Annotated in this window: 52 protein-coding genes (1 of these 52 only partly in view); 25 read left to right on the plus strand and 27 right to left on the minus strand. The window is 70.7% G+C overall.

The annotated features are described in order from the left end of the window. Positions 1-119 precede the first annotated feature (119 nt). A complete protein-coding gene (locus ACZ6QO_RS24350) occupies positions 120-1,871 on the minus strand; it encodes an ABC transporter ATP-binding protein (RefSeq protein WP_465853897.1) in 1,752 nt (583 codons plus the stop codon). 1 nt (position 1,872) lies between these two features. Continuing rightward, positions 1,873-3,564, minus strand: a complete 1,692-nt coding sequence (locus ACZ6QO_RS24355) for an ABC transporter ATP-binding protein (protein ID WP_465853898.1) — start codon at positions 3,562-3,564, stop codon at positions 1,873-1,875. Positions 3,565-3,742: 178 nt separating this feature from the next. Here ACZ6QO_RS24355 and ACZ6QO_RS24360 point away from each other — a divergent pair, with 178 nt between their 5' ends. Further along, positions 3,743-3,976, plus strand: coding sequence for an RNA polymerase subunit sigma-70 (locus ACZ6QO_RS24360; protein WP_465853899.1), 234 nt, complete (start codon positions 3,743-3,745; stop codon positions 3,974-3,976). A 1-nt stretch (position 3,977) separates the two neighbouring features. Beyond that, positions 3,978-4,541 carry a Clp protease N-terminal domain-containing protein gene (locus ACZ6QO_RS24365; RefSeq protein ID WP_465853900.1) on the plus strand — a complete coding sequence of 188 codons (564 nt, stop codon included), beginning with the start codon at positions 3,978-3,980 and terminating at the stop codon, positions 4,539-4,541. 640 nt (positions 4,542-5,181) lie between these two features. On the opposite strand, the gene ACZ6QO_RS24370 is transcribed toward ACZ6QO_RS24365, so the two are convergent. From ACZ6QO_RS24370 to ACZ6QO_RS24385, 4 genes are all read right to left on the minus strand, one after another. Further along, positions 5,182-5,310, minus strand: coding sequence for a hypothetical protein (locus ACZ6QO_RS24370; RefSeq protein ID WP_465853901.1), 129 nt, complete (start codon positions 5,308-5,310; stop codon positions 5,182-5,184). Between the two features lie 599 nt (positions 5,311-5,909). After that, positions 5,910-6,038, minus strand: coding sequence for a hypothetical protein (locus tag ACZ6QO_RS24375; protein ID WP_465853902.1), 129 nt, complete (start codon positions 6,036-6,038; stop codon positions 5,910-5,912). 311 nt (positions 6,039-6,349) lie between these two features. Beyond that, positions 6,350-7,627, minus strand: coding sequence for an MFS transporter (locus ACZ6QO_RS24380; protein WP_465853903.1), 1,278 nt, complete (start codon positions 7,625-7,627; stop codon positions 6,350-6,352). Between the two features lie 605 nt (positions 7,628-8,232). Continuing rightward, positions 8,233-8,361, minus strand: coding sequence for a hypothetical protein (locus ACZ6QO_RS24385; protein ID WP_465853902.1), 129 nt, complete (start codon positions 8,359-8,361; stop codon positions 8,233-8,235). Positions 8,362-8,737: 376 nt separating this feature from the next. Between ACZ6QO_RS24385 and ACZ6QO_RS24390 the strand changes: the two genes are divergently transcribed. Beyond that, positions 8,738-9,625, plus strand: coding sequence for a phosphorothioated DNA-binding restriction endonuclease (locus ACZ6QO_RS24390; protein WP_465853904.1), 888 nt, complete (start codon positions 8,738-8,740; stop codon positions 9,623-9,625). 209 nt (positions 9,626-9,834) lie between these two features. On the opposite strand, the gene ACZ6QO_RS24395 is transcribed toward ACZ6QO_RS24390, so the two are convergent. Together ACZ6QO_RS24395 and ACZ6QO_RS24400 are read right to left on the minus strand one after the other, a co-directional pair. Further along, positions 9,835-9,963 carry a hypothetical protein gene (locus ACZ6QO_RS24395; RefSeq protein WP_465853905.1) on the minus strand — a complete coding sequence of 43 codons (129 nt, stop codon included), beginning with the start codon at positions 9,961-9,963 and terminating at the stop codon, positions 9,835-9,837. 313 nt (positions 9,964-10,276) lie between these two features. Beyond that, positions 10,277-11,647, minus strand: coding sequence for a hypothetical protein (locus ACZ6QO_RS24400; RefSeq protein ID WP_465853906.1), 1,371 nt, complete (start codon positions 11,645-11,647; stop codon positions 10,277-10,279). Between the two features lie 98 nt (positions 11,648-11,745). Between ACZ6QO_RS24400 and ACZ6QO_RS24405 the strand changes: the two genes are divergently transcribed. Further along, a complete protein-coding gene (locus ACZ6QO_RS24405) occupies positions 11,746-12,585 on the plus strand; it encodes a hypothetical protein (RefSeq protein ID WP_465853907.1) in 840 nt (279 codons plus the stop codon). A gap of 192 nt (positions 12,586-12,777) precedes the next feature. Then, entirely contained in the window at positions 12,778-13,431 is a 654-nt protein-coding gene (locus tag ACZ6QO_RS24410; protein WP_465853908.1) for a DUF4111 domain-containing protein, read from the plus strand. A 105-nt stretch (positions 13,432-13,536) separates the two neighbouring features. Here ACZ6QO_RS24410 and ACZ6QO_RS24415 read toward each other — a convergent pair whose 3' ends face one another. Beyond that, a complete protein-coding gene (locus ACZ6QO_RS24415) occupies positions 13,537-14,058 on the minus strand; it encodes an ATP-binding protein (RefSeq protein ID WP_465853909.1) in 522 nt (173 codons plus the stop codon). A 518-nt stretch (positions 14,059-14,576) separates the two neighbouring features. Between ACZ6QO_RS24415 and ACZ6QO_RS24420 the strand changes: the two genes are divergently transcribed. The 3 genes from ACZ6QO_RS24420 to ACZ6QO_RS24430 all read left to right on the plus strand — a co-directional run bounded on the left by ACZ6QO_RS24420 (position 14,577) and on the right by ACZ6QO_RS24430 (position 16,195). Next, positions 14,577-15,434 carry a helix-turn-helix domain-containing protein gene (locus tag ACZ6QO_RS24420; RefSeq protein WP_465853910.1) on the plus strand — a complete coding sequence of 286 codons (858 nt, stop codon included), beginning with the start codon at positions 14,577-14,579 and terminating at the stop codon, positions 15,432-15,434. 32 nt (positions 15,435-15,466) lie between these two features. Then, entirely contained in the window at positions 15,467-15,694 is a 228-nt protein-coding gene (locus tag ACZ6QO_RS24425) for a DUF397 domain-containing protein (RefSeq protein WP_465854107.1), read from the plus strand. A 186-nt stretch (positions 15,695-15,880) separates the two neighbouring features. Further along, positions 15,881-16,195 carry a plasmid mobilization protein gene (locus ACZ6QO_RS24430; RefSeq protein WP_465853911.1) on the plus strand — a complete coding sequence of 105 codons (315 nt, stop codon included), beginning with the start codon at positions 15,881-15,883 and terminating at the stop codon, positions 16,193-16,195. A 100-nt stretch (positions 16,196-16,295) separates the two neighbouring features. On the opposite strand, the gene ACZ6QO_RS24435 is transcribed toward ACZ6QO_RS24430, so the two are convergent. From ACZ6QO_RS24435 to ACZ6QO_RS24445, 3 genes are read right to left on the minus strand one after another with little or no spacing between them, the layout of a single operon-like run. Then, positions 16,296-17,033 (minus strand): succinate dehydrogenase/fumarate reductase iron-sulfur subunit, encoded by a 738-nt coding sequence (locus tag ACZ6QO_RS24435; RefSeq protein ID WP_380841391.1) that lies wholly within the window; start codon positions 17,031-17,033, stop codon positions 16,296-16,298. Between the two features lie 56 nt (positions 17,034-17,089). Next, complete coding sequence (locus tag ACZ6QO_RS24440; protein WP_465853912.1) at positions 17,090-19,015, minus strand: fumarate reductase/succinate dehydrogenase flavoprotein subunit; 1,926 nt, start codon at positions 19,013-19,015, stop codon at positions 17,090-17,092. Then, positions 19,012-19,788: a succinate dehydrogenase cytochrome b subunit gene (locus ACZ6QO_RS24445; RefSeq protein WP_465853913.1), complete on the minus strand. Its 777-nt coding sequence runs from the start codon at positions 19,786-19,788 to the stop codon at positions 19,012-19,014. The genes ACZ6QO_RS24440 and ACZ6QO_RS24445 overlap by 4 nt, the downstream gene beginning before the upstream one ends. Positions 19,789-20,025: 237 nt before the next feature. Here ACZ6QO_RS24445 and ACZ6QO_RS24450 point away from each other — a divergent pair, with 237 nt between their 5' ends. The 8 genes from ACZ6QO_RS24450 to ACZ6QO_RS24485 all read left to right on the plus strand — a co-directional run bounded on the left by ACZ6QO_RS24450 (position 20,026) and on the right by ACZ6QO_RS24485 (position 28,356). Beyond that, the gene (locus ACZ6QO_RS24450) at positions 20,026-20,964 is read left to right on the plus strand and encodes a LysR family transcriptional regulator (protein ID WP_465853914.1); all 939 of its coding nucleotides are present in this window, start codon (positions 20,026-20,028) and stop codon (positions 20,962-20,964) included. Between the two features lie 150 nt (positions 20,965-21,114). Beyond that, positions 21,115-22,314 carry a PP2C family protein-serine/threonine phosphatase gene (locus ACZ6QO_RS24455; protein ID WP_465853915.1) on the plus strand — a complete coding sequence of 400 codons (1,200 nt, stop codon included), beginning with the start codon at positions 21,115-21,117 and terminating at the stop codon, positions 22,312-22,314. After that, positions 22,311-23,888: a sensor histidine kinase gene (locus tag ACZ6QO_RS24460; RefSeq protein ID WP_465853916.1), complete on the plus strand. Its 1,578-nt coding sequence runs from the start codon at positions 22,311-22,313 to the stop codon at positions 23,886-23,888. The genes ACZ6QO_RS24455 and ACZ6QO_RS24460 overlap by 4 nt, the downstream gene beginning before the upstream one ends. Further along, positions 23,881-24,330, plus strand: a complete 450-nt coding sequence (locus tag ACZ6QO_RS24465; RefSeq protein ID WP_465853917.1) for a response regulator — start codon at positions 23,881-23,883, stop codon at positions 24,328-24,330. Before ACZ6QO_RS24460 ends, ACZ6QO_RS24465 begins: the two co-directional genes overlap by 8 nt. A 235-nt stretch (positions 24,331-24,565) precedes the next feature. Continuing rightward, on the plus strand, positions 24,566-25,381 hold the full coding sequence (locus ACZ6QO_RS24470; RefSeq protein WP_465853918.1) for a hypothetical protein: 816 nt from the start codon (positions 24,566-24,568) through the stop codon (positions 25,379-25,381). Positions 25,382-25,390: 9 nt separating this feature from the next. After that, positions 25,391-27,298: a fumarate reductase/succinate dehydrogenase flavoprotein subunit gene (locus ACZ6QO_RS24475; RefSeq protein WP_465853919.1), complete on the plus strand. Its 1,908-nt coding sequence runs from the start codon at positions 25,391-25,393 to the stop codon at positions 27,296-27,298. Then, the gene (locus ACZ6QO_RS24480) at positions 27,298-28,080 is read left to right on the plus strand and encodes a succinate dehydrogenase/fumarate reductase iron-sulfur subunit (protein WP_465853920.1); all 783 of its coding nucleotides are present in this window, start codon (positions 27,298-27,300) and stop codon (positions 28,078-28,080) included. The genes ACZ6QO_RS24475 and ACZ6QO_RS24480 overlap by 1 nt, the downstream gene beginning before the upstream one ends. A gap of 114 nt (positions 28,081-28,194) precedes the next feature. Further along, the gene (locus ACZ6QO_RS24485; RefSeq protein ID WP_465853921.1) at positions 28,195-28,356 is read left to right on the plus strand and encodes a hypothetical protein; all 162 of its coding nucleotides are present in this window, start codon (positions 28,195-28,197) and stop codon (positions 28,354-28,356) included. A 73-nt stretch (positions 28,357-28,429) separates the two neighbouring features. Here ACZ6QO_RS24485 and ACZ6QO_RS24490 read toward each other — a convergent pair whose 3' ends face one another. From ACZ6QO_RS24490 to ychF, 11 genes are all read right to left on the minus strand, one after another. Then, a complete protein-coding gene (locus ACZ6QO_RS24490) occupies positions 28,430-29,695 on the minus strand; it encodes a hypothetical protein (RefSeq protein ID WP_465853922.1) in 1,266 nt (421 codons plus the stop codon). Between the two features lie 88 nt (positions 29,696-29,783). Then, positions 29,784-32,243, minus strand: a complete 2,460-nt coding sequence (locus tag ACZ6QO_RS24495; protein ID WP_465853923.1) for a hypothetical protein — start codon at positions 32,241-32,243, stop codon at positions 29,784-29,786. 109 nt (positions 32,244-32,352) lie between these two features. Next, positions 32,353-32,742, minus strand: a complete 390-nt coding sequence (locus ACZ6QO_RS24500) for a (deoxy)nucleoside triphosphate pyrophosphohydrolase (RefSeq protein WP_465853924.1) — start codon at positions 32,740-32,742, stop codon at positions 32,353-32,355. A gap of 135 nt (positions 32,743-32,877) precedes the next feature. After that, the gene (locus ACZ6QO_RS24505; protein ID WP_465853925.1) at positions 32,878-33,969 is read right to left on the minus strand and encodes a C40 family peptidase; all 1,092 of its coding nucleotides are present in this window, start codon (positions 33,967-33,969) and stop codon (positions 32,878-32,880) included. Then, complete coding sequence (locus ACZ6QO_RS24510) at positions 33,966-34,628, minus strand: hypothetical protein (protein ID WP_465853926.1); 663 nt, start codon at positions 34,626-34,628, stop codon at positions 33,966-33,968. Before ACZ6QO_RS24510 ends, ACZ6QO_RS24505 begins: the two co-directional genes overlap by 4 nt. A 2-nt stretch (positions 34,629-34,630) precedes the next feature. Then, the gene (locus tag ACZ6QO_RS24515; protein WP_465853927.1) at positions 34,631-37,432 is read right to left on the minus strand and encodes a type IV secretion system protein; all 2,802 of its coding nucleotides are present in this window, start codon (positions 37,430-37,432) and stop codon (positions 34,631-34,633) included. Further along, the gene (locus ACZ6QO_RS24520) at positions 37,429-39,912 is read right to left on the minus strand and encodes an ATP-binding protein (protein WP_465853928.1); all 2,484 of its coding nucleotides are present in this window, start codon (positions 39,910-39,912) and stop codon (positions 37,429-37,431) included. Before ACZ6QO_RS24520 ends, ACZ6QO_RS24515 begins: the two co-directional genes overlap by 4 nt. A 79-nt stretch (positions 39,913-39,991) precedes the next feature. Further along, positions 39,992-42,553 carry a TcpE family conjugal transfer membrane protein gene (locus ACZ6QO_RS24525; RefSeq protein ID WP_465853929.1) on the minus strand — a complete coding sequence of 854 codons (2,562 nt, stop codon included), beginning with the start codon at positions 42,551-42,553 and terminating at the stop codon, positions 39,992-39,994. Positions 42,554-42,591: 38 nt separating this feature from the next. Further along, a complete protein-coding gene (locus tag ACZ6QO_RS24530) occupies positions 42,592-42,840 on the minus strand; it encodes a hypothetical protein (protein WP_465854108.1) in 249 nt (82 codons plus the stop codon). Positions 42,841-42,978: 138 nt separating this feature from the next. Then, on the minus strand, positions 42,979-43,800 hold the full coding sequence (locus ACZ6QO_RS24535; RefSeq protein WP_465854109.1) for a conjugal transfer protein: 822 nt from the start codon (positions 43,798-43,800) through the stop codon (positions 42,979-42,981). 1,042 nt (positions 43,801-44,842) lie between these two features. Continuing rightward, on the minus strand, positions 44,843-45,919 hold the full coding sequence (gene ychF / locus ACZ6QO_RS24540) for a redox-regulated ATPase YchF (protein WP_465853930.1): 1,077 nt from the start codon (positions 45,917-45,919) through the stop codon (positions 44,843-44,845). Between the two features lie 74 nt (positions 45,920-45,993). Here ychF and ACZ6QO_RS24545 point away from each other — a divergent pair, with 74 nt between their 5' ends. From ACZ6QO_RS24545 to ACZ6QO_RS24555, 3 genes are read left to right on the plus strand one after another with little or no spacing between them, the layout of a single operon-like run. After that, positions 45,994-47,511: a DNA recombination protein RmuC gene (locus ACZ6QO_RS24545; protein ID WP_465853931.1), complete on the plus strand. Its 1,518-nt coding sequence runs from the start codon at positions 45,994-45,996 to the stop codon at positions 47,509-47,511. Between the two features lie 57 nt (positions 47,512-47,568). Further along, entirely contained in the window at positions 47,569-48,195 is a 627-nt protein-coding gene (locus tag ACZ6QO_RS24550) for a DUF6542 domain-containing protein (RefSeq protein WP_465853932.1), read from the plus strand. 54 nt (positions 48,196-48,249) lie between these two features. Further along, positions 48,250-48,774 (plus strand): nucleoside/nucleotide kinase family protein, encoded by a 525-nt coding sequence (locus tag ACZ6QO_RS24555; protein WP_465853933.1) that lies wholly within the window; start codon positions 48,250-48,252, stop codon positions 48,772-48,774. 196 nt (positions 48,775-48,970) lie between these two features. Here the strand turns inward: ACZ6QO_RS24555 and ACZ6QO_RS24560 are convergent, their stop codons facing one another. Next, positions 48,971-49,945: a 4-hydroxy-3-methylbut-2-enyl diphosphate reductase gene (locus ACZ6QO_RS24560; protein ID WP_465853934.1), complete on the minus strand. Its 975-nt coding sequence runs from the start codon at positions 49,943-49,945 to the stop codon at positions 48,971-48,973. A 185-nt stretch (positions 49,946-50,130) separates the two neighbouring features. Between ACZ6QO_RS24560 and ACZ6QO_RS24565 the strand changes: the two genes are divergently transcribed. The 3 genes from ACZ6QO_RS24565 to ACZ6QO_RS24575 are packed head-to-tail and all read left to right on the plus strand — an operon-like array spanning position 50,131 to position 52,596. Beyond that, positions 50,131-51,081 carry a hypothetical protein gene (locus tag ACZ6QO_RS24565; protein WP_465853935.1) on the plus strand — a complete coding sequence of 317 codons (951 nt, stop codon included), beginning with the start codon at positions 50,131-50,133 and terminating at the stop codon, positions 51,079-51,081. Between the two features lie 26 nt (positions 51,082-51,107). Beyond that, positions 51,108-52,319: an exodeoxyribonuclease VII large subunit gene (gene xseA / locus ACZ6QO_RS24570; protein WP_465853936.1), complete on the plus strand. Its 1,212-nt coding sequence runs from the start codon at positions 51,108-51,110 to the stop codon at positions 52,317-52,319. A 37-nt stretch (positions 52,320-52,356) separates the two neighbouring features. Next, on the plus strand, positions 52,357-52,596 hold the full coding sequence (locus ACZ6QO_RS24575) for an exodeoxyribonuclease VII small subunit (RefSeq protein WP_465853937.1): 240 nt from the start codon (positions 52,357-52,359) through the stop codon (positions 52,594-52,596). Positions 52,597-52,638: 42 nt separating this feature from the next. On the opposite strand, the gene ACZ6QO_RS24580 is transcribed toward ACZ6QO_RS24575, so the two are convergent. Together ACZ6QO_RS24580 and ACZ6QO_RS24585 are read right to left on the minus strand one after the other, a co-directional pair. Beyond that, a complete protein-coding gene (locus ACZ6QO_RS24580; RefSeq protein WP_465853938.1) occupies positions 52,639-53,175 on the minus strand; it encodes a DUF4245 domain-containing protein in 537 nt (178 codons plus the stop codon). 202 nt (positions 53,176-53,377) lie between these two features. Beyond that, positions 53,378-53,974 (minus strand): TetR/AcrR family transcriptional regulator, encoded by a 597-nt coding sequence (locus ACZ6QO_RS24585; protein WP_465853939.1) that lies wholly within the window; start codon positions 53,972-53,974, stop codon positions 53,378-53,380. Positions 53,975-54,130: 156 nt separating this feature from the next. On the opposite strand from ACZ6QO_RS24585, the gene glpX reads away from it, so the two are divergent. Next, entirely contained in the window at positions 54,131-55,165 is a 1,035-nt protein-coding gene (glpX, locus tag ACZ6QO_RS24590; RefSeq protein WP_465853940.1) for a class II fructose-bisphosphatase, read from the plus strand. Positions 55,166-55,323: 158 nt separating this feature from the next. On the opposite strand, the gene ACZ6QO_RS24595 is transcribed toward glpX, so the two are convergent. After that, positions 55,324-56,013 carry a DUF1707 SHOCT-like domain-containing protein gene (locus ACZ6QO_RS24595; RefSeq protein WP_465853941.1) on the minus strand — a complete coding sequence of 230 codons (690 nt, stop codon included), beginning with the start codon at positions 56,011-56,013 and terminating at the stop codon, positions 55,324-55,326. Between the two features lie 192 nt (positions 56,014-56,205). Here ACZ6QO_RS24595 and ACZ6QO_RS24600 point away from each other — a divergent pair, with 192 nt between their 5' ends. Beyond that, positions 56,206-56,607, plus strand: coding sequence for a hypothetical protein (locus tag ACZ6QO_RS24600; protein ID WP_465853942.1), 402 nt, complete (start codon positions 56,206-56,208; stop codon positions 56,605-56,607). 241 nt (positions 56,608-56,848) lie between these two features. After that, positions 56,849-57,435 carry the 5' portion of an ABC transporter ATP-binding protein gene (locus ACZ6QO_RS24605; protein ID WP_465854110.1) on the plus strand. The gene runs 295 nt beyond the window's last position, so 587 of the gene's 882 nt are visible here — the first part of the coding sequence; it begins with the start codon at positions 56,849-56,851; the stop codon falls past the right edge of the window.

A 57,435-nucleotide genomic window follows, 5' to 3' on the forward strand; every position in this document is an offset into this window, starting at 1 on the left:
CCCCCCCCCCCCCCCCCCCCCCCCCCCCCCCCCCCCCCCCCCCCCCCCCCCCCCCCCCCCCCCCCCCCCCCCCCCCCCCCCCCCCCCCCCCCCCCGGTGGCGTCCTCGTGGGCGGAGCACTAACGGGGCGCGCCGTGCCAGCTCTCCCAGAGGGCGGCGTAGGCGCCTCCCGCGGCCACGAGCTCGTCGTGGGAGCCGAGCTCGCTGACCCGGCCGTCCTCGACGACGGCGACCCGGTCGGCGTCGTGGGCCGTGTACAGCCGGTGGGCGATGGCGATCACGGTGCGGCCGTCGAGGACCGCCGCCAGCGAGCGCTCCAGGTGACGGGCGGCGCGCGGGTCGATCAGCGAGGTGGCCTCGTCGAGCACCAGCGTGTGCGGGTCGGCGAGCACCAGCCGGGCCAGCGCGACCTGCTGGGCCTGCGCGGGCGACACCGTGACGCCGGAGGAGCCCACGACGGTGTCCAGTCCGTCCGGCAGGGCCTCCACCCAGTCGAGGGCGTCCACCGCGGCGAGCGCCTCCTTGACGGCGTCGTCGCCGGCGTCGGGGCGGGCGATGAGCAGGTTGTCGCGCAGCGTGCCGCGGAACACGTGGTGCTCCTGGGTGACCAGGGCGACGTGCCCGCGCAGCTCGTCCAGGGGAAGCTCGACCAGCGGGACGCCGCCGACCCGCACCGAGCCGGTGCGCGGGCCGTGGATGCCGGCGAGCAGCCGGCCCAGCGTGGACTTGCCCGCTCCGGACGGGCCCACCATCGCGAGCCGCTCGCCGGGGGCGACCTCCAGGGAGACGCCGTGCAGCACGTCGTGGCCCTCCCGGTAGGCGTACCGGACGTCCTCGGCGGTGATCCGTTCGCCTCGCGGCCGGTCGGCGCCCGCGTCGCGGTCGTCGGGCACGTTCGCCACGCCGAGCAGCCTGGCCATGGACGCCCCGCCGACCTGCAGCTCGTCCACCCAGGACAGCAGCCGGTCGAGGGGGTCGATGAGCTGCTGGACGTAGAGCGTGGCGGCGGTCACCTGAGCCAAGTTGACCCATCCGTGCAGGTAGAACAGGCCGCCGATCAGCAGCGTCGCCACGATCGGCAGCACGTAGCCGAACTCGACGGCGGGGAACCACACCGTGCGCAGGCCCAGCGTGTAGCGCTCGGCGGCCCACGAACCGGCGATGTCGTGGTCGGTGCGCTCGTGACGGCGGCGCTGCAGCCCGAACGCCTCGACCGTCCTCGCGCCTTCGACGGTCTCGCTCAGGCCCTCGGTCATCTCGGCGTAGGCGGCGTTCTCGCGCAGGTAGCCGTCCCTGGCCCGCTTGAGATACCACCGGGTGGCGTACCACAGCAGGGGGACGGCGACCAGCGAGGGCAGCACCAGCAGCGGTCCCACCAGCGCGAGCGCGCCCAGTACGAACGCCCCGGCCACCACGGCGATCAGCGTCTCGGGGACGGCGTGCCGCACGGTGCGCGACAGCGCGTCGACGTCGCGCGAGGTGCGGGTGATCAGGTCGCCGGAGCCGGCGCGCTCGACGGTGGACAGCGGCAGGGCGAGGACGCGGTCGACGAACTCCTCGCGCAGCTCGGCGAGGACCTTCTCGCCGAGCTTGGCCGAGGCGTAGACGGCGTAGCGGATGAGCACGGCCTGCACGACGATGAAACCGGCGATCGCCAGCGCGATCGTGTCGATGTCGACGCCTGTGCCGTCGCGCACGCCCTGGACCAGCTCGCCGAGGAATCTCGGCCCGGCGAGCCCGGCGCCGGCCGCGAGGCCGTGCAGGCTCAGGGCCAGCGCCAGGCGGCCGGGGTACTTCAGCGTCAGCCGGCGCGCGTAGGCGCGGACCTGGGCCTGGTCGGCGACGGGGAGGATCTGCCTCTGGGCGCTCATGTCAGCTTTCTCCGCGGGTGACGGTCGCGGCGTACTCGGGGTCGGAGGCGAGCAGGGAACGGTGGGAGCCCTCGGCGCGCACGCGGCCGTCCTCCAGGAAGATCACGGTGTCGGCCCGGTCGAGCACCAGCGGGCTGGTGGTGCAGACCATCGTGGTGCGGCCCAGGCGGGCCTTGCCGAGCCGCTCGGCGACTCTGGCCTCGGTGTGGGCGTCCACGGCGCTGGTCGGGTCGACCAGGATGAGCACCTCGGGGTCGGCGAGCAGCGCGCGGACCAGGCGCAGGCGCTGCTGCTGGCCGCCGGAGAACTCGCGACCGGCCTCGGCGACGTGCGACGCAAGGCCCTCGGGGAGCGCGTCGACGATGTCCTCGGCGCAGGCGACGTGCAGGGCCGCGCGCACGTCCTCGTCGGCGGCGCCGCCGGTGACGTCGAGCTGGTCGCCGAGGCGCCCGCTGAACAGCCGTGCCGCGTTGTCGGCCACCAGGATGCGGCGGCGGACCTCCTCGGTCGGGAGCTCGCCCAGGGGGACGCCGCCGAAGGTGACCTCCGCCGCGACGTAGTGGCCGAGCCGCTCGGCCAGCGCGATGGCGTCCTCGGGGACCGCGCAGGCCAGGGCGGTGAACCGGCCCTGGCGCAGCGCCACCCCGGAGGCGGCGTCCACCAGGTCGCCACCCTCGGTGGCGGCGGTGCCGGTGCCGGCCACCTCAGGGGTCAGTGACAGGATGCGGACGACCCTGCGCGCGGCGACGTGGCCCTTGGTGAGCTTGTCGGCCGCCTCGGTGAGCGTACGCAGCGGGCCGACGAGGAACAGCGCGTAACCGTAGAAGGAGACGAGCTGGCCGACGGTGATCGTGCCGTCCATGGCGTAATGGGCGCCGCGCCAGGTGACGAAGGCGATGAGCATGCCGGGCAGCAGGACCTGGGCGCCGTCCAGGGCCGAGTCGACGGAGGCGACGCGCACACCGGAGGCCCGGACCTGCTGGGACTCCTCGCGGTAGCGGCCGGCGAAGACCGCCTCGCCGCCGATGCCGCGCAGCACTCGCAGGCCGGCGACGATGTCGGAGGCGCGGGTGGCCAGATCGCCCTGCAGGTCGCGCTGTCGGTGCTGCCTGCGGTGCAGCGGCCTGAGCAGCGGGGCGAGCGCCACCGCCATCAACGGCACGCCGATCAGCACGATCAGGCCGAGCTGGGGTGAGGTGACGAGCAGGATGATCGTGACCGCGCCGATGGCGACGATGGAGCCGACGCCGCGCAGCACGATGTCGACGGCGTTGCCGATGTGGGCGATGTCGGAGTTGCCGACGCTGATCACCTCGCCGGTGGACAGCAGCTTCGGCAGGGTCGGGCCGAGCCGGGTGGCCTGGCGGACGGTGACCTGCACCGTGCGGTAGGCGGCGGCCAGCCAGTTGTAGACGGCCATGCGGTGACGCATCACTCCGCCGAAGGCGGTGAGGACGCCGAGGCCGAGCAACGTGGCCGACCAGCGGACCAGGCCCGCGGCGTCGTCGGCGGTGAGGCTGTCGACGGCCTTGCCCAGCGTGAGCGGGACCAGCGCCTGACTCAGCCACCACAGGGTCGCGTAGCCGATGCCCATGAGCATCGTGGCTCCCTGGGCGCGCGCCACCCACCACAGGTACCGGATCGGGCTGCGGGCATCGGGAACGCCGGGATCGGCGACAGGAAGGGAGCGCATGGCACCTCCAAGGCTTCCAGCCCGCACCCCGGCGGGGCAATCGATTTTCCTGCCGTCCCACCGGTCTACCAGGCGAAACCCGAAGCGCCGCCACGGCCGCATGGAAGATCTTTCGTCTTGAGTCTCTGCCGTCAACGATGGTTGACAGGCGTGCGGCTGTCAACTTATATTGACGTCCATGAGCGATACGGCACAGCTGGCCTCCGACGCCGGCAGCCGCGATCCGGCCGTCGGCCTGCGGGCCGTGCGGGCGCTGCGGACGCTGGTCGAGCGGCTTGAGGCACTCCAGGTGGACAACGCCCGCGAGCAGGGCTGGACCTGGCAGGAGATCGCGGTCCTGCTCGGCGTCACCAGGCAGGCCGTCCACAAGAAGTACGCGGGCGGCCGCGGACTGCTAAGACGGGAGAAATGACATGTTCGAGCGGTTCCACGAGGACGCCAGGCAGGCGGTCGTCCTCGCCCAGCAAGAGGCCCGCGTCTTCGACCACGACTACATCGGCACCGAGCACGTCCTGCTGGGGCTGCTCGCCCAGCCCGGCACGGTGACCGCGCGCGTCCTGGCGCGGCACAACCTCGACCACGACACGGCGGCGGACGCCGTGGGACGGCTGCTGGCGACGCCGTCATCCGCCGGCGGCGACATCGACGCGGGGGCGCTGGAGACCATCGGCATCGACCTCGACGCGATCCGCGAGAAGGTGGAAGCCGCTTTCGGCCCGGGCGCACTCGACCGCGACCCCCGCTCACGGCGCCGTCCGCGGCGCATCGGCACGCACATCCCCTTCACCCGCCGGGCCAAGAAGGTGCTCGAACTGTCCCTGCGCGAGGCCGTCCACCTCAAGCACAACTACATCGCCGACGGCCACATCCTCCTCGGCATCCTGCGCGAGGGCGACGGCCTGGCAGCCCGCGTCCTCGCCGACGCCGGCATCGACTTCGACACCCTCCGCCAGGAGATCCGCACCGAACTGGGCTGACCCATCGATCGCGCTCCTCGGGAACCTCAGGGCGACAACGGGGAACAACGGCCGTAACGGGGCCGGTGGCGAACCTGGCCTGAGCCGTGCCGGTGGCGAAGGCAGTCGTGGTGGTGCGAGGGAACCGGGGCCGCCGTGGCGGTCTTTGCGGTCGCGGAGGCGACCAGGACCGCAGGCGGCGGTGGCGGAGTGAAGGTCCTCGGGCGGGACCAGGGCCGTGGGCGGCGGTGGCGGAGTGAAGGTCCTCGGGCGGGACCAGGGCCGTGGGCGGCGGTGGCGGAATGAAGGTCCTCGGGCGGGACCAGGGCCGTGGGCGGCGGTGGCGGAATGAAGGTCCTCGGATGGGACCGGGCGGCGGGCCTGTTCTTAACGGATGCGCGTCGCGCGTCGATTTCGGTGCCAACGATGGTCGCCGTCTCAGGTTCCGGCGTTCAACTCATTCGCGGCTTCGACGCCGCCGCTGCCATCGGCCGGTATTCCGGTCGTCATCCGGAAGGCGGGCGGTCTCAGTCGGCCTGTGGTGCTGTTTCCCGTGCGGGACGAATGCGTCCGGCTTCTCTGCGGGATTTCAACGGTCGAGCTGATTCACTTTCTCAACGTGCGGGTCACCGTAGCGTTCTTCCGGCGATCGGCGGGGATTTCAGTCCCAGGTGGTGCCGGCGGCGCGGGAGTAGCCGTCCCAGGTGGTGCCCGCGGTGCGCGAGTACGAGTCCCAGGTGGTGCCGGCGGAACGAGCCGTGCGGGTGGCGGAGAAAGCGGTGGCGGTCATTTCCGTTCTCTTTTCTGGAGGGCTTTCTTGTTCGTCCTTGCAAGAACAACTCTCCGGTATTTCAAGCCCTCGGAACAGACGATCCGGCGGCAGCAAGCTGCACGCCCCTGACCGCTTCCTGCCATCGAGAAGGGAGACGGACGGCCACACCCGACGCACTCGCCGGTCACGGGCGGGCAGGACCAACCAAGGGCGCATGCCGGGGCCGTGACGCACCGCCCGATCTGCGCAGCGGCGCGGCCGCGTCCCGGGTACCGCCGTGGACGACCCGAGAACCAGCCCGTGCCGAGGAACTGTGCGGGCCAGCACCGCCGTGCCGGCAGCGGTCGTCGAACTCGGTCCGGGAAGAGATGTCCAAGGATGCATCGCCGGTTCAGCGGCTGAATGTGCGGCGCTTGATATCGGTTTCGATGCCCGGTCGATGCGGCCGGAGGCGTTGCGTCCAACGCGGCTCTCAACGGCTCGTTCTTTCGACCGGCGTTCGTACTGCCGTTCGTGCTGGTTCTTGTTCTGCTGTTACGCTGTGGCGCTTGCCGGCCTATGGCCCGGCGAGTACTTCCGGTATGTCGTTCGCAGCTTTTTTGACGGCGCTGGTTTTCCTAGTCCCAGGTGGTGCCGGCGGCGCGGGAGTAACCGTCCCAGGTGGTGCCCGCGGCGCGCGAGTACGAGTCCCAGGTGGTACCGGCGGAACGAGCGGCGGAGGCGGCGGAGAAAACGTTGGCGGTCATTTCGGGTCTCTTTTCTGGAGGGCTTTCTTGTTCGTCCTTGCAAGAACAACTCTCCGGTATTCCAAGCCCTCGGAACAGAGATTTCGGCGGCAGCAGACTGCACGCCCGTGACCACTTCCTGCCAACCGTGTTCGCCATATCCCCTCTTCGCGCCCATGAGCGGCGTCATCGCAGGTCAGGACGCCGCCCGAGGACTCACGGCACAGGCGTGCGGAGCGCCTGCGCGGCGGTGGAACAGGCGGCTTCGACTACCCGGGGGCGCAGACGCGAAACCCGCGCCTGCCTGGGGCAGGAGCAGGACGCGGCGGAGATCATGCCGCTGGGAGAACCCCGGCGTCCATCCGCACCACGACCAGCCGCCAGCAGAGGAGTTGCAGCAGAGAGAGGATCAGGGTGAAGACCATCAGGGTCCACAGCCCGATCCCCTGTGCGATGGCGCCGGCCAGCCAGGGGAACACGGCGCCGCCTATGACGGACACGCCGTTCAGCACGCCGATGGCCGTGGGCACCAGCTGGGCGGCGGACAGTCTCGGCACCACCGCCATGACGGTGGGGAAGATCGGCCCGAGGAAGAAGCCGAGCAGGACCAGGCCGACGCTCGCCACAGCGGGCACCGGCGCGAGCCAGGTGAGCAACGCTCCGGCGGTGACGCCGAACAGGCACATGTAGACCATGCCCGCCGCCGTCATCCCGGCGCGGGTGGCGACCGGGCTGATCAGGAATCGGCCGAGAGTGAGACCCAGCCAGTAACCGCTGATGGTGTATCCGGCCACCAGGCTCTGCTGAGCGTGTTCGTGGACGAGGAAACTGAAACCCCAGTTGCCCACGCTGGCCTCAAGCCCGACGTAGACGGCGAGCAGGGCCGACGCGAGCAGCACGGCGGGCGCTCGCAGCACGCCGGACAGCAGCCTGGTCTTCACCTGTTCGGCGGCCTGGGGACCCACGACGGCCGGCGGCGCGTCCTGCGGCCCGGCCGTACCCGTGGACGGCTCGCCGGGGCCGCCGGTGGTTTCGTGGCGGCCGGCCGGGACGTCGTCTCTGGAGTAGATCGCGAGGAAACCGGCCGTCAGAGCCAGGCCGAGAAGGGCGAGCACCAGCCACACCGCCGTCCACGGCGCCAAGGTGAGCATCCAGGCGGCCAGCAGCGGCCCGAGCAGCGCGCCGACGCCGAAGAAGGCATGCAGATGGTTCAGCAGGGTCGTCGCCGCGGGAAGCCTGGTGAGATAGGCGTTGAGCGCCGACTCCAGGATGCCGGTGCCGTACCCGGCGATCAGTTGCACCGCCACGAGCGCCACGAACGGCGGGCGGGTCGCCATGTAGAACGCGGCCAGCACGTACGCACCGCAGCCGACGACGAGGGTGGTCCGGACGCCGAAGCGGTGGATCAGGCCGCCGGAGGTCGCGCCGGCGAGCATGAACCCGGCGGAGAACGTGAAGAAGGTGATGCCGATCGTGGCGTTGTCCACCCGGTAGTCGGCGATCTGCGAGGGCAGCAGCACGCCGCTCACACCGGCGCTGATGCCGACCAGGATGAACGCGACGTTCGCCAGGGCGACCGACGCCCGCTGCGCGCCGATTGAGATGGACACTCGACCCCCAGATCACAACACGGCGCGGACGTCCACCGCGGCATGTCGCGATCGCGGTTGGTGCCGTCGACCGGTGCATCGAAGCGATCAGGCGCGGGTGAAGCGCTTCATGCTACCAATCACCCACAAAATGGTCGATCACTTAAGGAGTCCGTCGATCGACTACGAAACCCATCAGACACCGGACTGATCGGACACCAGGCCCCTCGGCCACAGGACCAGATCAGACGCGGGACCAACCGGACACGGCACCGGCCGATCGACGGCCGCGGCGGGGATCCCGGACGGCCCGAAGGAGGCCAGAGGCCGGAGATGAGCGCCGGAAAGCCGGAGGACGTGCTGGAGAGGCTTGAGTGCTCGATTGGCGGCGGATATAGCGGCGATATGGTGGCCGGAGCGTATCCGACGGCCGGAATATCGGCCTGCGATTCGCGGAATGTGCTGCGCTTGGTGACTGTGTCGCGCTGCCGATGTCGTCGAGCCCGCGGTATGGATGGCGACGGTCGCATCGGCCGGTCTTGCGGTGTTTCTTCCGGCGGTTCGATCTCGCCGGTCTTCCTTATCGGTGGAGCGGTCGTGCGCGGTTTTCGTTCTGCCTGTCGATTTTAGTCCCAGGTGGTGCCGGCGGCGCGGGAGTAACCGTCCCAGGTGGTGCCCGCGGCGCGCGAGTACGAGTCCCAGGTGGTGCCGGCGGAACGAGCGGCGGAGGCGGCGGAGAAAACGTTGGCGGTCATTTCAGTTCTCTTTTCTGGAGGGCTTTCGTGTTCGTCCTTGCAAGAACAACTCTCCGGCAGATCAAGCCCTCGGAACAGACAATTCGGCTGCAGCAAGCTGCACGCCGTTGACCACTTCCTGCCACCCGGATGAGGCACGGTCGTCCACCTCACCCCCGGACGACATCGCCGCAGGTCAGAGCCCTGGCCGACCAGACATGCACCTGCCCCGGAACGCGCCTCGCCGGCACGGCGAGACCACCCCCACCGAGAAAACCTCGCATCGCCCGTCATCCACACCGCGACAGGTCCCTCCGAAGGACCGCGCGAGGGGACTCTCCGATCGAATACCGCGATGCGACCGCCGTTCCCGGTCGCCTGATCTATGCTCGCGACCGTGGATTGGGTCGAGCGCGTCTGCCAGGTACGACGCTGGACCCGAGAGGGCAGACGAGCCCCTCACAAGCCGCTGCTGCTGCTGTACGTGCTGGGCCATCATCAGCGCACGGGCGGCGCGCCGATCCGGTTCCGCGACGCCGAGGAGCAACTGGAGTTGCTGCTACAGGAGTTCGGCCCACCGCGCGCGTCCACCATGGCGTATCCGTTCTTCCACCTGCAGACCGATGGACTGTGGCAGGTGACCGGACGGAACGTGGCGCCGAGCCCGGCCGCACTCCGCGACGGCGAAGCGGTGGGCCGGCTGTCGCCGGAGGTGGACCAGGCCCTCGCTGAAGACCCCTCCCTGCTGGTGCGGATGGCACGGGCGATCCTCGACACCAACTTCGAGGGGTCGTTGCACGCAGACATCTGCCAGGCCGCCGGGCTCAGCCTGCGGTTCACAGATTCCTCCCTGGGACACGAGAACGTGCGAGTACCGCTGCCCCCTCGCGATCCCGCCTTCCGCGAGCGAGTGCTGATCGCTTACGAATACCACTGCGCGTTCTGCGGGTTCGACGGTGCGCTGGGGCGCACGCCCGTCGGATTGGAGGCGGCTCATGTGCGCTGGTGGACCGAGAAGGGGCCGGACGAGGTCGGCAACGGGCTCGCGTTGTGCTCGTTGCACCACAAGCTGCTCGACCTGGGCGTGCTGGGTTTGTCCGACCGGCGCACCATCCGGGTCTCCGACCGCTTCGTCGGCAGGTCCCCGGCCGCCCGCGCCGTCGTGCACGAACTCGACGGACGCCCGGTGGCCGAACCGCAACGCGGCTACCAGCGCGTGCTCGGCGATCACATCGCCTGGCATACCCGCGAGGTGTTCAAAGGCGGCGTCCGCGACGCGGCCTGACGCGCGGAAGAAGTGGAATGTGCGGCGCTTGAATCGTTGTGCTGCTCAACCGGCGGCGTCGGGGTCCGGAATCCGAATGGCGTCGGACCCGAGCGGCTGTCCGGGAGTTCGTCTGACGTGCTGCCGAACCGTTGTCCTGCTTATCAGAAGGGCAAGTGATAACGTGATTTCATTAAAGGGCGGCCATCGTTCGCACTGAATTCTGTAAATCAGTCCCAGGTGGTGCCGGCGGCGCGGGAGTAACCGTCCCAGGTGGTGCCCGCGGTGCGCGAGTACGAGTCCCAGGTGGTGCCGGCGGAACGAGCGGCGGAGGCGGCGGAGAAAACGTTGGCGGTCATTTCGGTTCTCTTTTCTGGAGGGCTTTCGTGTTCGTCCTTGCAAGAACAACTCTCTGGCAGATCAAGCCCTCGGAACAGACAATTCGACGGCAGCAAGCTGCACGCCGTTGACCACTTCCTGCCACCTCGACAAGGCACCGCCGCCCACCTCGACCACCGATGGCGTAGCCGCAGGTCAGTGCACCATTGAGCCCTCGGCACATCCCTTCGCGAACGCTCGCCGACCACCGCCGCGCCGTCCCCTGAGACGCGAAAGGCGCCGCGCGTGCCGTCACGCGTGGCGCCTGCGCCCCCTCATCGGCCGGCGAGGCCGTCACTTGCGGCGATGGACGACCACCTGGTCGCCCTTGCCCGGGTACACCATGACCAGGATGTGCTGCGGCGTCCACGCTTCCCAGTCCGGTTCGCGGTAGTGCACGCGCAGGCGATAGTGGCCCTTGCCGCGGAACGCCAGGTTCGGCAGATCGCTCTCCCCGCTCATCGGGTCCATGAGCCTGATGTCGCCGGTCGGGCTGTCGTATCCGACCTCCACGACGTGGTCCCATCCTTCGACCTCCACCGGCGGTCTCCTCCGGTAGGTCTCGGCGGTGAGGCAGATGTCGTAGTCGGAGTGGCTGAGCACCATGACGTGGCCGGGGAGTGAGGCGACCAGGCCGTCGCGTTGCGCGATGGTCAGCAGGTCGTCGTCGATGGAGTCCTCCGTCTCAGCGGACTCCAGCACGCCGTAGTCGGTCCAGGTGCGCTCGCGCGCGACGCGTACCGGCCTGATCAGAGGGCGATGCCGGCTCGTGTCGCAGACCTTCTTGTTCCGCGCCTCTTCGGCCTGAAACTCGGCCTCCTCCGCGGCGCTCTCGGCTTCGGCGTCCGCGGCGGCCCGCGGGCAGATGGGCTCGATGTAGTACGACCGGACGTCCTTTCGCGGGTAGAGGGCGCACATCGCGCGCCCGTAGGCGACCAGATGATGATCGGACACCTCGTCCAGTTGCCCGGCCCTGCGGTACGCGCAGACGAACGCCCGCTCTCCCACCAGTTCCGACATCGACGTGGCGCCCCCGGATTCGCACCGTGCCGCCGTGGTGACGGCCCCCGCCTCGATGTCGCGCACAGGCACGAACGCCAGCATGCCGAACGCCGCGCAGACCGCCACGCCGCGCCGGACCCACCGGGCACGCAGCATCGCCCCCACCAACCGGCGCACCCTGTGCCGGGGCACCCTGACCGCCGCCAGCACGCAGAACGCGGCCACCGTGGGCGCCACTTCCGGCGCGACGAAGATCTCCACTCCCTTGGGGCCGCCCCAGGTGTCCAGGCATCCGCGGTCGATGACCATGTCCACCGCGAACCCCAGCGGCGCGATGCCGTACCCGAGCAGGATCAGCGCCGCGACGACCCGACCGGCCACCCGGCCGACGCGGGGACGGCCACGCCGGATGGAGATCCAGTGCGCGAGAAAGGCCAGGAGGACCAACGGCGCACCGCCGTACCAGAGCAACGGCACGGTTATGTACGCGTACACGAGCCCCAGCACGGCGGGGGCGTCGAAAAGCTCTTTGCCAGGGCAGATCAAGTGGTAGCCGAAGCCGAACCACGCGAAGCCTCGCGAGATCAGGCTGACGATGTAAGCCGCCCCCGCCCCGGACGCGACCAGCGCCCCAGCCCACCATAACCGCGATCTCCACACCATGATCGGGCCACCGTAGCGCTCAACGCCGACGTTCTCCGCCCGTCGAGGTCGTTCGCTCAGAGGAAGCTATCTTCGGCGGCACCCCCGGGTACCGGGCATTGATCGACCCGCCGGTACCCGAACGAGTAGACGACCTCGGACCATGGCTGGCGAAGACCTTGCTCAACCCCGCCCATGCGCTCTTCGACGAGAACGACTATCTGCTCCGGGAGGATCCCCGCATCACCGATCGCGCGCTCTACCATTCCATCCTGGCAGCGATCGCCACTGGTGCCGGCACTCCGAGCCAGATCGGCCGGCCCGACCGTGCCCTCGCCCATCCCTTGTCCATCCTGCGGACCGCAGGGTTCGTCCGGCCTGTACATGACGTGCTGAAGCAGCGCGGCACCCAGCTCACCCTCATGGATCCGATCGTCCGCTTCTACAATACGATCATGTGGCGTCGCCGTGCCGACCTTGAGGAACGGCGGGGCGAAGATGTGTGGGCGGCCTCGTCGGACACCTTCCTCCGCCAGGTGCTCGGCCCGCATTTCGAAGATCTCGCGCGCGAGTGGACGGCACGATTCGCGTCCCGGGAAGTCCTCGGAGAGCCGGTGGGGGCGGTGGGCCAGACCGTTGTCAGCGATCCCACGGGCAGGGCACAGCACCAGGTGGACGTCGTGGCGCTGGCCGCCGGCGAGCCCCTGTTCGGCAAGAACGTCCGCGTCGCCCTGCTCGGCGAGGCCAAGTACACGACCCGGCAACGGACGGTCACGGACCTGCGCCGACTGGAACATGTGCGCGCCCTGCTCAGCGGTCGAGGCGTACAGGCCGAGCGGGCGGCGCTGGCCGTCTTCTCCCGTACGGGCTTCGACGCCGACCTGCGACGCGAGGCCGCAGGCCGCGCCGATGTCCACCTGATCAGCCTCGCCGACCTCTACGGCCCCGCCGCCTTCTGACGGCCTGTCCATGGCCGGGAAGGTCGCGGCGCATCGGACGGACGCAGACTGTCCCCTATGACAGACGACGCCACCCGTGTCCTTCTCGATCGGTTTCTCAGCGCCGTACGGCCGTCTCTGCCGTTGGTCGCGTTATGGGCGCACGGGTCGCTGGGGGGCGGTGACTACCAACCCGGACGCAGTGACCTGGACTTGATCGCCGTAGTCACCCGGCCGTGCACGCCGGAGGAGGAAAGAATTATCGGGGAGGCGCATGAGTACCTGGACAAGACCATGCCCCTCGCAGCGAAGCTGCACTGCAGCTATGTCGCCGTCCCTGAGGCGGCCGATCCGGGACAAGACCATCTCACCTGGGCCCACCAGGAGCTGTTGCGCCGCCCCGTCACCCCGGTGACCAGGCGCGAACTGCACGAGTTCGGGCTGGTCATCCACGGCCCTGCCCCGGCGGCCGTCCTGCCGCCGGTGACTAACGATCAGTTGAACGGCTTCATCGTCGGTGACCTGGCGGACTTCTGGCGTCCGTCCCTGGAGTTCCCGGAGGAGTACCTGGAGGACATCTGGGTCGATCTGGGCCTGCTGACCCTGGCCAGAGCGACGGTGACCCTGCGCGAGGGGCGCCTGATCACCAAGCGGGAGGCCCTGGACGTGCTCGCCCGGCTCGGCGCCCCGGCCGAGGTCGTCGACGACATCCGGCGACGCCGCTACGAAACGCCCGCGCCCGCCTCCGCTTCAACGGAATGGCGCACCCGCCGTGCCGCCCTGACCCTCGACTACCTCGCCCCCGCCATTGACCGCACGGTGTCCGCACACGATCCCCGACGCGGCCATCCCCAGCAAGAGCGGTAGAGGAGGTCTGTCCTCTACCGCTCACCAGTGCAGGAACTTTGAGCCGTTCAGTGCTGCGACCGGAAACGTTCACCGTGGTGCACCGTTTTCACGTGGAGGCGGACCTCAGCTTTTGACGGTTTCTGCGATCTGCAGGGCGACCTGGGCGGGCGTGAGGTGCGTGGTGTCGACGACCTCGGCCTCGGCGTGTAGCCATGTACGGGCCGCCTCGGCGTAGGGCTCAAGGTATTTGAGACGGAAGGGGGAGGGGCCAAGAACAGTGTCCCCCTCGATGCGCCCGCGGAGAGTGTCCTGGTCAGCGTGGAGGACGAAGTGCCGTACCGGAATGGCATGGTGGGCGAGGCCGGCGCTGATCTCGCGCCAGTACTGCTCGACCAGGACGGTCATGGGCATCACCAGAGTGCCGCCGGTGTAGTCGAGTACGCGGCGGGCGGTTTCGACGACGAGTGGCCGCCAAGGCGGCCAGTGCTGGAAATTGTCCGTCGCGGGTAGCCCCGGCGTGATGTCCATAAGCGTCTCGCCGACCTTCTCGGCGTCGAACACCCGTGAATCCGGGATCAGCTGCTGCACGAGCGCACTGGTCGTCGTCTTGCCTGCGCCGTGGGTGCCGTTGAGCCATACGATCACGGGCCCGATGCTAGTGCTGCGCGAGCCGCAGGGACGGCCGCCGAGAAACAGTTCCTGATGCCGTGGCGGATGGCACGGCCCACCTCCGGTGAACGTTTCCAGTAGACACAGCCCGGGCCGGAGCGCCCCCAGGGCGCGGAGGCGAGGACCTTTTCCCGTTCCGAGCCTGCCGCGCCCTGGATAGGCCCGGGCGTGAATGGTGCACCCGCCGTGCCGCCCTGACTCTCGACTACCTCGGCTCCGCCATCGACCGCACGGTGTCCGCACGCGATCCCCGGCGCGGCCATCCCCGGCAAGAGCGGTAGAGGCGGTCTGTCCTCTGATCGCTCAGTGGTCCATGACCACAGGGACGGACTCCGTGGCCCTCGCTGGGAGCCGCCAGCAGGCCCACACCGTCTTGCCGGGCCGGCCGATGGGACGGGTCACGCCGTTCTCGTGAGCCAGGGCCGCCACGATTGTGTCTCAGGAACAGAGTGAACTAGTTCAGTCTTGGCTTCTGGTCGAGTGGAGGGATCCGCATGCGTCCCCGTACGAGTCCCACGGCGCGTCGTCGACGGCTCGCCGCTGAGCTTCGTCGTCTGCGTAAACAAGCAGGTCTGACACGTGAGCAGGTGGCCGAGCACCTGGGATGTGCTCCCGCGACGATCACACGCTTCGAGATCGCTCGCTCCGGTCCACGGGTAGGGGAAGTCGCGCTGATGCTGGAGCTGTACGGCATCGGCGGAAGTCAACGTGACGCGCTGCTCGCGATGGCCAAGGAAGCACGCAAACGCGGGTGGTGGCATCCGTACAGCGCTGCGGTGCCCCGATGGTTCGAGACGTATGTCAGCCTCGAAGAGGAGGCCGTCAGGATACGCGCCTACGAGTCAGAGTTGATCCCCGGCCTCATGCAGATCGAAGAGTACAGTCGAGCGACCATCCTGGCCGAGCCTCTCGTGCCCGAAGAGGACGAGATCAACCGCCGGGTGGCGGTTCCGTTGGAGCGCCAGAAGCGACTCACCGGTGACTCCGCGCCGACCATATGGGTCGTGGTGAACGAGGCCACCATCCGTCGCGTGGTGGGTGGCGCACCGACGATGCGAGCTCAACTCCGGCATCTACTCTCGATCACGAAGCTGAACAACATCATCCTGCAGGTCCTGCCCTTCGCAGCAGGAGCGCATCCCGGCATGGACGGCGCCTTCACGATTCTGGAGTTTCCCGAGTCGGTCGATCCCGACCTTGTCTATGTCGAGTACCGGGCGGGCAGCCTCTATCTGGAGGACCCATCCGAGGTGGATACTTACAACGTGATATTCGACCATCTGCGTGCTCGCGCACTTGGGCTGGACGAATCGCGCGCGTTGATCGAGAAGGTGGCCGACGACCTGTCCTGATCGCCGTTCGAATATCGGGAGTCATAGTGGACATGTCGCAGGCCAAGTGGCGCAAAAGTTCACGGAGCAGCGGCCAAGGCGGCAACTGTGTCGAGATCGCTCTGGTGACATGCATGGATCACATGGGAGGACGCCCAAGTGTCGATCCACTTCACCTGATACGAGATTCGAAGCGGCCGGATGACGCTCCACTCGCCTTCTCCCCCGCCGCTTGGAGTACCTTCGTCAACGGCATCAAGGAAGGCTCACTCGGCCTGTGAGCGTCGTCTGCTTCCATGTGACTCGGCGCCCTCGGTGGGGAGTTCGAGGGGCGAAGCCCTTCGATCGCGGCGTAGCCGCCTGGAAGACGCAGCCCGAGCCGGAGCGCCCCCAGGGCGCGGAGGCGAGGACCTTGCCCGTTCCGAGCCTGCCGCGCCATGGGGAGCTGTCATAAGGAGCCTGATCAGATGAGCGAGGCGGAGCTGGCGGAGTACTACTACGAGCATCGCGACGATCCGGACTTCCTGGGTGAAGAGATGCCGCAGGCAGAATCCGGTCGCTTGTCCAGCATGGTGTCGGTGCGATTCGCTCCCGAGGAGGCGGTCCGGGTGCGCCGCGCGGCCGAGGAGGCGGAAATGACGCTCTCGTCCTACCTTCGGCACTGCGCGCTGACCATCTCCGATCGGCCGGTCGATATCGACCGAGTACGTCGTGACGTGGAGGAGGCCGGCAGGCGGCTCGATGATGCGCTGAGCGTTCTGCACGTACGTCGGGCGGGTTGACGCCGACGTCGATGACATCACGGGGTAGAGCGGAATGTCCCCGACGCGAAGAGCCGTACCAGAGCCCTGCGGAAGGGCTGGTACGGCTCCTGCCTCCTGGTTACTTGGCGGCTTTGAGGTAGTCGCGGTTCATTTGGGCGATGGCGTCGAGGGAGATGCCCTTGGGGCAGACCGCGGTGCATTCGCCGGTGTTGGTGCAGCCGCCGAAGCCTTCCAGGTCCATCTGGTCGACCATCGCGACCACGCGGGCGTCACGTTCGGGCTGGCCCTGCGGGAGCAGGCCCAGGTGGGTGATCTTCGCGGCGGTGAACAGCGACGCCGAGCCGTTCGGGCAGGCCGCCACGCAGGCGCCGCAGCCGATGCAGGTGGCGGCGTCGAACGCGGCGTCGGCGTCGTCCTTCTTCACCGGGACGCTGTGCGCGTCCGGCGCCGAGCCCGCGGGCACGGAGATGAAGCCGCCGGCCTGGATGATGCGGTCGAAGGCGCCCCGGTCGACGACCAGGTCCTTGACCACGGGGAACGGCGCGGCGCGCCAGGGCTCGATGGTGACGGTCGCGCCGTCCTCGAAGTGGCGCATGTGGAGCTGGCAGGTGGTGGTGGCCCGCTGCTCGCCGTGGGCGACGCCGTTGATGACCATGCCGCACATGCCGCAGATGCCTTCGCGGCAGTCGTGGTCGAAGGCCACCGGGTCGTCGCCTTCGAGGATGAGCCGCTCGTTGAGAACGTCCAGCATCTCCAGGAAGGACATGTCCGGCGACACGTCCGTGACCTGATAGGTCACCATCCGTCCGCTGTCGGCGGGGCCGTTCTGCCGCCAGACCTTCAGGGTGAGGTTCATGGGTTCCGCTTACCGTTCCTCGGTCGCAGCGCGGGGCACAAGGCGGGTCAGATCGCTCACTTGTAGCTCCGCTGGGTCATCTTGACGTACTCGTACTCGAGTTCTTCCTTGTGCAGCACCGGCGTGCCCTCGGGGCCGTACTCCCAGGCCGCCACGTACGCGTAGTTCTCGTCGTCGCGCAGCGCCTCGCCGTCCTCGGTCTGCGACTCGGCGCGGAAGTGGCCGCCGCAGGACTCGGTGCGGTGCAGGGCGTCCAGGCACATCAGCTCGGCCAGATCGAAGAAGTCCGCGACGCGGCCGGCCCGCTCCAGCGCCTGGTTGAGGCCCTCCTCGTCGCCCGGCACCTTGACGTTGTTCCAGAACTCCTCGCGCAGCTCGGGGATGCGCTCAAGGGCCTTGCGCAGGCTCTCCTCGGTGCGCTCCATGCCGCAGTAGTCCCACATGAGCTTGCCCAGCTCGCGGTGGTAGGAGTCGGCGGTGCGGGTGCCGTTGACCGACAGCAGGCGGCCGATCTTGCCGGTGACCTGGCCGATCGCCTCGTCGACGTCGGCCTTGTCGACCTCGCCGAACGGGCCGGCCGCCAGGTAGTCGCCGATCGTCGTCGGCAGCACGAAGTACCCGTCCGCGAGGCCCTGCATCAGCGCGGAGGCGCCGAGGCGGTTGGCGCCGTGGTCGGAGAAGTTGGCCTCGCCGATCACGAACAGGCCGGGGATGGTGGACTGCAGGTCGTAGTCCACCCACAGGCCGCCCATCGTGTAGTGGACGGCCGGGTAGATGCGCATGGGCCGGGTGTAGGGGTCCTCGCCGGTGATGCGCTCGTACATCTCGAAGAGGTTGCCGTACTTCTTCTCGACGGCGTCCCGGCCGAGCCGGCCGATCGCGTCGGCGAAGTCCAGGTAGACGCCCAGGCCCCCCGGCCCGACGCCGCGGCCCTCGTCGCAGACGTTCTTGGCGGCACGGGAGGCGATGTCGCGGGGCACCAGGTTGCCGAACGCCGGGTAGATGCGCTCCAGGTAGTAGTCGCGCTCGTTCTCGGGGATGTCGCCGGGCGCCCGGTCGTCGCCCTTGCGCACCGGCACCCACACCCGGCCGTCGTTGCGCAGCGACTCCGACATCAGGGTGAGCTTGGACTGGTAGTCGCCGCTGACCGGGATGCAGGTCGGGTGGATCTGCGTGTAGCAGGGGTTGCCGAAGTACGCGCCGCGCCGGTGCGCCCGCCAGATCGCGGTGGTGTTGCAGCCCTTTGCGTTGGTGGACAGGAAGAACACGTTGCCGTACCCGCCGGTGGCCAGCACGACGGCGTCGGCGAGGTGCGTCTCGACCTCGCCGGACACCAGGTCGCGGACGATGACGCCGCGGGCCCGGCCGTCGCTGATGATCAGGTCGAGCATCTCGTGCCGGGTGTGCATCTCGACGGTGCCGGCCGCGATCTGCCGCTCCAGGGCCTGGTAGGCGCCGAGCAGGAGCTGCTGGCCCGTCTGCCCGCGCGCGTAGAAGGTGCGCGACACCTGCGCGCCGCCGAAGGAGCGGGTGTCGAGCAGGCCGCCGTACTCGCGGGCGAACGGGACGCCCTGGGCGACCGCCTGGTCGATGATGTTCACGCTGACCTGCGCGAGCCGGTACACGTTGGACTCGCGGGCGCGGAAGTCCCCGCCCTTGACGGTGTCGTAGAACAGCCGGTAGATGGAGTCGCCGTCGCCGCGGTAGTTCTTGGCGGCGTTGATGCCGCCCTGCGCGGCGATCGAGTGGGCGCGCCGGGGCGAGTCCTGGTAGCAGAACGACTTGACGTTGTACCCGAGCTCGCCGAGCGTCGCGGCGGCCGAGCCGCCGGCCAGGCCGGTGCCGACCACGATGACGGTGAGCTTGCGCTTGTTGGCCGGGTTGACCAGCTTGGCGGAGAAGCGGCGCTTGTCCCAGCGGTCCTCGATGGGGCCTTCGGGGGCCTTGGTGTCGCGGATCGGCTCGCCGACGGTGTACTTCACTTGACCGCTCCGATCATCACGGCGAGGGGGACGGCCAAAAAGCCCAGCACCAGGACGGCGGCGAAGACCGCGGCGCCGACGTTGAGCGCGTGGCGGCTGCGCCCGCCGGTCAGGCCGAGGGTCTGGAAGGCGCTCCACATGCCGTGGCGCAGGTGCAGCCCGACCATGATCAGGGCGGCGACGTAGAAGGCGGTCACCCACCAGCGCGAGGGGTCGAAGCCCGCGACGACGCGGTCGTACGGCGTGGCGGCGCCGCCCTCGGGGTTGACCACGCCGAAGGTCAGGTCGAGCAGGTGCCAGATGACGAAGAGCACGACGATGACGCCGCCGTAGCGCATGGTGTGCACCACGTAGCCGCCGGCCTGCGACTTCCTCTTGGCGGCGTACTTGACCGGGCGGGCCTTGGCCGCGCGGCGGGCCAGGGAGACCGCGGCCCACATGTGCAGCACGACGGCCGCGGCCAGCAGGATCTCGGTGAGGGTCAGCAGGGTGCGAGCCGGCAGGGCCGGCTCGCCGACGGTGCGCAGCCACTCGGCGTAGGAGTTGAAGGCGTCCTCGCCCAGGAAGATCTTGGCGTTGCCGATCATGTGACCGATGAGGAAGAGCACCAGTGCGGCGCCGGTGACGGCCATGACGGCCTTCTTGCCGTTGGACGACCGGAAGAAGCCGGGCAGCCCCTTGCTCCGGCGCGACGGCCGTTTCGGGGTCCCTGGGGGTGTGGTGCGCGGCGTCACCACAGAGGTGGCGGCGCCCCGTTCTATCGTCGATGTCACGTTTCCCGACGGTAGGCACCGGCCCGTCAGGCGTCCAAGTCATGTAATGCCTGGTCTCGATAGCCATGCGCTATCCCCTATGGCTCGACGGGGACAGTGCGCCGGCGCGCCGGCCCCCGATGCGAGCAATCTCACAGCCCATGCACGGTCCCGCGCCGCGCGGGTGGGAGGAACGTCACAGGGGTGCCGGTCCATGCCGCCCTGGGGCGGTCGTGACCGTCCCCGTACCCTGTGAAGGTGCAGCTACAGCAACTGGCCTCCTTCGTCGCTGTGGCCGAGACATCGCACTTCACGCAGGCGGCCGAGCGCATGCGTCTCGCCCAGCCGTCCCTCAGCAAGCAGATCAAGGCGCTTGAGACCGAGCTCGGCGCCGCGTTGTTCAGCCGCGCGCGGGGCAACGTGACGCTCACGCCCGCGGGCGAGGCCCTGCTCCCGCTGGCCCGCCGCATGCTCGCCGACGCCGACACCGCCCGCCGCGAGGTCGCCGAACTGGCCGGGCTGCGCCGCGGCAGGGTGCGGCTCGGCGCGACGCCGTCTCTGTGCGCCGGCCTGCTGGCGGACGTGCTGGCCCGCTTCCACACCGACTATCCGGGCATCGACCTGCTGGTGGAGGAGGGCGGGTCCCGCGACCTGGTCCGCGACCTCGCCCGCGGCCAGCTCGACCTCGCACTGATCATCCTGCCGCTGCAGAGCAGCGACCCGTCGCTGGTGACCGAGGAGATCCTCAAGGAGAACCTCGTCGTCGCCTCCCCCTCCGGCACGCAGGGGCGCAGGGCGTACGTGCGGATCGAGGAGCTGCGCGGCCGTCCGCTCGTGATGTTCCGCCGCGGGTACGATCTGCGCGAGGCGACGCTGAACGCCTGCCGCCAGGCGGGGTTCGAGCCGCGTTTCGCCGTCGAGGGCGGCGAGATGGACGCGGTGCTGCGTTTCGTGGAGGCCGGGCTGGGCGTGGCGGTGGTGCCGTCGATGGTGCTGGACGGGCGGCCGGGCCTGTCCGGCACCCCCCTGGCCCCGCCGGGACTCGGCCGCACGATCGCGGTCGCCCACCGCAAGGACGTCGAGCCGACCAGGGCCGCGCAGGCATTCCGCGCTACGCTGCTCTCTTACCTGTCGCACGCCGCGGAGGAGGGGTCGCTCCCACAGGGAGTGGTACTCGCTGACCTGCCGGACATGTGACGCGCGAGGGGCACAGATCGGTACGTACACGGCATTTCATATTCATGTTGACCCTAAGTCAGGGTCTTGTACTTTTATGCGTCCGAACGACTTTCGCTATATGGTGCAGGGCAACAGGCAAGGTCAACCATTAGATCTCAAGAGGAGCCAGTGACCGCGCTCTCGTCCGGCACGCCCGCGGGGCCCCACGAGATGCAGACCATCCTCCTCATCGAGGACGACGCGGGTGACGCGTTCCTCGTGGAGGAGCTGCTGGCCGGAGCGCCGACGCCCCCTAAGATCATTTGGGCGCGCAGTCTGGCCGAGAGCCGTGACCGGCTGACCGACGAGGTGCAGTGCGTGGTCGTCGACCTGTCGCTGCCCGACGCCACCGGCCTGGAGGCCCTCCGCCAGGTGATCACGATGGCCCCGAACACCGCCGTGCTCGTGCTGACCGGCCTGAACGACGCCCACGTGGGCGTGGAGGCCGTCGCCGCCGGCGCGCAGGACTACCTGGTCAAGCAGGACGTAGACGAGCGCCTGCTCGCCCGTGCCATCAGCTACGCCATCGAGCGCAAGCGGGCCGACCTCACCCAGCGCAAGCTCGCCGACGCCCAGCACCTCAGCCGCGAGAACGCCCGCCTTGAGCACGGCCTGCTGCCGGTCCCCATGCTCAAGAAGGAACTGGAGCGAGACGGGCTCCAGCACCAGGCCCGCTACCTGCCCGGCCGCCGCCAGGCCCTGCTCGCGGGCGACTTCTGGGACACCATCCAGACCCCCGACGGAGCGGTCCACGTCGTCATCGGCGACGTGTGCGGCCACGGCCCGGACGAGGCGGCGCTCGGCGTCGCGCTGCGCATCGCCTGGCGCACGCTCGTGCTGGCCGGCCACACCGGGAACGAGCTGCTGACCACACTTGAGGCCGTGCTGCGCAACGAGCGCAAGTCGCCCGAGATCTTCACCACCATGTGCACGGTCACGGTCGACCCCGGCCTGCGCGGCGCGAAACTCCACGTCGTCGGGCACCCGCCGCCCGTGTGGGTGCGCGGCGGGGTGGACGGCGGCGTCCTCGACGTCGTCCCCGACACCCCCTCCGGCCCGCCGCTCGGCATCTTCACCGACGTCGAATGGGCCACGATCGACCTCGAACTCGGCGACGACTGGTCGATGCTGCTGTACACCGACGGCCTGATCGAGGCCACGGTGGGCGGCGGCCCCGACCTGCTCGGCACCGAAGGGCTCATCCGCCTCATCCGCGAGCAGGGCGAGATCGACCTCGACCGCATCATCACCACCGTCCAGGAGATGCACAGGGACGCGCTCAGCGACGACCTGGCGGCCGTGCTGGTCGGCCGCCGTCCTCCGCCATGACCGACCTGGCGCCGCTGCCCCCGCCCGAACCGCCGAGCGGGGTCGGGCGGCTGCCCCTCGGCCGGTGGTTCGCCATAGCCGGGATGCTCGTCGCGCTGGCCTTCGCCCTGGGGACGGCCGTGACGATCATGACGGTCGAGCGGTTACGGACGGCCCGCGAGTCCGTCGTCGACGTGATCGACCCGGCCGTCCTGCGCACCCTGGAGATGTCCACCGCCCTGTCGGCCCAGGAAGGCTCCATCCGCGCCTACGGGCGCACCAACGAACAGCAGTACCTTCGCGACTACCAGCAGGGCGTGCGCGCCGAGACCGCCGCCGTGTCCCGCCTCGGCGCCATGGTCACTCTCATGCGATCGCCGGCCGTCCGCGCCGACTTCGAACGCCTGACCGCCGCCACGGCCGCCTGGCGCCGCGACTACGCCGAGGTCGTGATCGCCAAGGTGCCCTCCCTGAAGACCGGCACCGCCTCCGCGTACGCCCCGGTCAACGCCCAGCGCTTCACGGCCGTGCGCGCGGCGCTGTCCGCGCAGCAGGACGACCTCGCCGATCTGCACGACGCGGGCAGCGCCCGCATCAACGCGGGCTGGCGCACCTTCTACCTCAACCTCACCGTGATGGCGGTGCTGTTCATCGGCGCGGCGGTGGCCTTCACGCTCATCGTCAGGTACATCGTGCTGCGGCCGATCTCGCAGCTCGCCCACCAGGTGCGCGCCGTGGCGCAGGGCGACTTCGAGCACACCCTTCGGGTGCAACGGCCGGCCGAGCTGGCGGAGCTGTCGGGCCGCGTGGACGCCATGCGCGGGCGCATGCTGCGCGAGTGGCGCCGCGCCGCCGACGCCCAGCGGCTGCTGTCGGACCAGGCGGCCGAGCTGCGGCGCTCCAACGCCGAGCTGGAGCAGTTCGCGTACGTGGCGAGCCACGACCTGCAGGAGCCGCTGCGCAAGGTGGCGAGCTTCACCCAGATGCTCGACCAGCGGTACGGCGACCAGCTCGACGAGCGCGCGAAGCAGTACGTGAAGTTCGCCGTGGACGGCGCGAAACGCATGCAACTGCTCATCAACGACCTGCTGAACCTCTCACGGGTGGGCCGGGTGGGCGGCGAGAAGGCCCCCACCGACATGGAGCAGGTCCTGGAGACCGCCGTGGGCAACGTCTCGGCGAAGATCGAGGACACCGACGCCGTCGTCACCCACGACCCGATGCCGACGGTGTACGGGGACCGCGTACTGCTCACCCAGCTCCTGCAGAACCTCATCGGCAACGCATTGAAGTTCCGCTCCGAACGGACGCCGCGCATTCACGTCTCCGCCCGCCAGGAGGGCGACATGTGGGAGTTCGGCTGCGCGGATAATGGCATAGGCATCGATACCAAGTACGCTGATCGGATCTTCCTCATATTTCAGCGCTTGCACCCACGGGACGTTTATCCCGGAACCGGTATCGGCCTGGCACTGTGCCGGAAGATCGTCGAATACCACGGCGGCAAGATCTGGCTGGACGAACCCGACCCCGACAGGCCGGGCACCACTTTCCGCTGGACCCTGCCCGCGATCACTGGAGATCAGCATGGATGAGTACCGCTTCATCGACGTCCTGCTCGTCGAGGACGACCCTGGAGACGTCCTGCTGACCAAGGAGGCGTTCGAGCACAACAAGGTGCAGAACAAGCTGCACGTCGTCAGCGACGGCGAGCAGGCCATGGCCTTCCTGCGCCAGGAGGACCCCTACTTCGACGCGCCGAGGCCCGACCTGATCCTGCTCGACCTCAACCTGCCCCGCAAGGACGGCAGGGAGGTGCTGGAGGACATAAAGGCCGACGCCGACCTGCGCAGCATCCCGGTGGTGGTGCTGACGACCTCCGAGGCCGAAGAGGACATCCTGCGCAGCTACCACCTGCACGCCAACGCGTACGTCGCCAAGCCGGTGGACTTCGACCAGTTCATCAAGGTGGTCCGGCAGATCGACGACTTCTTCGTGACGGTCGTGAAACTGCCAAGGAACGGTCAACGTCCTTGAGCCCTGACATAGGTATGACGGGGACGTGACAGGAATCACACGAGGTCGGCGGAAAAAGTGAGTGACCCTTCTCACACGCGGGGTACCCACCGTCGTAACGTAGACCCCCACCGGCCCGCGCGCGGCTGTGCGACCGGCGCGAACCACGACGCGCGCGGCATCCAGCCCTACGTGAAAGCCCGGACCCCGCACCTTTGACATCCGGAGGGGTCCGCGGGAGGTGGAGAGTTCTCCGATGACCCAGACAACGGCCGGCCGGCCGATCAACGACCCGGGGCAAAGGAAGCAGCGGGCCCAGATCAAGGCCCGCACCCTGCGCACGGACCGATGGTGGCTTGCACCGGCCATCACCTTCGCGGCGCTCGCGTCATTCCTCGTCTACGGTTTTTGGGCGATCTTCGACAAGAGCTATTTCATAGAGCCCTATATCGCCCCCTTCTCGTCGCCCTGCATGACGCCAGCGTGCCCCGAAGGCGCGCGGTTCCTCGGGCTCACGATCGTCGGCGACTGGTTCACGCTGCCGCCCGGCATTCTCATTCTCGGCCTGCCGGCCGGTTTCCGTCTCACCTGTTACTACTACCGCAAGGGTTACTACCGCGCGTTCTGGCTCTCGCCGCCGGCCTGCGCCGTGGCCGAGCCGCACAAGAAGTACACCGGTGAGACCCGCCTGCCGCTGATCATGCAGAACATCCACCGCTATTTCTTCTACGGTGCCGTTCTGATCGCCCTGGTGCTGACCTGGGATGCGGTGCTGGCGCTGCGGGACGAGAATGGCAGCTGGGGCCACGTGGGCCTCGGCACGATCATCCTGTGGGTCAACGTGGTGCTGATCTGGGCGTACACGCTCAGCTGCCACTCCTGCCGTCACATCACGGCCGGTCGGCTGAACCATTTCTCCAAGCACCCGCTGCGCTACAAGATGTGGACCTTCGTCTCCAAGCTCAACCGACGGCACATGCTTCTGGCCTGGCTCTCCATGTACTCGGTCATGATCGCCGACCTCTACGTGCGGCTCGTCGCCAAGGGCATCGTCAACTTCCCGTTCGCGTAAGGAACACCAGTGGATATCGAGCGTCACGAATACGACGTCGTCGTCATCGGAGCGGGCGGCGCGGGCCTGCGGGCGGCGATCGAGGCCCGGCAGCAGGGCAAGCGAACGGCCATCGTCTGCAAGTCGCTGTTCGGCAAGGCCCACACGGTCATGGCCGAGGGCGGGGCCGCGGCGGCCATGGGCAACGTCAACTCCGCCGACAACTGGATGGTGCACTTCCGTGACACCATGCGCGGCGGGAAGTTCCTCAACAACTGGCGCATGGCCGAACTGCACGCCAAGGAGGCCCCCGACCGCGTCTGGGAGCTGGAAGCCTGGGGCGCGCTGTTCGACCGCACCAAGGACGGCAAGATCAGCCAGCGCAACTTCGGCGGCCACGAGTACCCGCGTCTCGCCCACGTCGGCGACCGCACCGGCCTGGAGCTGATCCGCACGCTCCAGCAGCGCGTCGTCGCCCTCCAGCAGGAGGACGAGAAGCTGCACGGCGACCCCGAGGCGTACATCAAGGTCTTCGCCGAGTGCACGATCACCCAGCTGCTCAAGGAGGGCCCCGGCCCGGAGGCCGCGATCAGCGGCGCCTTCGGCTACTGGCGCGAGACCGGCCGGCTGATCTGCTTCGACGCCCCGGCGGTCGTGCTCGCCACCGGCGGCATCGGCAAGTCCTACGTGGTGACCTCCAACTCCTGGGAGTACACCGGAGACGGGCACGCGCTCGCGCTGCTCGCGGGCGCCAAGCTGATCAACATGGAGTTCATCCAGTTCCACCCGACCGGCATGGTGTGGCCGCCGTCGGTGCGCGGCATCCTCGTCACCGAGTCCGTGCGCGGCGACGGCGGGGTGCTGCGCAACTCCGAGGGCAAGCGGTTCATGTTCGACTACATCCCCGAGGTGTTCAAGGACAAGTACGCCACCACCGAGGAGGAGGCCGACCGCTGGTACGACGACCAGGCCAACAACCGCCGCCCTCCGGAGCTGCTGCCGCGTGACGAGGTCGCCCGGGCGATCAACTCCGAGGTCAAGGCGGGACGCAACTCACCGCACGGCGGGGTGTTCCTGGACGTGTCGAGCCGGCTGCCCGCCGCCGAGATCGTCAGGCGGCTGCCGTCGATGCACCACCAGTTCAAGGAGCTGGCCGACGTCGACATCACCGCCGAGCCGATGGAAGTGGGCCCGACCTGCCACTACATCATGGGCGGCGTGGAGGTCGACGCCGACACCGGCGCCTCCTCGGTGCCCGGCCTGTTCGCGGCCGGCGAGGTCTCCGGCGGCATGCACGGCTCCAACCGGCTCGGCGGCAACTCGCTGTCCGACCTGCTGGTGTTCGGACGCCGCGCCGGCGCCGGCGCCGCCGGGTACATCGACGGCCTCGCGTCCCGGCCGGTCACCCCGGCGGAGACGATGAAGAACGCCGAGCTGGACGCCTTGGCCCCCCTCTCACGCACCGGCGGCGAGAACCCGTACGAGGTGCACCACGAGCTGCAGCGCACCATGAACGAGCTGGTCGGCATCATCCGCAAGGCCGACGAGGTCAAGGAGGCCCTGGAGGTCGTCGAGAAGCTCAAGGAGCGCGCCACCAACACCGGCGCGCCGGGCGGGCGCATCTACAACCCCGGCTGGCACCTGGCCATCGACCTGCGGAACATGCTGCTGGTGTCCGAGTGCGTCGCCCGCGCGGCGCTGATCCGCGAGGAGAGCCGAGGCGGGCACACCCGCGACGACTTCCCCGCCATGTCGGCCGAGTGGCGCCGCAAGCTGCTGCGGTGCGCGGCCACCCCGGACGGCGCGATCTCCGTCGAGGAGGCCGAGCAGCCCTCCATGCGCGACGACCTGATCACACTGTTCGACCGGGCGGAGCTCAGTAAGTACGTCACCGCCGAAGAGCTGGCGGACTACGACGCGCTCGTTAAGGAGTCCTGATGGGTTACAAGGCCAAGTTCCGCATCTGGCGCGGCGAAGGCGGCGAGGGCAAGCTCGAGGACTTCGTCGTCGAGGTCAACGAGGGCGAGGTGGTCCTCGACGTCATCCACAGGCTCCAGGCCACGCAGACCCCCGACCTCGCGGTGCGGTGGAACTGCAAGGCCGGCAAGTGCGGCTCGTGCTCGATGGAGATCAACGGCAAGCCGAAGCTCGGGTGCATGACGCGCATGTCCACCTTCGCGGAGGACGAGACGATCACCGTGACCCCGATGCGGACGTTCCCCGTCATCAAGGACCTCGTCACGGACGTGTCGTTCAACTACCAGAAGGCGCGGGAGATCCCGTCGTTCACCCCGCCGCAGGGCGTCCAGCCGGGCGAGTACCGCATGCAGCAGATCGACGTCGAGCGGTCCCAGGAGTTCCGCAAGTGCATCGAGTGCTTCATGTGCAACAACGTGTGCCACGTGATCCGCGACCACGAGGAGAACAAGCCGGCGTTCGCCGGCCCGCGCTTCCTCATGCGCATCGCCGAGCTCGACATGCACCCGTACGACGTGGCCGACCGCAAGCAGTCGGCGCAGGAGGAGCACGGTCTCGGCTACTGCAACATCACCAAGTGCTGCACCGAGGTCTGCCCCGAGCACATCAAGATCACTGACAACGCGCTGATCCCGATGAAGGAGCGCGTCGTCGACCGCAAGTACGACCCGCTGGTCTGGCTCGGCAACAAGATCTTCAAGCGTTCGAGCTCGTCCGGCTCCACCGCCGGCAAGACCGGCTGACCGGCTGACCGCAGGCCACCCCCCAGCCCGAGACCCCGAGGTCTCGGGCTGGTCTTTTCACTCCCCGCCGCCTGACGCCGGACGGGCGGCACGGCTCTGCGGTACTTTCCTGCCATGCATCGAGTGGTGGCGCTCGTCCGTCCACCGCAATCGACCTTCGAACTCGCCTGCGCGGCCCAGGTGCCCTCGGCCACCAACCTCCGCAGGCGGTTCCTCAACGCCCTGGGGACGACGCCGGGCGCCTACCGCCGGGCGTTCCGGGCCAGACCACGATGACGGCCGTCGTTCGGCCACGCCGGCCCGGGTCGATGACACGCTGTCGCTCGCGGACAGCCGATCTCGGCGCCGGTCAGGAGGGCTTCTTGCGGAACAGGCGGCCGAGGACGCCGCCGCGCGGCTCGCCGGCCGAGGGGCCGCCGGGCAGCGGGGCCTGCAAGGTCGTGCCCTGCCCACCGGACGGCGTCCCGGCCCCGGGCGTCCATGGCCCTGGAGCGGGCTGATCCGCGTTCTGCGCGCCCGCGGCGGGTATGGTCATGGTCGCGTCCGCGTCGGGGCCCAGAGGCTCCACCGCGCCCTCACGGGGCCATGCTTCGACGGGCCCGGCCATGCCGGCCGGCAACGCGATCTGCCCGGCCTCGCCCGGCCGCTGCTCGTACCCCGCGACCCCCTGCTCGTACACCACACCGTACGCGTCGGGCGCGGCGTAGCCCTGGGCGTCGAACGGGTGACCGTACCCCTGCGGGTCCTGTCCCGGCACGTAGCCGGGCGTACCGGGCGCACCCGGGTATCCCTGCACCGGCACGAAGCTGATGATCGGCGCGTACGCCGTCCCGCCGTGGTAGATCGGGTACCCCGGGAGCGGCACGCCGCCGGGGAGCACGTCGCCGCGGTGCCTGCCCGGCGTACGCGGACCCGCCTTGCGGACCGCCGCCGCGTGCGCCAGCCGCCGCACCCGGCCCTCGAAGATCAGCACGCCGAGCATGACCAGGACGGCCAGCAGCACACCGGGGATGGCGAGCTTCCTGCTCAGCGTGAGCTGGTCGTACTCGGGCGAGGCGTTGCGGATCTCGATCGGCACCGAGTCGGGCGTCGGGTCGTCGAACGACGGAGCCGCCTCCAGCGTCTCGGAAGGGCTCGGCGTCGGCGTCGGCGAGGCCAGGGCGAGCGACACCATCGGATCGGGCGCGGGCGTCTCCGCCGGAACGGAGGGGACGAGCGGCGTACTGGACGGGAGCACCGGCGGGCTGGTCGGCAGGCTCTCGGTGGTGGGGGGCGGCGCGAGCGGCGCCGTCTTCGTCGCGGTCGCCGTGGGCCTGGCGGTCTTCGTCGCCGTCCTGGTCGGCTTCGGCTTCGGAGTGACCGTCCTGGTGCGGGTGACCGTCGGATCGGGGCTCTGGGTGATCGTCACCGTCACGGTGGGATCGGGCTCCTGGGGCTCCGGCTCTGCCCCGATGTCGTCGGTGATGGTCGGGTCGGTCGGCTCCACCTGCGTGGGTTCGGCCATCACGACCTGGGCCGCGTTCGCCCGGGGCGCCGTCATCGGGGCCGTGGCGAGCAGCACGACGCCGGTCAGGCCCAGCGCGCCCGCCACCGCGGACGCCGCCGTCACACGCACGCGTCCGCTCACCGCTGCTGCCCTCCGCTGGCCACCTTGCCGATCACTAAGGAAATACTAGTCCGGCCAAAGTAACAGTAAAGGACGTTTAACCACAGAGCTCTTTGGACTCCGCGGTTTTCCGCGTCACGAACCGGCGCCGCAGCCTCAGTTGCAGCCACAACGCCGCCAATAGAAGCACCACCGCCGCTCCGGCGGCGGGCAGGCCGCGGATCATCTCAAGCCCGTCGCCCTCGGGATCGGCCATCAGGCTCTGCCTGGCCGGACGGGCGTCCCTGGGCAACGGAGCGCCCATCGAGGACCCCTGCGGAACCGCTCCGGCCCCGGACCCCTGAGGAACGCCCCCGGGCACACCCCCCGGCGCGACGACACCCGGCTCACCCCCTGGAGCAACGCCCCCGGCCGCGCTCCCCGGAGGAACGGCCTTGGGCACACCCCCCGGCGCGACACCCGGCGCGCCCCCTGGCGGAACGGCCCCGGGCGCGATCCCCGGAGGGACCGCCCCGGATCCGGCCCCCGGAGGTACGGCCCCGGCCGCGAGACCTGGAGGGACGGCTCCCGGCGCGGACATGCCCTGCCCTGGCCCAGGCCGCGCGGATCCGGGCCGGACGCCCGCGGCCTGCGGCACACCCCCCGCCTGGCCCTGACCGGCGATCCCCTTCCCGGGACCGCCCTGCCCACCGACACCCCGCCCGGCAACGCCCTGCCCGGGAACGATCGGCCCCGGAACGATGTGCCCGGGAAGGGCGTGCGCCGGACCCCCTCGTCCGGGCACCGCTTGCCGGGGAACGGCCTGCCCCGCTCTTTGGCCCTGTGCCCCGGCCTGGCCGGCCGCCCCTGCCTGCCCCGGCAGGACGCCATGGGCCTGAATGGCCGGCATGGGACGCGCCTTCCCGGCGGACTTGTGGCCGGCTGCGCCCGGAGCGACGGCCGGCCCCCTCGTCGGCGCGGGACTCGGTGCCGGTGCGGGCGGCACCGGCGCGGGCGGCGTCGGCGGCACCGCCAAGGGCAGCCGCACACTCGTGTACGGCAACGGCGGTGCCACCAGAGGAGCCCGGACCGGCTCCAGGAGGGGCATGGGGCGGGGAAGGCGGACCGCATGAGGACCTGGCCCCCGCTTCGGGCGCGCCACGACACCCGGCACAGGATGCGGGACGGGCTGCCCCGCGCCCGCCTCAGCCTGCCCCGAGTGCGGGGTGAGCGGCGCGGGGGCTGGGATGGAGGCCGGCGACGCCTCGGGCTTCGCCGCCCGGTGCCGTTTGCGCCCCTCCACGCGGGACGGGCGTACGACATCCCGATCGCCGGCATGCGGGAGCGCCGACCCTTCAGCGGGCTGCCCTCCGGCCGTCTCACGCCCCGATTCCGGTACGGCCGTCTCCGCCGGGAGTCCACGCAGGACATCCGGCACGGCCGTCTCGCCCGAGACGCCACGCAGGCTCTTCGGCACGACGCCGTGCTCGGACGGCTCGCGCGGGCTCTTGGGCGCGGACCTCCCTTCCTGCCGTGCGCCGAGCACCTTGTCACGCTTGGCCGCGTCACGCTTGTCTGCGTCACGCTTGTCTGCGTCACGTCGGCCCGTGTCACCTTTGTCCGCCGCGGCGTGCGCACCGGGAACATCGCCGGTGACGACGCCGGTGACGACGCCGGTGTCATCCGTCGTGTCGGTGTCGGTGGTGTCGGTGATGTCGTTGGTGTCGGTGTCGTCCGTGGTGGTGACGGCGCCGGTGGCGTCGGTGTCGTCACCGTCACCGTCACCGTCGCCGCCGCTCGGGGAGCCCTTGCCCGGCGTCCCAGCGCTCCGCGCCGCGAGCTCCGCCGCCCTCGCGGGCTCGGCGTGATCGGCGCGCGGCGCCGTGCCGCCGGAATCCACGCCGGAACCATCCCCGGGCTTCGTCCCGGGGTCCGCGTCGGGGCTTGTTCCGGAGGTCGGGCCCGGCCGCGCCTCAGGCGACCCTTCGGCGTTCGCCGGAGCGCTGATGCCCGCGGGCGCCTCCTCCGAACGCTTGCCGTCGGACGGCCCGCTCACGGCGCCGTCGGTGGCCTCGATGTCGCCGAATCCCTTGTCGTCGATGCGCAGTTTGGCGTCGGCCATGCGGCGGATCCACTGGACGCCGGCGGGGTCGCGCAGGTGGGCGATGGCCGTGACGCCGATCTCGTCCGCCTCGCGCGGCACCCGTACCGCGACATCGACGTCCTTGGTGCCGGAGATCTCCTTGAAGTCGCAGACCCGCAGGCGGGCGCCGGGTTGCGCTTCCGTGCGGGCGAGGTCCTCGCAGCCGACCGAGGACAGCGCACCGGCGGGGGTGGCGGCCACCGCCACCCTCGCGTGCCCGGCCTGGCCGTCGAGGCGCACCCGGAAGTGCAGCACGTCACCGGCGCGGATGGGCCCGGCCTGCCCGGCGGGACGGCCGGCGAGCATCAGGCGCACGGTGAGCCTGGCGCCTTCCACGGAATCGGACGGATCGGTCGACCCGCGCTCGGCGGCGCGCGCGACGAGGGGCGGCGCTCCGCCTCCCAGCACCAGCGCTCCAGCTCCGACGATGGACATCACCCGGGCACGTTGCCACCAACCGGCCACTGCTGAACCCCGCTCCCCCGATACGATGCGCGACAAACTTGTCACTCTGCGTAACTGTTATCTCACGCGGCGCCGGTGTTCAACCCTCGGGGATCAGATCTTGAACGACCCGGACGATCGGCAGGTCGGCAGGCAGCCAGGCGATGTCGTAGAGCTCGTCAGGAGCCAGCCAGCGGAGCGCCAAGTGCTCAAGGGGGTGGGGCTCTCCGCAGACGAGCCGGGCCAGCCAGACGCGCATGATGTAACCGGGGCTGAGCGGCCAGTCGCCACCGATGCGGTCGCCGACGGCGATGCCGACGCCGAGCTCCTCCTGGCACTCGCGGATCAGCGCCTCGTGGTCGCTCTCGCCCGGGTCGACCTTGCCGCCGGGGAACTCCCATCCGCCGGCCATCGCAGGCGGCCCGGCGCGCTGGGCGGCCAGCAGTCTGCCCCCTTCGACGATGGCCGCCGCCACAACAATCTTCTCCATGCGGGTAAAGACTAAGTAGTCGGGCCCGATTCCGCGCTCGAAGGCCGCCGACCCGCCCAAGGTCAAGGGTCACCCCGACCGACCCCCCGTATGCCCCGTCGACCACGCGGACGGCTCGACGTGGGGCGGGCCCGGCTAAGTGAGGCCGAGGCGTTTGAGCTGGCTCTGGACGCCGGCGTTCTGCAGGGGGCGGGTGTAGCCGACGATGTTGGGGCGTTCGCGGTAGGTGGTGACCTTGATCGGGCCGCAGAGCGTGCACCGCGCCTCGATCATCTTGCCGGGAGAGACCACCATGCCGACGTGCCCGGGACTGTTGGCGGAGGTTCCGGGCCCCGCGTTGAAGAAGACCAGGTCACCGGCCTGCTCGGCCCCCTTGTCGATCTTCACACCGAACGGCCACTGCCCGAAGGTGGTGCGCGGGATGGACAGACCGGCGGCGCGGTAGGCCATGTAGATGATCCCCGAGCAGTCGTAGCCGTCGGGCCCGGTGCCGCCCCAGCGGTACGGCTTGCCGCGCTGGGCGAGGGCGTAGGTGAGGATCTTCTTCACGACGTCGTCCGGCGCCGCCTCCACGATCGGGGTGTCGCAGGCGGGGTCCGCCTCGGGGGGCAGGTCGAGCGTGCCGTCCGTCGCGTACCGCCGGGCGATCTCCAGCACCTGCTCGACGTACCACATGGCGTGGTTGTAGACGAAGAGCGCGCGCTTGAGGTCCCCCGGGGCGCCGTTGCGCTTGAGCATCTTGGCGGCGCCGAGGATGGCGTCGGCCGGGTTGTAGACGTCCCCCCAGCCGTCGCCGTCGCCGTCGGACGCGTATCCGTTGAACTTGGACGGAATCTTGATCTTGGCCTTGCCGCCCCAGGTGCTGATCAGGAACTGCATGGGGCCCGCGGCGCCCGCGTAGTTCGTCCCGCTCTTGACGCCCGCGAGGTTGGACCGGCCGTGGTCGGTCTCGCGTTTGCCGACGGCCGCGAGCACCGTCCACTGGACGCCGATCTTCTTGCCGTGTTTCTTGTAGAGCTGCAGGTAGTCCGAGGGGATGTCGGACCGCGCGGTGTTCGAGACGCTGGTCACGTTGATGCCGTCGCCGTCCTCGCAGTCGACGGTCATGCCGCTGCCGCCGCCGAGGAAGGACGGGAAGGTGCTCATGAGCATGGGCGCCATGACGAGCGTGATGAGAACGACTCCGGCCAGCCCGAGGAGAAGCGCGATGCGCACCCGCGAGGTCACTGCGTGACCCCCTCACCGGTCTCCCCGCCGGGGTCCCCGTCCTGTCCGGCGTCCGCGGGCTGCAGGTCGAACACGCGCCACTCGGCGCCCACCTGGGTGAGCGTGATCGCGTAGTCGGCGCTGCGGTCCTGCGGCCCGCTCTTGGCGGTGATGTGCTGGGTGGCGGTCACCACGAACACGATCGACTCGGCGGCGATGTCCCTGATCGACTTGAGCCGTCCCGCGCCCTGGGAGACGACCTGGTCGGCGCGGTTCTGCTCCACCGTGGCCGGCGTGGTGACGTCACGGGCGAGGATCGCGCCGAGCTCGGCCGTGGTGAAGCCCTTCAGGCGCTCGGCGTAGGACGCCGGGTCCTCGTCGTACCGGTAGGTCGCGTAGGAGGACGCGAAGCGCTGCGCGGTGTCGGCGGCCTGGGCGATCTGCTCGCGTGACAGCGGCAGGTAGCCGTAGATGTCGAACGTGCCCGGCGTGATGGCGGGCGCGGGCGACGGCCCGGCGTCGGGGGGCGCCGCGGAGGACGTGGCGGTCGCCACGCCCTGCGGCGGCGGCGGGGCGTCGCCTCCGGAGGCCGGGCGCATCGACAGGTAGATGCCCACGGCCGCCAGTGCGACGACGACCCCGGCGAAGACGAGACCTCGCCGGTCGTTCACCTGCGCCATCGTCAGCCCTCGTCGCGGTCGGCGGGCCGCAGCCAGAAGGGCGCGGACTCGTCCTCACGTCGCGCGTCGGAGCGGGGTGGCAGCCACAGCGGCGGGGCCTCCGAGCGCCCGCCGTCCGACCGCGCGCCTCCCGCCGAGCGTCCTGACGACCCACCGGACGAACGGCCGGAGGAGCCGCCGCCGAACAACCCGCCCGACGACCCTCCCGAGGAGCGCGACGACCCGCCGGACGAACGCGAGGACCCGCCGGACGACCTGCCGGAGGAGCCGCCGCCGAACAGGCCGCCGGAGGAACGGCCGGACGAGCCGCCGCCGCCGAACAGCCCGCCCGAACCGCCGGACGAACCACCCGAACCGCCGGAGGAGCCGCCGCCGGACAGGCCGCGGGGGCCGCCGGCCGTGGAACGCGCCGCGCGCGGCCCCTCGGACCGGCGGGAGGACCCGCCACCGGAGGACCCGCCCGACGAGCCGCCGGACCCGCCCGCCGCCGAGGACCGGGACGCCCAGCCGCCGCCCGACCGGCCGCCGAACCAGCCGCCCACCGAACCGCCGCCGGAACCCGCCGAGGCGGCCGAGGCCGCCGAAGCGGCCGATCCGCCGCCGGAGCCCGTGCCGGTGCGCGTCGGCGGCCGGGGGCTCGCCCCGTTGCCGCCCGCGCGTCCGGAGCCGCCCACGCGTCCCGACAGGTTGAGCGGCGGCGCCGCCCCGGGACGGGGGATGGCGGTGCCGCGCCCGGCCGCCTTGCGCCGTGCGCCGGCCTGCCCCTCGGCGTCCAGCGGCACGGGCTGGGCGCCGACCGGGACGCGGGCGCCCTGCTGCTGCCCGGCGCCGGCGCCCGCCGCCGCGCCGGGGTCCTCGCCTCTGACCCTGCCCTGGGCGACCCCGGAGGCGGCCGCCGCGGCGACTCCCCCTCCGGCCATGGCCGCCGCGTTGATGGCGGGCTCGGCCTTGCGCAGGCCCCAGCGGCCCATGCGGGCCGCGGCCACCGGCGGCAGGGCGTTCGCGGCCCGCGACAGGGTCGGCGCGGACGCCGCCTCGCCGAGCATCCGGGTGGTGAGCGTGTGCCCGTCCATGGACGCGAACAGGTGCTGGAAGGGACGACGGTAGAAGAAGACGGCGATCGTGAGCAGCGCGATGAACATGATCTGCATGCCCCACGGCAGGTTCGTGGAGATGATCAGCGCGTAGCCGTACACGAGCACGCCGAGGACCAGGGCCAGCACCGCCTGGCGCAGCAACGTGCCGATCAGCATCTCGACCCAGCGCATCGCGATGATGCGCCCGGAGCCGGGATGCACGCCGATCAGCAGGAACACCGGGCCGAGGATGAGCAGCAGCAGGAAGCCGATCTTCAGCGCGATGAGCGACACCGCCACCAGGAAGATCAGCACGCCCGCCACCATGGCGGCCATGAGCGCGCCGATGGCGATACTCAGCCGCGTCGTCCAGTCTTTGCCCTGGAAGAGGAAGAACATCGAGGTGCTCTCAAGCGGCTTGGCGATCTCTTCCTCGTACCTCTTCTGGTGGGAGCCGGACCCCTGCTTCTGCCCTGAGCTCTGCTCCTGCATGTCCGTCGCCTGGACGTCCAGGAGCTTCGGCCCCATGACGGCCACCACCGGGGCCTTGGCGTCGGCGGTGCCGAACTCGCCCATCAGCCACGGCTTGCAGACGAGCGTGGACCACAGCGCGTCGGCGTTCTGGGCGACGCCGGGGGTGCCGTTCTGGCCGTAGCCGCCGGGCCCGGCCTTGGCTCCGGTCTGGCCCTTGGCGGGCAGGCAGGACGCGCCTCCCGCGCCGGGCAGCCCGCTGAAGGCCGAGTTGACGACCTCGGCGGTCTTGTCGGTCACGGTCTTGCCCAGGCCGGTGAAGTCGCCGGGGCGGCTGAAGAACCACACGGCGACGGTGACGGCGAGGATCATCCAGATGACACCCTCGGCCGTGGTGCTGGCGCGTTTGCGGATCAGCCCGTACCAGGCGAGCCATACCGCCCCCAGCAGGACGATCACCCGCAGGTACGGCCAGTACATGGCGTCGGCCAGGTTGGTGACGATGTCGTCCACCACGTCCTTGATGGACTGGAGCGGCCCTTCGGTGGCCGCCGCCTGGTAGGTGGTGATCGTCATGCGGTCGATGTCCTTGGCCCAGGAGAACACCGAGTTGGCCCAGGCGTTGCCGAGCACCGCCGCGACGTCGTTGCAGCCCAGGCCGTAGGTGTGCCAGAACTGGCCGGCCATGCCGTACCGGTCGTAGTTGGTGAGCGGCTCGGGGACGGCCGCCTTGCCCACCGTCGCCGCCGTCCCGCCCTGCGCCCCCGGCGAGGCGCCGGTGAGGGCGCTCTGCCCGGCGGGGGACGTCCCGGCCGCGCCCGCCGCGCCGGAGCCCGCCGCGCCGCCGGCGGCGGAGTCGGGCGGAGGCGGCTTGACCAGGCCGTCCATGCCGCCGCCGACGATCTCGGGGGACAGGTCGGGAGACAGGTCGCACGGGCCCGCCGCACCGGCCACGGTCGGCGAGAACGCGATGGGCAGCACGACGACGCCGACGAGCACGGCCAGGATCAGCACGGCCCTGCGCCGCAGCCGCCTGCCACGCGTGTCCTCCCGCGCCGCTCCCCCGCGCCGCCCGGACGCCCTCGCCGCGTCCGCACGCCACAGGGACGCCTTCGCCGCGCCCGCACCCCACGCGGACGCCTTCACCGCGTTCGCCCACCACGCGGACGCTCTCGCCGCGCCCATACGCCACGCGGACGTCCGCTCCTTGCCCGCACGCCGCGCGGGCGTCCCGCCGCCGCTGCCAAGGTGACTCATGACCGCACCTCCTGCGCCGCTCCCGGCCTGCTTCCTCGCCCACGAGGATCATGCATGCCCTCGCCGGGTTTGTCGTGGGTCGGATTGGTGTCCAGCCAGCGCAGCAGGTCTTCGGAGATGAGGTCCACCCCGATGCGGCCCGCGCGGCCGTCCAGATCGCGGAAGATGCACTCGCCGTTGCCGAGCGCCCGCAACGCGGCCTTGTGCTCCTCGGAGGGCTCCACGCCCAGCAGCGCCATGACGTGCTCCACCTCGACGCGCTCGGTCGAGCGGAAGGCGAACACCGAGGAGAGACAGTTGGTGACCTGCTCGTTCAGCAGGTCGCCCGCGTTCTGCGAGACCAGCACCAGCGCGGTGTTCCTGGAACGGCCCATGCGCGAGACCTCGGGCACGAGCTTGGCGCCCTCGGGCGTCGAGGTGATCGCCCACGCCTCGTCCAGGAAGATCGCCTTGGGCGCGCGGCGGTCGAGGCCGTTCATCAGGCGCCGGGCGAACTGCGACACCAGGTAGAGCAGGGCCACCGACAGGCGCTGCTCGTAGGAGTAGTCGTCCCGGGCCGTGGTGACGTCGGGAAGGGTCAGCCCGCCGAGGGTGAACACCGTGGTCCACCCCTCGGTGTCGATCTGGTCGCCGCCCGAGGGGTCGAAGCACAGCCGGGCCAGGTGCATCTCGGCCATGGACCGCAGCACCGCGCCGAGGTTCCTCGACGCGGCGTCCTCGGCCTGCTCCAAGTGGTCGACCACCTTGCCCAGCGACGGGCTCGGCGCGTTGGACACCGTGGAGACGGCCTGGATCATCGCCGACTCGCGCTCCTCCGACATGCGCGGCAGCAGCAGCCGCAGCGTCTCGGTGGCCATGGTCTTCTTGGCCGCGATGTCGTCGCCGAAGGAGAACGGGTCGAGCAGGCCCGGCGCCGCCGAGCCCAGCGGGATGATGCGCGCCTTGCGCCCGCGCCTCTGCAGCAGCTGCACCAGCGACTCGGCGTCGCCCTTGGGGTCGATGACCGCGACGGTGACCCCGCGCAGCGCCATCTGGTAGATCAGCAGCAGCGCCAGGGTCGTCTTGCCGCCGCCCGGCTCGCCGGTGATGGCGATGGCCGTCGGCCGGTTGCGCGTCGCCGCCACCAGCGGGTCGAAGTGCACGATCGACCGCGCCCGCCCGAGCGTCTCACCGATGTACGGCCCGGCCCATCCGGCGCCGGTCTCGTCGATGCGGTCGCCGAGGTCGACGGTGGCCGTGGCCATGCCGCCCGCGATCGTGCGCAGCGGCTGCCGCTGGGCGTAGGCGTTGACCCGCACCCGCTCGCCCGGCAGCGCCTCGCAGAACAGGGAGAACTGGTCGCCCGTGGAGTTGACGATGTCGATGCCCATGTCGCGGTAGTGCTCCACGACCGCCTCGACCCGCTGCAGGCAGATCTCCTGGGTGGGCGCGGCCACGATCAGCCGGTGCCACCCGTACACGAACGGCAGGCGCTCCTTGGTGATGCCGTGCTCCAGCATGCGGGCCGCGTCGATCTGCTCCGCCAGGGCGATCGGCGCCTCCGCGCCCGCCTCGCGGATGTGGATGTCCATGTCGCGGGCGTGCGCCAGCTTGCGCGCCACGTCCTTGCTGGCCTTGGTGGGCGGGATCAGCCGCATCCGTGAGCTGACCTCGACCGGGAACGGTAACTGGTCCATGAAGTGCATCCACGGCTCGCCGTCCGGGAACGGCATCAGGTCGGGGAACCTGGCGAACGACAGGTGGGCCACGTAGGAGTCGCCCTCGGGCTGTTCGACGCGCAGGAACGACCGGCCGTTGTGGATCTGTCCCTCGACCAGCGACTCCACCTCGCCCTTGCCCCACCGCCTGGACGGGGTGGCCGACGACGGCGGGTCGCCGAGCGAACCGGAGGCGGCGTGCCGGAACAGCCAGGCGATCTCGCCGGAGCCGGCGTGACGCGCGTACAGGGCGCTGGAGCCGAGGGCGCGGCCCAGGCGCTCGGCCTGGCCGGTCCACTTCTCGATCTCGGCGTCGGGGACGTGGTCGTCCTCCAGGCCCAGGTTCTTCTCACCGCGCTGGTAGAACCCGAGGAGCTGGGCGAGGACGCCCGTGCCGAGCTGCGCGCCACGCGGGCCGAGCCGGACGCCGAGGTAGACCTCCTTGGACCAGAAGTCCTTGGCCCAGACGTGGCGGTACATCTCCTCCAGGTAGTCGCGCCAGCCGTCGCCCTCGTCGGAGGTGGCGTTCAGCGCCATCGCCCACTCGGCGGCGGGGTAGGCGCGGTGGGCCACCCGCAGATGCACCTCGGCGTCGGTCATGCGGATGGCGGCCAGGGCGATGGTGATGTTGGTGGCGAGCGCCTCCCGCTCTTCGGCGGTCACGAACTCGTAGCTGACCGTCGGAAGCCGGAAATACGCCCATGCCGACGTGTCGGTGAGCAGGATCCGATCGTCGAAGTAGCGTACGGCCAGCCTGCTCCTCGACCGCGACGATCTCCCCATCAGGCGGACCGCTCCCCGCACCGCGCTGGCTTGCTGGTCACTGCGCCACTTCCTCCCCGCACCGCGCCGGCTTGGCTGGTCACTGGGCCACTTCCTCCTCGCTCGGGCGGTTCGCCACCGCCAGGCCGCTTGCCACAACTCCCGCGAGGGCGACGTACGCCCTGCGTCCTCCGGCCCGCAGGTGCGCGAGCTGGACCGGCCCGGCGTTCCCGGGGGCCAGCTCGTCCTCCCACGGGACGCGGACGATGGCGCGGCAGCGGCCGCGGGCCACCGCCTCCGCCTGCTCCACCCCGGCCATGCTGCGCCGGCTGACGCCGTTGATCACCATGACCGCCCGTCGCCGCAGCTCGGTGGAGCCGTGCCCGTCGAGCCAGTCGAAGGTCATCGCGACCGCGTCCGGCGCGTCCTCGCTGGCCGGGGCCACCAGGACGAGCTGGTCGGCGTACGCCAGCATGCGCGCGGCCATCGAGGCGGCGGGATCGACGAGGATCAGCCTGTAGTGCCGGTCGAGGACCCGCATGGCGTGCGCGAGGCGCTCGTCGGAGAACAGGCCCCGGTCGGCGAGCCGCCGGGCCGCCGCCGCGTCGGAGTCGGAGCCGACGACCTCCAGGCCCGACTCGCAGCGCGTCGTGTACGCCCGCATGCTCAGGTAGCCGCTCACTCCGTCGAGCCCGGCCAGCAGCGAGGTGAGCGTCTCGGGCGAGTCGGTCGCGATGCGGCCGGTCAGCGTGTGGTCGCCGGTGTTGGCGTCCACGGCGAGCACGCGGTCTTCGCGGTAGCGGGCCAGGGTGTGACCCAGCATCAGCGTGGTCGTGGTCTGGCCCGCGCCTCCGGTGCAGCCGAGGACGACGATGCGGCGGCTTCCGGCCAGGGTGGTGCGCGCCCTCGCCTCGTCCATCTCGATGCCGTCGTTGCGGTTGGGACCGCCGCCGCCGACGACCACCTGTGCGAGCCGCCGCCAGCCTCCGGACTGGTCGCGTCCCACGACCGACTCGACGCGGCGTACGCGCGGCTCCTCGCCCGGACGCGGCACCGGTACGGGCACCGACGGCGCGGCCGGGTCGGCGGCGGCGCTCGGGCCCGCGGGCACCGCGCGGATGGACAACGGCGGCGCCGCCTGCTCGCGAGCCGCCGGGGTCACCGAGGTCTCGGAGGGCCGGGTGCGGGAGATCGGCCAGACGGTGCGCGCCTCGGGCAGCCGGCTCTGCGGGGTCGCCGCGCGGGGCGGCTGCCCCTTGCGGTGCTGCTCGCGGACGTCGCTCTGTGCCGCCTCGGCGCGCACACCGGTCACCGTCTCCAGCGCACCGGGCCCGACACGAGGCTCGGACGCCGGACGCCCGGCCTCGGACACCGGACGCTCGGCCTCGTGGACAGGACGCTCCTTCTCGGACACCGGACGCCCGGCCTCGGGGACAGGACGCTCCTTCTCGGACACCGGATGCTCGATCTCCGGGACAGGACGCTCGACCTCGGGGACACGGCGCTCGACCTCGGCCGCCACGGGCGCGATCTCCGCCTTCCGGCCCTCGGGCACCGCAGCGCCCGTCTTGTGTGCCGCGGCGCCCGCCGGGCCGGTCTCGTCCGCCGCGCCGCGGCTCTCGGCGGAGGCCGCGAGCCTGCGCAGGCGGCGCAGCGCTTCGGTGCCGATCGGCGGCGGGGTCGCGGAGAGCCCGGTGCGGGAACGGTCGGACGCCGGCGGCTCCGCCACGGGCTCACGGGACAGCCCGCGCTGCCCGGCGGCCCGCTCGGACGACGGACCCTGCGGCTCGGCGACCCGGTCGCGGGACAGGCCGCGCTGCTCAGCAGGCCGCTCGGGCGACAGGCCGCGCTGCTCGGTGACCCGCTCGGGCGACGATGGGGCCTCCTCGACCGCGAGGCGGTCGTGGGACGGCTCGCGCGGGACGACGAGCCGATCAGGAGAGGAGTCGCGTCGGATGACGACGCGGTCGGGGGTCGAGACGCGCTGTTGGACGGGGCCGCCCGCGGCGGTCACGGCGGCGCCGGACGCGGACGCGCCGGCCAGGCGGACCTGGGGCTCGGCGGCCGGCAGCGCGGTCACCGCCGCCGCGGCGGCGGCGACGGCCGGGCGCACCTCGCCCGGGACGGTCGCGCCGGGATGCGACGCCTGCTTGACCGACGGCATCTGCCGCGCGGGCGTCCACGACGGCAGCGCCCTCTTGCGAGGAGCGGTGTGCCTGGGCTTGGCGCGGGCGCCGCGCCTGGCCTTGGACGCGGCCTGGGCGTTGTCGGCCGTGACCAGGCGCGCGGCCTGCGGGGCCGACCGCCAGACCTTCGCCGTGAAGACGATCTCGTCGGGCTCGTCGGCCGGCGCCAGGCGGCACCAGGTCTTCGGCTCGCCGAAGTAGCGGAGCTGCGATTGGAGCAGTTCGTTCAGCCGCTTGCTCTCGATCACCGGCCGGGTGGACAGCCACGTCACGATGCCCGGGGGGACCAGGTAGACCACGTGCCAGGGCATCTCCATGGGCACCTGCAGCAGGCGCAGGAGAAGCGACCAGGGGATCAGCACGCCCAGGAACACACCGATCCAGACGATCGGAAGCGGCATCGGCAGCCGAAGGTCGTACAGCTTATAGAGCCGCTTCTCAATGCGCCAGATATTGGTATAGGTAGGCAGGTCCACCCGATCCTCCTCTCCCTGTCACGGCAACCTGGTCGCGCTCATCTGATGCCGAGCGCTCCCGCGATCGCCCTGGCCGTCACCTCGATGACGTTGGGCACGTAGAAGATCACCCCGATCGCGACCGCCAGAATGATGAACTGGACGAATCTGGTGATCTCTCGGGTGAAGAGGAAGAAAATGGCGACGACGGAGACCACGACGAGGAACAGCGGAGCGAAGAACTTCCGGAGGAAGTCCGCGAGCCCCGCGGTGTTCACGCCGCCGGTCGGTGGCGCCGTCGGCGTCATGACCTCCAGCGCGTTCTCCACGATCATTTTGACTATCAACTCTGTTCCTCCTGCTCATGGTCGCGCTCGCCGGTCGGCCGACCGGTCCGGGATCGTCGCGCTCCCTTGGCCGCTCCCTCGCCTCCCATAGCCGCGGCCTCATTCAACGGTCCGCGTCCCGCCGCGAATGTCCTTGACGTACCAGTTGCCGCCTTGCTTCTCCACGGTGAGCCGATAGGCCTGGTCCAGCCCGCCGGTCTCCTGGGCCTGGTCGCCCGAGGTGGCGGCCGGAGACGGCGTCGCGCTCGGCGCGAACGTCCACTTGACCACGGCGGTGATCTCGCGGGTGGCGCCGCCGGGAGGAGCGCTGACGCTCTTCAGCTCGGCCAGCGTGACCTTCCCATCGAAACCGGCGAGCGTCACGCCTTGGACGACATAGCGCTGCAACTGGGTCGGATCACCCGCCGCGTAAGCCTTGAAGAAGTTCTCCAGTTGCGGTCTCAGCTCGTTTTCCGCGGTGTCGTCATGGTCTGCCTGGGGAAGCTGCGGCAGGTTCGCCGGGCCGCCCGCGGGCATCAGCCCTGGCTGGCCTGAGACGACGAACTTGCCCTCGGAGTAGTAAACGGGGACGGACAGCTTCCAGCGCTGTGCGCCGGATTGGGCGAACACCGTCACAACCGCATTCTGCGGATCAGTGACCTCAATGCCGGAAAGCTGGAAATTGCCGGCAGACATCCGCCCAATGCCATCCCAGCCGAATTGGGTTTCCGCCCCGACTGGAAGAAATGGCTTCAATCGCTCAGCCCGGTCATCGGGCTTGGAAGCATCATAATTAAGATAAGCCAGTGCGAACTGACTGGCGAACGCGACGGCGTCGGCCTCCGGGAAGCCCGTGCCCGTGGGAGCGGCCGGCGCCCCGGTGGGCTGGTCACCCTGAACCATGCGCTCGATGGGCGCACGGACGCCGTTGACGACGATCACGACGATCAACGCCCACAGCACCGCCCTGCCCGTCCACACGAGCCAGCGCCCGCCCCCGCCGGACCACCCGCCGCGGCGTGGCACGCTGCGTCCACGAACCGGCACGGGGTCAAGATCCGGATCGTAGGGCGAGGGAGGGTACGTCGAATGCTCGGGTTCGCCAGCGGTCCGCGGACCGTGCTGGACGTTTGACCTGCGAGCCATCACGCCTCCGCTCGCGCCGATCCCCCCGGCTGGCGCGGTGTCGTCTTACTATCGATCCTGTTATCCATGGTGAAGTATTCACTTTAGCGGCCTCACCAATTGTTCCAGGAAAGCCACGCCCATGGTGCAGGCATCGCTGTAGCAGACCAAGTCGGTCTTCCTCCGGTTTCAGGAACGCCACTACCGAGTTCACGCAGGACAGAGTGCCCTTGTTCGTCCGCGAGCCTGGACTCACCTCCCCGGCGAGATTCGCATCAAGGACAAAGCTCGCACCTGACAAGAAACCACCGTGAATCGGGCATGCTGTGGAGGCATAACCGCTGCTCAGGCAGATGATGGGATCGCTTTCGCCGATCCATGGGGAGGTCGTGAAGTGCCCGCACGCACTGCCTCCCTTCCGCCATGCCACCCGTGCGGAGGAGCGCACGGCGGCACGTACACGGCCGGCGGCCCCGGCGGAGCACACGACCGACCCAAACACTGGAGAGTACGCGTGGCAGGCCGCCCTGTCCGATTACCTGACGGCCATGCCTTCCTATCCGCAGGTCACAGGGGCAGACCCCATCGGCGGCGTTTGCCGGCGGCGGCCCCGCCACCGCCGGGCCCACGCGGCGCGGAGCCCCGGCCAGGCCGTGGCGCGCGCCGGGTAAAACCTCGGACGCCGGACGGCCGAGACCTCGGGACATCGAACGCGCGAGGCCTCGAAACGTCGAACGTCTGAGACCTCCGACGTGGAACGAAGAAGGCCTCAGACGTGGGTCGGGCGAAGCCTCTGACGTAGGTCAGGCGAAGCCTCTGACGTGGTCAGGCGAGGCCTCTGATGTGGAGCGGGTGAAGCTCAGACGTTGAAGCGGAACTCCACCACATCGCCGTCGCGCATGATGTAGTCCTTGCCCTCGATGCGGGCCTTGCCTCCCGCGCGGGCCGCGGCCATCGAGCCGGCCTCGACCAGGTCGTCGAACGAGATGACCTCGGCCTTGATGAACCCGCGCTGGAAGTCGGTGTGGATGACCCCGGCCGCCTCGGGGGCCGTCGCGCCCTTGCGGATCGTCCAGGCCCTGGTCTCTTTGGGCCCGGCGGTGAGGTAGGTCTGCAGGCCGAGCGTCTCGAAGCCCACGCGCGCGAGCTGGGTCAGCCCGGACTCCTCCTGGCCCACCGACTGGAGCAGCTCCAGCGCCTCGTCGTCCGGCAGCTCGACGAGCTCGGACTCGATCTTGGCGTCGAGGAACACGGCCTCGGCGGGAGCGACGACCGCGGACAGGCGGGCGCGCAGGTCCTCGTCGGCGAGCTCGTCGGCGTCGAGGTTGAAGACGTACAGGAACGGCTTGGCCGTCAGCAGGTGCAGCTCACGCAGGTCGGAGAGGTCCATGCCGGAGGCGTACAGCGTCGTGCCGCCGTCGAGCACCTTGGACGCCGCCTCGGCCGCCTCCAGGACGACCTTGCGGTCCTTGTTGGTCCTGGCCTCCTTGCCGAGGCGCGGCAGGGCCTTCTCGATGGTCTGCAGATCGGCCAGGATCAGCTCGGTGTTGATCGTCTCGATGTCGCGGCTCGGGGAGATGTCACCGTCCACGTGGGTGACGTCGGGGTCGGTGAAGACCCTGATCACCTGGCAGATGGCGTCGGTCTCGCGGATGTTGGCCAGGAACTGGTTGCCCCGTCCCTGTCCGACCGACGCGCCCTTGACCAGGCCCGCGATGTCGACGAACTCGACCTTCGCCGGGATGATCTTCGCTGACCCGTAGATCTCGGCCAGCTTGGCGAGCCGGGAGTCCGGCACGCCGACGATGCCCACGTTGGGCTCGATGGTGGCGAACGGGTAGTTCGCCGCCAGGGCGTTGCCGCTCTTGGTCAGCGCGTTGAAAAGCGTGGACTTGCCGACGTTGGGCAGGCCGACGATGCCGATGCTCAGGCTCACGTTCGCCGAGTTTACGGTGCCCGGGCTCCAATCCTGACACGCGTGGGGGGCATGGGCCTGGAATCATGCGAGAGATGGACGTCATGGCACTCGCCTTCCAGCTGGCGGTCGGGCTGGCCGCCGGGCTGGTCATCGGCCTCGCCGTTGGCCGCTCCAGGGCGGCCGCCCGGGTTGCCGACGCCGAGGGCCGGGTCGCTCTGGCCGAGGCCCGCGCCCAGGCCGCCGACGAGAAGGTCGCCTATGTCGAAGAGCAGATGACCCAGCGCTTCCAGTCGTTGTCCAACCGGGCCCTGGACGTCAACAACCTGCGTTTCCTTGAGCTGGCCGAGAGCCGGTTCGCCGCCTCCCGGGCCGACGCCGCGGGCGACCTGGAGCAGCGCAGGCAGGCCGTCGAGAACCTGGTCGCCCCGCTGCGCGAGACCCTGGCCAAGGTGCAGGAACAACTGCGCGAGAGCGAGACCGGGCAACGGGTGGCGCAGGCCGAGCTCGGCAAGCAGATGGAGTTCGTGCGGCAGAGCTCGGAACAGCTCAAGGCGCAGACCAACGCCCTCGTGCGCGCCCTGCGCCGGCCGGAGGCGCGCGGACGCTGGGGAGAGCTGCAACTGCGCAGGGTCGCCGAGATCGCGGGCATGGCGCGGTTCTGCGACTTCGACGAGCAGGCGTCCGCCGTGACCGCCGACGGGGTCGTGCGCCCCGACATGGTGGTCCGCCTGGCGGGCGGCAAGAGCATCATCGTCGACTCCAAGGTGTCCCTGGCCGCCTACCTGGAGGCCGCCGAGGCCGCCGAGGCGGGCACCCAGGAGGTGCGGCTGGACGCCCACGCCCGCCATCTGCGCGACCACGTCGACAGGCTGGCCGCCAAGACGTACTGGCAGGCGTTCAGCCCTGCGCCCGAGTTCGTGGTGCTGTTCATCCCCGGAGAGGCGTTCCTGGCGCCCGCGCTGGAGCGCGACCCCGGCCTGCTCGAGTACGCCATGCGCAAGCGCGTCCACATCGCCACCCCGACGACGCTGATCACCATGCTGCGCACCGCCCAGTACGCCTGGCAGCAGCAGGCGCTGAGCGAGAACGCCCGCGCGGTCTTCGACCTCGGCAAGGAGCTGTACGAGCGGCTCGGCGCCATGGGACGCAACGTCGACGCGGTCGGCAAGGCGCTGAGCCGGGCCGTCGTGGCCTACAACAAGACGGTCGGCTCGCTGGAGAGCCGCGTGCTCGTCACGGCGCGCAGGCTGAACGACCTGGGCGTGGTGGACGCGGCCCTGCCCCAGCCCGACCTCGTCGAAGACCTCCCCAGGCGCCCCTCCATGCCGGAACTGGTAGGCGAGGAACCCCCTCCCGAAGACCCGGACCGGCCACATCACGACGCCCACCATGACGCCGACCCGGGAGAGCCTGACGTACCACACCAGGGCACCGGCGCTGAAGAGCCGAATCCGCCGCATCACGGCGCCGGCCCGGAGCGACCGGCCGTGGGGGGCGAGGGCGACCTCTTGTGGGGAGTCGAGGCAGAGACCCCGCCACCCGTGGGTGAAGAGACGGCAAGCCCGTTCCCGGGCCCTGGCCTGAACGGTAAGTTGACGCGAGACTTGTGATGAGGCCGGCCGGTCGGGCCGCGAGACCCGGGCGCGGGCCCGGAGGGGGCGACGGTGGTGGCACAGGAGCGAGCGCGATCGGGCGTCAGGCTGACCGCCCGCGGTGCCGTGGCGCTCATTTTCGTGGTGACGCTCGCCTCCCGGCCGACCGGGTCGATGTTGATCATCGGTCTGGTCTTCTGCGCCGTTTGCCTGGCCGCCGTCCTGCTCGTCCAACCGCGCGACCTGCTGGCGCTGGTGGTGACCCCGCCGCTGATCTTCTTCGCCGCCACCCTGGTGAGCGCGGTGTTCGGCACGTTCGGCGCCCCGTCGCTGCTCCAGGCGCTCGGCCTCGGCCTGTTCACCGGGATGTCGGCCGCCGCGCCCTGGCTGTTCGGAGGCTCGGCGCTCGTGCTGGCCGTCGCGTGGTTCCGGGGGCTGCCCGGCAACGTCAGCGCACTGCGCGCCGAGCTCCAGGCCGGCCGGTCCCCCGCCGCCACGGCAGGTGGCACGACGAGTGGCACGGCAGGAGGCACGGCGGGTGGCACGGCTCCCGGCACGGCAGGAGGCACGGCGGGTGGCACGGCTCCCGGCACGGCGGCTCCCCGGCGCGGGCGGCCGAACGCCCCGCAGGCCTACGCACCCGAACCCGAGGGCTACTTCGAGCCGCGTCTGTACGGCTCACCGAGAGAGCCGAAGGACTGACCCGTCCATGCGCGTCCGTGACCGGCGAGGCGACCACCGCCGGAGGGCCTCCCAGTGCCCGGTGAGGTGATCGCGGTCGACGGGCCGTCCGGCGCCGGCAAGACGACGCTGGGGCGCGCGCTCGCGGGCGAGCTGGGCGCGACCCTCGTCCACATGGACGACCTGTACCCCGGCTGGGACGGCCTGCTGGGCGGCGTCGACAGGCTGGTGGAATGGATCCTGCGCCCGCGCGCCCAGGGCCGCGCCGCCCGCTGGCGGCGGTACGACTGGACGTCGGGGGCCTATGCCGAGGAGCACGAGGTGCCGCCGTCGTCCCCCCTGGTGGTCGAGGGCACCGGAGCGGGCGCCGCGGCGGCCCGGCCGTACGTCTCGCGCCTGATCTGGGTGGAGGCTCCGGCACAGGTGCGCCGGGCGCGGGCGCTGGACCGGGACGGGGACGCCTACCGGCCGCACTGGGAGCGCTGGGCCGGCCAGGAACGGGCGTACTTCGCCGCCGACCGTGTGCGCGACCACGCCGATGTGATCGTCGACACGACACAGACGGCCGACCCGCTCGCCGCCGTCATCGGCGCCCGCTGACCGCCGCCCCGCCAGGCCCGGCGCCGACGCGGACGAAGAGTACGGTCGGCGACGGGCTCGGACGGACGGGAACCGGCCGGTCAGGACGCGATCAGCCGGTCGGCGACGGGGACGAGAACGGGGACGGGGACGGGGACGGGGACGGGGACGGGGACGGTCGTTGATGGAACGGCCGGTCGGGACAGGGAACGGCCGGTCAGCGGGCGGCGGGGGCGCGCAGGTCGCGGCGGAGCTCGTGGGGCAGGGCGAAGCGGACGCTCTCGGCGACCGACTCGACCTCCTCGACGTCGGCGAAGCCGCGCTCGGCGAGGTGGGCGAGCACTCCCTCGACCAGCTCTTCGGGCACTGACGCGCCGCTGGTGACACCGACCGTGGTGACGCCGTCGAGCCACTCGTCCCGGATGAAGGAGGCGTTGTCCACCAGGTAGGAGGCGTCGGCCCCGGCGTCCTTGGCGACCTCGACCAGGCGCTTGGAGTTGGAGGAGTTGGTCGAGCCGACGACGATGACGAGCTGCGACTCGGCGGCGATCTCTTTGACCGCGACCTGGCGGTTCTGCGTCGCGTAGCAGATGTCGTCGCTGGGCGGGTCGATGAGGTTCGGGAAGCGCTCGCGCAGCCGGGCGACGGTCTCGGTGGTCTCGTCCACCGAAAGCGTGGTCTGGGAGAGCCAGACGAGCCGCTCGGGGTCGCGCACCTGGACGCGATCGACCCCTTCGAGCCCGTCGACGAGCTGGATGTGCTCGGGCGCCTCGCCCGCGGTGCCCTCGACCTCCTCGTGGCCTTCGTGGCCGATGAGCAGGATGTCGTAGTCCTGGGCGGCGAAGCGCTTGGCCTCGTTGTGCACCTTGGTGACCAGCGGGCAGGTGGCGTCGATCGTCTTCAGCGACCGCCGGGCGGCCTCCTCGTGGACGGCGGGGGCCACGCCGTGGGCCGAGAAGACGACGATGGCGCCCTCGGGAACCTCGTCGGTCTCGTCCACGAAGATCGCGCCGCGCTCTTCGAGAGTCTTCACCACGTGGGTGTTGTGCACGATCTGCTTACGGACGTAGATGGGAGCGCCGTACCGCTCCAGAGCCTTCTCGACCGCCTCCACGGCGCGGTCGACCCCCGCGCAGTAACCGCGCGGCTTGGCCACCAGGACACGTCGGGTCGCAGAGGTCTCCGAAATCATGTGTTCATGCTATGTGGTCCCGGAATCCTGGGAGGCCAAGAGCTCGGGTTCCGGCGGCACGCACCCTTTATCTGCTTTCCTATGCTTGAGGGCGTGTGCGACGGCCCTGTCCGTCCGCCCCTTGACCTCAAGCGGCCCCGTCTGGTCAGACTGGCCGTCCAATATCAGACCCTCTAGGAGCCGGCATGTCATTGACCGACATCGTCCGCACCATAGCCAAGAACGTCCGGCAAACCGTCTCCGACCCCCGGGAACTGAAGGAGAAGGCCAAGGACCTGCCCCTCAACGTGCTGCAGACCGCGCTCACCGGGGTCGGGCAGGCCCTGATGCTCAGCGACCGCGTCCGCACGGGCATCAAGCGGCTCGTCAGCGACGACGACAAGGCCGCCGCCGAGGCGAAGGCGTCCGGCGGCGTGACCTCCCCGCAGGTCGTCGTGGAGGAGCGGGAGGACCGGGAGGAGAAGCCCGCCAGGCGCGAGCCGGTCATCTTCGCCCCGCGCCCGGCGCCGGCCGCTGAGACGGCCCCGGCCGCGGACGGCCCGAACGGTTCCACGTCCAAGACCGAGCCCGTCGCGGCCACCGCGGAGCCGGCCGCCGCCACGGCCGAACCCACCGCCGTCACCGCGGAAGCGGTCGCCGCCGAGGCGCCCGCCGCGCCCGCGAAGCGCGCCACCAGGGCGGCCAAGCCGCGCACGGCTCCGGCCGCGCCGAAGGCCAAGACCACCGGACCCGCCACGCCGAAGGCCAAGGCCGCCCCCGCAGCCGAACCCGCCGCCAAGCCCGCCGCCAAGGTCACGGACGGGGCCGCTGAGGAGGCCGCCGCGCCGAAGCCGAGTGCCCGCAAGGCCAAGGCCAAGCCCGCGGCCGGCAAGCTCGCCGACGCCGTGCAGCCCCCTGCCGCCGAAGCCGCCGGCACGGCCGCCCCGGCCGCGTCCCCCGCGGGCACGGCTTCCACGCTGGCCGAGCCGATGCCCGGTTACTCCGAGATGACCATGGCCTCGCTGCGCGCGCGGCTGCGCGGCAAGTCGGCCGACCAGATCCGTTCCCTGCTCGAGTACGAGAAGCAGACCTCCGCGCGGGACGACATCGTCCAGATGTACGCCAAGCGCCTCGCCAAGCTCGAAGCGGGGGAATAGCCGGGAACGGTTTGTAGGCTGCCCGCATGACGGCCAAGACCTCGCCCGAGCAGCCACTGCCCATCCGGTCGGTGCTGCAGATGGTGGCGCAGTGGATCGGCAAGCTCGGCACCGTATGGGCCGAGGGGCAGATCACCGACCTGTCCTCCCGGGGCGGCACGGTGTTTTTGACCCTGCGCGACCCTGTCGCGAACGTGTCGGCGCGCGTCACCTGCCCGCGCAACGTCTACGAGGCGACCGTCCCCCGCCCGGTGGACGGCGCGCGGGTCGTCGTGCTGGTCAAGCCCGACTTCTGGGTCAACAGGGGTTCCTTCGCGTTCACCGCCCTGGAGATCCGTCCGGTCGGCATCGGCGAACTGCTGGCCCGGCTCGAACGGCTGCGGCAGATCATCGTCGCCGAGGGGCTGGCCAACGCCGAGCGCAAGCGCCGCCTGCCCTTCCTGCCGGGCACGATCGGCCTGATCTGCGGGCGCGACTCGGCAGCCGAGCGCGACGTGCTGGAGAACGCCCGGCGTCGCTGGCCCGCCGTCCGGTTCAAGATCGAGACGGTCGCCGTCCAGGGGCCGTACGCCGTCGGCGAGGTCACCGAGGCCCTGCGCAAGTTCGACCTCGACGGCGAGATAGACGTGATCATTATCGCCCGGGGAGGCGGTTCCCTGGAGGACCTGCTGCCGTTCTCCGACGAGTCGCTGGTGCGCGCCGTCTCCGCCTGCCGTACGCCGGTGGTCAGCGCCATCGGCCACGAGCAGGACAACCCCCTGGTCGACCTGGTCGCCGACGTGCGCGCCTCGACGCCCACCGACGCCGCCAAGAAGGTCGTCCCCGACGTCGGCGAGCAACTGGCCCTGGTGCGCCAGCTCCGCGATCGGGGACGCCGCGTGGTGGGCGGCCGGCTGGAGCGCGAGATGTCCTGGCTGACGGCGCTGCGCTCTCGTCCCTCGCTGTCCGACCCGGTGCGTGAGATCGAGCGCCGTGCCGAGCAGGTGGACGGGCTCCGCGACCGGGCGCGCCGCTGCCTGACCTCCTCCCTCGACCGGGCCGAGGACTCCCTTGAGCACCTGCGGGCCCGCCTGGTCGCGCTGTCGCCCGCCGCGACGCTCGAACGGGGGTACGCCATCGTCCAGTTGCCCGAAGGCGACGTGGTGCGGCAGGCCGCGGGCCTCGCACCCGGCGACGAACTGAGCGTGCGGTTCAGCGACGGCCGCGTCGAGGTCACCGTGGCCAAGCCCGCCACCTGACCGACTCGGGGGCGCCGCTGCCCATAGGGTGGGATCCGTGGCTGAGGAGAAAGACGGGACGCCGTCGTACGAGCAGGCTCGCGAAGAGCTGACCGAGGTCGTGCGGCGCCTGGAGGCCGGGGGCCTGACCCTGGAACAGTCGATCGAGCTGTGGGAGCGCGGCGAGAAGCTGGCCGCCATCTGCGAAGAATGGCTGCAGGGAGCGCGCGTCCGGCTCGCCGCCGCCATGGCCCGCCGCGAAGAGCCCGTCGCCGACGCCGAGAACACCCCGTTCTAGCCCGCGTCCGTCCGTTCGGGGCGGAGGTTCACGGGCGGCGGGTCACGAGGGGGTCGGGGTGGTCCTGGGCTGGGCTTTGAGCGAGCCGGCGAGCTGGGTCAGCTCGTCCCAGTCGGCGAGACCCGTGACCACGACCGTCACGCCGGGCTCGATGAGCACCAGCGAGCGCTGCTTCTTGTCCGGGCGATAGCGTTCTTGCCAGTTTTGGCCGCCGATCTGCCGGCTTCCTGTGCTCTTGTCGGTGTTGGCCAGGCGGTTCGCGAACGCCTCGCCGGGCTCGTCGCTCTGGGCCAGCAGGGCGTGGGAGCGCTTGGCCGTCGCGAACCCCAGCCGCCAGGTGACGTGGCCCTTCTGGTCGACCTCTGAGCTGTTGGGCACCCAGCCGGCCGGCACCGGGTCGGGCACCCGCACCTCGTACGGGGCGACGCGGCGGAGGTTGGCCAGGGTGATCGTGTAGTCCACCCGCGGGATGTGCTCCTCGCGGCTCTGCGGCGCTATGAGCAGGAATATGCCCACGATCGCCAGGCAGAACAGCACGGCGAACGCGTACCCGTAGAACCCTTGGGTGAATCGGCGCACAGCCAGCGAGAATACCGGCCGGCGCCCCCGGCCCCGGACGCAGCCCGCGCCACGGTCGCCGGATCGGCCGGCCACGGGCGCGAGAACTTCCGGTCAGAGGCGCGAGAACCCCCGGCTGGAGACGTGAGATCTGCCGGTCAGAGGCGTGAGACCCGCCGGTCAGCACGTGAGACCCGGTTCGCTTCGGATGGGATCCGTCCCGCTAAGGACGGGGGATCCGCTCGATGATCGTCAGGACCTCCTGGGAGAAGTTCCGGGCCGCGGCGACGTCCTCGGACAGCACGACCTCGGAGACGGCGGCGGCCATGGCGCCGGTGACCACCACGACGAGGGCGCCCTTGTCGTGCTCGAAGAGCGCGGCGTTGCGCCGGGCCCATTGGCGCATGCGGTCGCGCATGATCACCTCGAAACCGGGCGGCCCGTCTCCGCGGAGGAACAGCGCGGCCAGCTCGCGTTCGTCGAAGCATCCTTCGAGGTAGGCGCGCGCGCCCGCGATGAACAGCCGCATCGGGTCGCCCTCGCCCTCGGCGCGGGCCGCCTGCACGGCCTGCTTGGTGCGCTGCATTTGACGGCTCTGAAACTCCTCGAAGAGGGTGAGATAGAGGTCGGCCTTGCCGGAGAAATGGTGATAAAGGCTGCCGACGCTGGCTCCCGCACGGGAGACGACATCGGTGACCCCGGCCTCGGCGAAGCCACGTGTGACGAAGATCTCGCGGGCGGCGTCCAGGAGCGCGCCGCGCGTGGCGGCGCCGCGTTCGGAAGTGCGCACAGTCACCGGTCGTTCCGTGTCGCTGCTCATGCAGGCGACAGTATCCCTCCGTCGGCCGCCGAAGTGGGACAACTACGATCGTTGGCGTCGGCTGTAGCACGACGCCTGGATTAGACGGCGGTGAACCTGGTAGGTCCCCTACAGGGCGTCCTGATCGCCGTCATCCGAATCAGAGGGGCTTGCACCATGTCGGAAGAGACGTCCGTACCGCCCGCGCTGGCCACCGAGGAGCGCGCGCCCGATCGCAACCTGGCCCTTGAGCTCGTCCGCGTGACCGAGGCGGCCGCGATGGCCGGCGCCCGCTGGGTGGGCAGAGGCGACAAGAACGGCGCGGACGGCGCGGCGGTCAACGCCATGCGCCAGTTGATCAACACCGTGTCCATGGACGGCACCGTGGTGATCGGCGAGGGCGAGAAGGACAACGCGCCGATGCTGTACAACGGCGAGCGGGTGGGCGACGGCGGCGGGCCCGAGTGCGACGTGGCCGTCGACCCGATCGACGGCACCCGGCTGACCGCGCTCGGCATGCCGAACGCCATCTCGGTGATCGCGGTGAGCCCGCGTGGGTCGATGTACGACCCCTCGGCGGTGTTCTACATGGACAAGCTGGTCACCGGCCCCGAGGCCGCGGACGCCGTCGACATCGACGTCCCGGTGGCCGCGAACATCGCCGCCGTCGCCCGCGCCAAGGGCTGCTCGCGGTCGGACGTCACGGTGGTGATCCTCGACCGGCCCCGCCACGAGAACCTCGCCAAGGAGGTGCGCGACACCGGCGCGCGCATCAAGTTCATCACCGACGGCGACGTCGCGGGCGCGATCATGGCGGCCCGCCGGGACACCGGCGTCGACCTGATGCTCGGCGTCGGCGGCACCCCCGAGGGGATCATCGCGGCGTGCGCGCTGAAGTGCCTGGGCGGCGTGATCCAGGGCAAACTGTGGCCGCGTGACGACGACGAGCGCCGCAGGGCCCTCGACGCCGGGCACGATCTCAACCGCGTGCTCACCACCGACGATCTGGTGACCTCCGACGACGTCTTCTTCGCCGCGTCCGGCATCACCGACGGCGAGCTGATGGGCGGCGTGCGCTACCGCGGCGGTGTCGCGCTCACCCACTCGCTGGTCATGCGCGGCAGGTCGGGCACGGTGCGCAAGGTCGAAAGCGAGCACCAGCTCTGGAAACTCCGGGCCTACAGCGCCATCAACTTCGACACCGCCACCTGACCGGCCCACCCGGTCACACCGGCCTGCCCGGCGTCACCGGCCCGGCAGGTCTCACCGGCCTGCCCGGCCTGCCCGTCCCGCTCGGTCTCACGCTTGACGGGCGGCCGACCGCGCCGCTCGGCCACCGTGCGGCGTGGTCATGCCCTTCCGCGGCGCGGTCAGGCCTTGCGGCGCCTGGCCCAGCCGCGGCGCGGCGGCTTGGGCGACTTGGCCACGACGTTGCCCATCATGATCACTCCGGTGATCTCGATCACCGGGGCGTCCGGCGCGACCGTCTCGGGCACCTGGTTCTTCTTCCCCGCCACCACCGCCGAGGCCGGGATGATCACACGGACGCCCTGGGGGACGATGAGCGTCAGCGTCGCTCCCACCACGGTCGCCTGCACGGTGATGTGCTCGCTCTGCAGGAGCGCCTCGCGAAGGTCGAGCGTGACGCCGGAGCCGACGGCCGTGACCGAATAGTGCGAGGGCACCACCCAGCGGCCGTCCCGCTGCTCGGAGCGGAACAGCGCCATCACCGGCCGCCCGTCCGCGCGCAGCGGCTGCAGATGCTCGGGCAGCAGGTCGCTCGTGAGCACGGCCAGCTCGCCCAGCGTGCGAGCGGTGTACACCCGCTCGACCCGCTCTTCGTGCTCGTCCGGGGTCAGCCTGCCGTCGGCGACGGCGTCGCGCAGCACGGCGGCCACGCGTTCGCGGTCGTCGTCGGACGCCCGCAGCTCGTGCGGCGCGGGCCCGTTCTGCCGCTGCGTGTTCAGGAAACCGGACACCAGCTGCCGCAGCACGGGAGCCCCCTGCTGCTGCCAGCGGTTGTTCCAACGGTCGTAGTGCGCTCCACGCTCGGTTCCCACGCCTCGACACTAACCCCCGCCGGGCTTCCCGACCTACCCTCACGACAGGTCATCAGGGAGGACACGGCCCAGGAAAGCACATTGAGCCGGGAGATCGGTCAGAATCATGACCTCGGCCCTGTTCAGACCGCCTTGCTCTCACCGGCGGCCGCCCGTGACGGCCGCCGACCCGTGCACGAAGGAGCCGAAAGCGTGAACCACCGGGACGATGCCGCCTTCTGGGCGTGCCCACACGGGCAGGACGCCCGTGTGGGCTGCGTCGCCTGCTACGAGGAGTCGGCCGATCATGGCCCCGAGGTCCCCCTGTGGGACGTCGCCGTGTGGTTCACCTCCCGGCGGCCGATCCCCATCAAGGCGCTGAAGGACGTGCACCGGCACGGCAGTCGCTTCCTGCTGGACAAGCTCTCCGCTCCCCACATCTACCTGCTGACCGGCCACGCGCACGCCGAGCAGGGCGTCCGGGCCGTCGCCGGTCTCGTCGGCTTCCTGGTCCACAACCGGCACGTGGTGGACGAGTTCACGGTGCAGGAGACCCGGGCGGTGCGGCTGTACCCGTCCCCCGACGTCCCCGCCGCCGACCGGGTGTGGCCCTGACCCGAGCCGCGCGACCGCTCCCGTCCGCGGACGTCTGACCGGCTGCGACACGGACCCGGAGCCGGCGCATGTGGAGGGCATGCGGGGGGCATGCGGGGGGCATGCGGGGGGCATGCGGGGGGCGGAAAACCCTTGGAGAAGTGTCCGGCCCGCTCCCTATGGTGGTCGGGTGCCCACGCGCCTGAGATCCAGAAACGGTCTCCTGTCCGACCACGCCACGAGCGCGATCTCGCTCAAGGGCGTGGTGAAGCGCTATGGAGACATCTCGGCCGTCGACGGGCTCGACCTTGAGGTCCCGCACGGCGTCTGCCTGGGCCTTCTCGGCCCGAACGGAGCGGGCAAGAGCACCACGATGCGGCTGCTCACCGCCCAGTCACTGGCCGACGAGGGCGAGATCACCGTCCTCGGGCATCCGCTCCCCCGCGCCTCCAAGAAGGCCCGCGCGCTGATGGGCGTCGTCCCCCAGCAGGACAATCTCGACGTAGAGCTGACGGCCCGGCAGAACCTCGAAGTGTTCACCCACCTCTACCGCGTGGCCAAGGCCGAGCGGGCGGCGGCCGTCGAGCGCGCGCTGAGCATCGCCCAGCTCACCGACCGCGCCGACACCAAGGCCGACGACCTCTCCGGTGGCATGCGGCGCCGGCTGCTCATCGCGCGCGGGCTGGTGCACCGTCCCCGCCTCGTGCTCCTCGACGAGCCCACCGTGGGCCTCGACCCCCAGGTCCGGCAGGAGCTCTGGTCGCTGGTCGCCGCGCTGCGCGCCGAGGGAGTGACCACGCTCATGTCCACCCACTACATCGAAGAGGCCGAGCGGCTCGCCGACGAATG

The sequence above is a fragment of the Sphaerisporangium sp. NPDC049457 genome, assembly GCF_055586705.1.

Coding starts and splice junctions, on each gene's coding strand:
- ACZ6QO_RS24350 (WP_465853897.1), bottom strand. CDS start 1,871: ATGAGCGCCCAGAGGCAGATCCTCCCCGTCGCCGACCAGGCCCAGGTC.
- ACZ6QO_RS24355 (WP_465853898.1), bottom strand. CDS start 3,564: ATGCGCTCCCTTCCTGTCGCCGATCCCGGCGTTCCCGATGCCCGCAGC.
- ACZ6QO_RS24360 (WP_465853899.1), top strand. CDS start 3,743: ATGAGCGATACGGCACAGCTGGCCTCCGACGCCGGCAGCCGCGATCCG.
- ACZ6QO_RS24365 (WP_465853900.1), top strand. CDS start 3,978: ATGTTCGAGCGGTTCCACGAGGACGCCAGGCAGGCGGTCGTCCTCGCC.
- ACZ6QO_RS24370 (WP_465853901.1), bottom strand. CDS start 5,310: ATGACCGCCACCGCTTTCTCCGCCACCCGCACGGCTCGTTCCGCCGGC.
- ACZ6QO_RS24375 (WP_465853902.1), bottom strand. CDS start 6,038: ATGACCGCCAACGTTTTCTCCGCCGCCTCCGCCGCTCGTTCCGCCGGT.
- ACZ6QO_RS24385 (WP_465853902.1), bottom strand. CDS start 8,361: ATGACCGCCAACGTTTTCTCCGCCGCCTCCGCCGCTCGTTCCGCCGGC.
- ACZ6QO_RS24395 (WP_465853905.1), bottom strand. CDS start 9,963: ATGACCGCCAACGTTTTCTCCGCCGCCTCCGCCGCTCGTTCCGCCGGC.
- ACZ6QO_RS24400 (WP_465853906.1), bottom strand. CDS start 11,647: ATGGTGTGGAGATCGCGGTTATGGTGGGCTGGGGCGCTGGTCGCGTCC.
- ACZ6QO_RS24420 (WP_465853910.1), top strand. CDS start 14,577: ATGCGTCCCCGTACGAGTCCCACGGCGCGTCGTCGACGGCTCGCCGCT.
- ACZ6QO_RS24425 (WP_465854107.1), top strand. CDS start 15,467: ATGTCGCAGGCCAAGTGGCGCAAAAGTTCACGGAGCAGCGGCCAAGGC.
- ACZ6QO_RS24430 (WP_465853911.1), top strand. CDS start 15,881: ATGAGCGAGGCGGAGCTGGCGGAGTACTACTACGAGCATCGCGACGAT.
- ACZ6QO_RS24435 (WP_380841391.1), bottom strand. CDS start 17,033: ATGAACCTCACCCTGAAGGTCTGGCGGCAGAACGGCCCCGCCGACAGC.
- ACZ6QO_RS24460 (WP_465853916.1), top strand. CDS start 22,311: ATGACCGACCTGGCGCCGCTGCCCCCGCCCGAACCGCCGAGCGGGGTC.
- ACZ6QO_RS24465 (WP_465853917.1), top strand. CDS start 23,881: ATGGATGAGTACCGCTTCATCGACGTCCTGCTCGTCGAGGACGACCCT.
- ACZ6QO_RS24470 (WP_465853918.1), top strand. CDS start 24,566: ATGACCCAGACAACGGCCGGCCGGCCGATCAACGACCCGGGGCAAAGG.
- ACZ6QO_RS24480 (WP_465853920.1), top strand. CDS start 27,298: ATGGGTTACAAGGCCAAGTTCCGCATCTGGCGCGGCGAAGGCGGCGAG.
- ACZ6QO_RS24485 (WP_465853921.1), top strand. CDS start 28,195: ATGCATCGAGTGGTGGCGCTCGTCCGTCCACCGCAATCGACCTTCGAA.
- ACZ6QO_RS24495 (WP_465853923.1), bottom strand. CDS start 32,243: ATGTCCATCGTCGGAGCTGGAGCGCTGGTGCTGGGAGGCGGAGCGCCG.
- ACZ6QO_RS24500 (WP_465853924.1), bottom strand. CDS start 32,742: ATGGAGAAGATTGTTGTGGCGGCGGCCATCGTCGAAGGGGGCAGACTG.
- ACZ6QO_RS24510 (WP_465853926.1), bottom strand. CDS start 34,628: ATGGCGCAGGTGAACGACCGGCGAGGTCTCGTCTTCGCCGGGGTCGTC.
- ACZ6QO_RS24515 (WP_465853927.1), bottom strand. CDS start 37,432: ATGAGTCACCTTGGCAGCGGCGGCGGGACGCCCGCGCGGCGTGCGGGC.
- ACZ6QO_RS24520 (WP_465853928.1), bottom strand. CDS start 39,912: ATGGGGAGATCGTCGCGGTCGAGGAGCAGGCTGGCCGTACGCTACTTC.
- ACZ6QO_RS24530 (WP_465854108.1), bottom strand. CDS start 42,840: ATGACGCCGACGGCGCCACCGACCGGCGGCGTGAACACCGCGGGGCTC.
- ACZ6QO_RS24545 (WP_465853931.1), top strand. CDS start 45,994: ATGGACGTCATGGCACTCGCCTTCCAGCTGGCGGTCGGGCTGGCCGCC.
- ACZ6QO_RS24560 (WP_465853934.1), bottom strand. CDS start 49,945: ATGATTTCGGAGACCTCTGCGACCCGACGTGTCCTGGTGGCCAAGCCG.
- ACZ6QO_RS24565 (WP_465853935.1), top strand. CDS start 50,131: ATGTCATTGACCGACATCGTCCGCACCATAGCCAAGAACGTCCGGCAA.
- xseA (WP_465853936.1), top strand. CDS start 51,108: ATGACGGCCAAGACCTCGCCCGAGCAGCCACTGCCCATCCGGTCGGTG.
- ACZ6QO_RS24585 (WP_465853939.1), bottom strand. CDS start 53,974: ATGAGCAGCGACACGGAACGACCGGTGACTGTGCGCACTTCCGAACGC.
- glpX (WP_465853940.1), top strand. CDS start 54,131: ATGTCGGAAGAGACGTCCGTACCGCCCGCGCTGGCCACCGAGGAGCGC.